The following is a 57,671-nucleotide window of genomic DNA, read 5'->3' on the forward strand; positions in this document are numbered from 1 at the left end:
TCGACGGCATCGGGAATCTCGGAGAGCCGTACGTTCTGCCGGTTCACCTCACCGGTACTCACCATCTGGGTGCCGTCGGCCCAGTAGTAGACGTTCGCCTCCCGCTGGGCGGTGGCGTTCTCGTCGGGGATGTCGACAGCGGCGTACACGATCGCGAAGAGGCAGACGAGGGCGGAGAGAACGAGGATGAGGGAGCCGCCCCACTGCCGCCAGGAGGGAAGCCAGCGACGGAGACCGTGTCTGCCGTGGCGGGGGTAGTCGATGAGGCGACGGCGTGGCTTTCGGGCGCGGGTTCGGGCGCGGTCGCGAGTGCGGGTGCGGGTGCGGGTTCGGACGTGGGTGCGGACGCGGGGCTGTTTGGGCTCGCGCTGCGGCTTCACCTGAGTGTGTGTCCCCATGCTGGGGGAGAGGACGGGGGCGGGGCGGGGGTTGGGCGGGAAGGTATTAGGGGGTCGTAACAGCAGCGCTCGAAGGGCTACTGCCGGGCTGCCGAAGGGGGTTGGCGGCCTTCCGGTCTTCCGGCCTTCCGGTCTTCCTGGCTGTCTGCTGGCAGGACCCGGCCGCAGCGGCTCCCCTGGGCCACGGCCGGCCCGCCTCAACCACGGGGGCCGCCCATGCGGGAGTGAACGACCTCCATGGGAGTTCACCTCTTGCCTGCCCGGGGCGGGGCCCTCGACACAGGTTGAATGCCCATCAGTCTGATTGTCAGTGCCCGGTTCTAGGGTGGCCCGTATGGCAACGTTTCGTTCTGGCGGCACGCTTCGGCACTTGGTCAAGTCGGCACAAGAACTCACCGAGCACGCGAGTGTCCGGGAGCGTGTCGACGCGGTGCTGCGCATCATGGGCGATCTCGGCGGAAAGTACGGCAAGGGCAGGCCCTTGGTGAATGCTCTGGAGGACGTGGCCCAAGAGGCGATACTCCACGGGGACTTCGAGTTCGCCCAGCGGTTCCAGCGCTTCGCTGCGTACGCACGAGGCGACCTGTTCCTCGAAATCCTGGAGAACTACTACGACGAGTCCGCACGGAAGAGCAGCGAGGAAGGCATGCGCAGGATGGTCGCCATGGGTGCGGACCGGGCGGTCGCCGCCCTGGACGTCCTGTGCCGCGACAAGCCCGATGCGACGGCCGCCGATGCCCGAGCCCTCTTTCGTGGGATAGCCCAGTCAGCCGACCATATGGGCCTCGGCCCCGGCGAGGGCGGGATCCAGCTTCCCACCCGGGAGGCTAGGCGACTCCAGCAGTACGGCCACATGGAGATAGTCCTGCGGAACCTGCCCCGACCTGCCTCCGTCGAGGCCGCACAGATGATGAGCGACGTACTTTCCCACGTCGATGCGGGACTACTGGCCCAGCTGCTCGAACTGCGGTCCAGGCAAGCCGGTTTAGCTGCCTTGCGTGCAGCCGTGGAGGACCCCGACAGCTCCGAGAGCGCCCTGCACGGCTGCCTGAAGAACCAGGAGTGGATCTTCGGCGGGGCCTATGTGGCCGAGTTAGCCCGCAGGCAGTACACCCCGGACACCATCCTCGACATACCTCTGCTGCGTGGTGACGGCTCCCTGCATGTGGTGGAACTCAAACGCGCCAACATCAAGGGCCTGGTCATCCGACAGAGCGGCCACCTCATGCTGGGCGCCCCCGCGCATCACGCGGTGTCCCAGACGCAGAACTACCTGCGGGCCATGGACGAGAATCGCCCGCACATTCTCGCCGAGCACGGTGTCGACGCCCGCCGAGCCTCGGCAACGGTCGTGATCGGGCACCCGCGCTATGTGACCGGAGATGTCACACCTCAGGAGATCTCGGAGACGTTGCGGACCTACAACACGCACGCGGCGCGCATAGAAGTGATCACTTACGAGACCCTGCTGGAGTCGGCTTCACGGATGCTGGCCCTCTCGTCGGCACGCGAGGACTCCGACGCTGACGAGGAGCCCGCAGCATGAACGACACTCCGCCGCCCGCCATCGAACCGCTTCTGGCCCGCCTGTGCGGCGGCGAGATAACCGACAAGGACTACGTCGGCTATTTCATGAACGAGCACGGAGAGGAGATCGTCTTTGCCCAGCGCCGCGGCGAGAAGACCGCCCGGCTCTGGCACAGCGATGGGGATTGGGAAATGTACCGAGTGGGCGACCACTCGATTCGGCTCGATGGACCGATGGACGGCATGATCACCGTCGAGGGCCTGATTATCCACCGTGCGGAAGCGACCTGGCTGTCCTCTTGCCTGGCTGCCTCCCGCCGTCTGCGCCAGGGACACGCCTGACGCGGCCCCCTGAAATCCGGGAACGTACGGGAAGTCGGCATTGCGAGCTCAAGCGACGGCCCCACCTGCGAGGCTGTGTTGCGTGACATATGCAGTGAGTGTGGATACCCGACCGCCCGGCAGCACCTCGGAGATGGACGAGCTGCAACGGGTCGGCGTCGCCGCCCTTCTTGAGAACGGCTTCGAGTCCGTGGAGGAGATCACGGGCCCCGACGGGATGGAGGTGAAGCTCCTCGACACCTTCGTGGGTGTGTATCCCGGTGGTGCGCTGCTCAAGGTGGTCGTGGACGCTCCGGCGCTGGAGTTCGCCGAGGAGGCAGTGCGAGAACTGGTGGAGGATCTGCTCGAGAGCACGGATCTGCTGGCGGACTGGACCGTCGTGCGGTGCCAGGTGGAGCTGCATCCGGACCTGGCGATGGAGAGCCTGGACGCGGCCGACGGCCCTGATGCTCCGCCGGACGACCTTGAGTCCCGCCGTGCGCGTCTGATGGGCCTTGCCGGGGGAGCCACGCCCGCCGACGTGGCCGGGACGACGATGGAGACCGATGCCATCCGTTCCAAGATCCGCACCATGGCCCCGCGCCTGACCGCCTTCGGCGCGGGGATGTTCGGTGTGCGCGAGGACGAGGACGAGGACGCGGGAGCAGGTAAGGACGAGGCCGGGCGCGCGGGCGAGGGCGAGAGCGAGGGCGACTCCGGCGGCATCTCGACGGAGGACGCCGAGCTTGCCGCCGGGGCCCTGATCTGGGGCACGGACGTCCTCGTGGACGAACTGTTCCAGGATGTGCACGCGCTGGACAGGGACGGAACCAACGTCGCCGAGTGCGACCGCCCCATGTGGCTCCTCGACGAGCTGCCCCCGCGCTACGCCCTGCAGTACGACGCGCGTTTCGCCCGGCGATTCCTGGTGACGGCGATTGCCCTGACCACGCGGCTGACCGTGGGGAGCTTCAAGGAGCTGAGCTGCGTGGCCGAGGAGCTGGTCCTCAAGCTGCTGCTGCGCGAGGCCGAGGTCACGCTCGAAACCTTCGGCCTCCTCGACGAGGGCGTCTCCGCGGCGCTGGAGCGCTTCGCCGATCTCGTCTACGAGGACATGGACCACGAGTTGCTGTACGACGACTCGATGGACGGCGTCGACGAGAGCGAGGTGGGCGCGGCCCTGGGCATCGCGCCCATGGGGATCACGAGCTGGTTCACGCCTTTCGACACGGACCGATACGTGCACCCGTACGCGGCGGACGACCCTGAACTCGACCCCGACTCCAACCCCGAACCCTGAGAGCGGGGCCGTCGGGGTGCCGCCCGTCGGGTTCCGGCCAGTAAACTGCGCGCGCTCGGAAGCGTCGCAGGAGACCAGGGGGAACAGTGGCACACGGGGGATATCAGGGCTGGGGACCGGGAAACGGCCAGCCACAGCCACAGGGAGGCGGCGCCCCGGACCCGTACGGCCCGCCACCAAGCCCGTACCCACACCCACACCCACACCCGAACCCCCACCCATATCCGTATCCGCAGCCGCCGCAGCCGGTCCGGCGGCGGCGTTCCGGCTGCGCGTTCCTCTTCGTCTCGCCGCTGATCCCGGTGGTCCGTTCCGCCCGCCGCCGCGCTGAGGCGATCTTCAACCAGCCGGGCGCGGGCCGCGTCGAGGACCGGCTCGTGACGCGGGTCCAGCTGTGGCGCGCGATCGTCGGCCTGGCTGCGAGCCTCCTCCTGATCTACACCTACGGCGCGGACGAGGGCTGGAGCGGCGTCGCCAACGACGGCGTAGTGAAGCTGATCCTCGCCCCGCTGCTGCTCATCTTCACCGGGCCACTGGTCGTCATAGGCTTCATCCGCTACGCGCCCGCCGCGCACAGGCGCGTGCTCCGCTCCCGCCTGCGTGAGCCGCTCAAGGCGGTGGGCTGGTACGTCGGCATTCTGGTGGGCGTCGGCCTCGTACTGGCAGGCAGCGCTGTTCTCCTGAAACAGAACTACGGCACGCTCCTGAACGGCCTGGTGGCGCTCGCCCTGCTCATCGGCCTCGTCTGGCTACTGCCGTTCCTCCTCTTCGCCTCCGCCTACGCCGCCCGCTACGCCTTCAACACGTCCAACGTCCATGCCGCTCTCCCGGCCGCGCTCACCGTCGTACTCGTCTGGGAACTGACGCTCTGCAGCGTCGCACTCGACGGCGGACTGCCCCCGGGGCCACCAGCCGCACAGTGGTGCGCGGTCCTCGGCGGCCCGATCTCGGTGACGGCGGTGGCCCTGTGGGAACTCCACCGCATGCGCACGCGCCACGGCGTCCGCATCCGCACGTGAGACCGGGGCTGAGGCGCTGCGACTAGGCCTCCTGCGTACGCGACAGGCTGATCCGGCGTCGAGTGGTGTCGAACCACGCCCCATGCCCCCCTGCCCCCATGCCCCCCCTGCCCCCCCTGCCCCCCCCTGCCCCCCCCTGCCCCCCCCTGCCCCCATGTCCCCACACCCCGACGCCCCGACGCTTATGTCAGGACCTCTCAACCTTGGCCTCCGACGGTGAGCACCAGCTTGCCGGTGGTGGAGCCGGACTCGATGCGGCGGTGCGCTTCGGCGGCTCGCTCCAGCGGGAGGGCTTCGACCTGTACCCGCATCCGGCCCTCGGCCGCTGCCGCGACGGCACGGCGCAGCGCCCGGCCCGCTTGGGCGGGGAAGGCCTCGGAGAACGCGGCGAGGTTGAAGCCGGAGACGCTCTTGTTGCTGAACCACAGCTCGTTGGACGAGATGCCGACGTCCTCGGCGCCCGAGGCATTGCCCATCACGACCAGTCGGCCCATCGGGGCCAGCAGGTCCAGGCTTGAGCGGCGGGCAGGGCCGCCCACCATGTCGACCACGATGTCGAATTCACCCGCCTCGGCGTGGCTGTCCCGCAGGATCGCCTCGTCGTAGCCGAAGCCTCTGGCGGTTTCGATCTTGGCGACACTGCCCACTGTGCCGACCACCCGGCCCGCACCCAACTGACGTGCGGCCTGGCCGAGTTGGCTGCCCACGCCGCCGGCTGCGGCGTGCACCAGTACGCGCTCGCCCGGTTCGATGCGGGCCACGCGGTCGAGCACCAAGAAGGCGGTGGTGCTGTTGGACGGAAGCGCCGCGGCTGTCTCCAGACTCAGGTCGTAGCCGTCCAGAGGGGCGACGAGGTCCGCCGACGTGGTGACCACCTCGGCGTAGCCACCGCTGTCGACGATGGTCAGGGCGGCGACCGGCTGACCCACCAACAGCCCCTCGACCCCGGGGCCGAGCGCCCGAATCCGGCCGGAGACCTCGATGCCCGGCACGAAGGGAAGCGGCACGTCCACCACGCCCTGGCGGTAAAGGACCTCGGCGAAGTTGGCACCCGCGTACGCCACATCGATGGAGACCTGGCCCGGACCGGGCTCGGGGATCTTCACCTCGTCGAGGCGCAGGACGTCGGCGGTGCCGAACGAGGGGATGGTGACTGCCTTCATGTACGTGCTGTGGTGTGTCATGCGGATGAGTCTGCCCAACCCGTTCGGAGCCGGGCAGTGTCAGCTCGTCCTGGGTCTGCCACCACCAGTCTGCGCCCACGTGCGTGCCGACCCGCCTGTCCAGGCGGGTCGGCGGGGTCATACCCAGGTCTCCCAGGTCTCACCGAGCTGCGTGTGCGTGACCGTGCCCAGCTCGTGATCGTCGCCTGCGAGACCGGGCTCGTGGGGGAGGCGTTGGGCTCAGACGTAGTCGAGTTCGGTGCGCAGACGCCGGTATTCCGCCAACGGAGTCGAGGGCTGGCTTTCTCCCCAGTTCGGAGTGCGTCCGCCTGCCGCGTGGATCGCCGTACGGACCACGCTGTTCGTATATACATTCCCATGTATGGACGAAGAAGTCGCCGCGGCCCCTCAGCCCGCTGTCCGGGCAGCTGCCTTCGCAGCCTTGCGGGCACGAGAGTGGCACGGCCGTGATCATGACGAAGGGCCAGTTTAAGAGGATCAAGCCTCTGAACTGGCCCTTAGTGCTGTGCCCCCGGCAGGATTCGAACCTGCGACACCCGCTTTAGGAGAGCGGTGCTCTATCCCCTGAGCTACGAAGGCGGGGCTGACTGATGCCGCCACGGATGGCGGTTTCAGACAGGGTAGCGGATGGGGATGGGGCGGTGCCGCCTGGCCGGGGGTGGCGTCAGCCGATGTGGGGCGGGGGTGTGGGCTCCGTGTGTTCCTGCTTGCCCGCGGTGATCGCCAGTGCCGTTACCGCCAAGCCCGCCAGGAACATGCACGCCGCCGCTATGAACGCCATCGTGTAGCCGTGCGTCACCGCCTCGCCCGCCCGGGACATCAGAGGGAAGTCCTTCGTGGACAGGGCGCGGTACAGGGCTGAGGCCGCCTCCGGGAGCTTTGCGTTCGCCGTTGAGGTGGAGATCGTCGACAGGACCGCGAGGCCCAGCGCGCCGCCGATCTGCTGTGCCGTGTTCAGGAGCGCCGAGGCGATTCCCGTGTCCTCGTGGGCCACTCCGCTCACCGCGCCCAGAGTCATCGGGACGAAGCTCATCCCCAGGCCCAGGCCCGTGACGAACATCGCCGGCATGAGGTGCGTGGCGTAGGAGGAGGTCGGGGTGAGTGTTGCGAACCAGAGCATTCCTGCCGTTGCCACCAGGAGGCCAGGGCCCGCCAGGAGGCGAGGGGGCACCTTTGCGATCAGCTTGGAGCTGATACCTGCCGCCGCCGCCATGCCGAAGCTGAAGGGGAGGTAAGCGAAGCCCGTCCGCACCGGGCTGTAGCCCTGGATCAGCTGCATGTAGAGCGTCAGGAAGTAGAACGTGGCGAACATGCCCGCCCCGATGAACAGCATCGTCGCGTAACTACCCCACCTGTTGCGGTCCTTCAACAGTCGCAGCGGCATCATCGGGTGCGTCGTACGGGACTGTAGGAGCAGGAAGGCCAGCAGAAACACCGCCGCTGTGGCGAATGACGTCAGCGTCAGGCCGTTCGTCCAGCCGTGTTCCCCGCCCCGCGTGATCCCGTACACCAACGCGATCAAGCCGCCGGTCCCGGTGATCGCACCCGGGATGTCCAGGCGGCCCCGGTGGCGCTCCGCCTCCACCAGCGTGCGGGTTCCGGCGAGGACGGCCAGGCCGATCGGGATGTTCACGAAGAACACCCACCGCCAGTCCAGTACATCGGTGAGTACGCCGCCGAGCAGCAGGCCCACCGTCGCGCCGACCCCGCCCATCGCCGCGTACACGCCCATTGCCGTGTTGCGCGGCTTGCCGGCTGGGAATGTGGTGGTGATCAAGGCCAGTGCGCTGGGGGCTGCCAGTGCCGCGCCCACGCCCTGGAGGATCCTGGCCGCTATCAGCAGCGCCTCGTTGGGAGCCAGGCCGCCCAGGAGGGAGGCGAGGGTGAAGACCGCGATGCCCACCTGGAACATCCGGCGGCGGCCGAACAGGTCTCCCGCCCTGCCGCCCAGCAGGAGCAGTCCGCCGAAGGCCAGGGCGTAGGAATTGACGATCCAGGCCAGGTTCGCGTCGGTGACGCCCAAGTCCGTCTGGATGCTGGGCAGGGCGATGTTCGTGATCGTCGCGTCGAGGACCACCATCAGCTGGGCGGCGGCGATCACGAACAGGGCCAGGCCGAGGTGGCGGCCCTTGGAGGAGGTTCCTGGAGAGGTCCCGGGGGACGCTTCGGAGGTGTTCGGTGCTGGTGGGAGGGGCGACGTCGTGGCGCTGTCGGCAGACATGAGCGTAGGGCTCCAGGAATGTGTGGAGGCGTGGGCTGCTGTGGCCATGGCTGTGGCCTTGGCCCTGAGCGTGAAGTGATGTGACCGCTTGCAATACGAGCCGGAGCGCCGATACGGCGAGAACTCCCTGCTCGTGACGAAGGCCAAACCCTAGCAGCCGAATTCCGTCCACCAGCGTGCGCCGAATGCATTTACCTGTGTGGTGATTGTCGCGTCTCCCCGACTGGCCAAAGAGGCGGTCTCTGTGAGCACGCGCCCGGTCGCAACTTCCCTGTTCCCGCTTGCTTTTTCTGTGCGAGTGTGGACACAGCGGGGGTCGTGCGCTCCCCTCTGTGTCGCCGCCGTGTCCATACTCTTTGAGGGAATGCAAATTCATTCCCCGTGAACCCCGTGGACCCCGTGGACTCTGCGAACCCCGTGGACCCCGTGGACTCTGCGAACCCCGTGGACTCTGTGAACTCTCGAATTCCTTGTACTGCTCCTCAGGAACCCGGGGTCCAATTTCCCAGCCAGTCGCCGATCTCCTGGTTCGCTGCCTGCGCGTCCGTCAATTGCGGACGGTCGGTGCTCGCCGTGCCCGAGCCCGCGCCCGTGTTCTTGTACTCCGCGAAACGGTCGTCCTTCCAGGGGAAGCCGCCCATGTCCACCCACGGGGTCGCCTTGATGGCGGCGCTCAGGGTCGAGTCGCGCACCGTCGTCTGCGGGTCCAGCGTCGCGTCGCCGCCCGCGTGCCAGTTGCGGCCCAGGTAGAAGCTGCGTGCCGATACGTCGCCGTTCACCGTGGTGTTCGTGATCAAGAAGCCCTTGCGGTCGGCAGCGGTGCTCGGCGCGGTGACGTAGCCCTGTGAGGTGCCGTCCCAGCGCTTCTTGAGGGTGATCACCGAGCGGTCCACCACGGCTGTCGCCCGGCCGAAGACGAAGTCCGTGTTGCCCACGATGTAGGAGTTCTTGATGTACGCCCGGCCCAGTTTGTCCTTCGCCGCCGTGTCCAGGAGGAGCGTGTCCTGGTCGCCCTCGACGATCACGCTGTCCAGGAATGCCTTGTCGGCTGCCGTGCGCAGGGCCACCGCCTGGTGACCTGCGAGGTTCTGGTTCGCCTTCTCGTCGAAGTCGTTGGAGAGGGTCAGGTTGCGGGCCTGGAAGTCGTCGGCCTCCGCGGCGACGGTCGCGCTGCCCGATGTGCCGTAGGTGCCGGAGCCGTCCGGCTTGGGGGTGCCCGCCGCGTTGTCGTACACGATGACCGTGTCCTTGCGGCTGCTCCCAGAGCCCTGGAGCGTGACGTGCGGCTTGTTTGACGGGATCTTCACCGTCTCGCGGTACGTTCCCGGCGCGATGGAGACCACCACCCGCGAGGAGTTGTTCGCCGGTACGGCATTGACCGCCGCCTGCACCGTCTTGTACTGGCCGCTGCCGTCCTTCGCCACCGTGAGGGTGGCAGCAGCAGTGGCGGCGGCAGTGGCGGTGGCGGTGGCAGTGGCAGTGGCAGTGGCAGTGGCGGTGCTCGCGCGTGGGCCCGCACCCGACTTCACCTTCGACGGGACGTCCGCGCCCTTGTCCAGCGTGTAGTCGTAGAAGCTCTTCGGGTCGAACGCCGTGCCGCCGCTCTCGTTGCGTCCGCTCGTCCCGACGAAGACGTTCCCGCGCTGCACGATCGAGGCCGAACTGTCCTTGGTGACCGGGTTCTTGAGGCCCTCGAAGTAGCTGTTCTCCAGGACCATCTTCGTATTGCCGCGCGAGTAGTTTCCGTACGAGGACGTGATGTCCGTTCCTGCCACGTCCTGGAGGTAGTTGTTGTAGAGGTGCGCGTGGGCCACGTTGTCCGTGGACGGGTTGCGCTGCTCCGTCTCGCGGAACCAGTTGTGGTGGATCGTGATGTCGGCCGTGGTGTTCTCGGTCCAGCCGATCCCGAAGGTCTTGTTGTTGTCGCTCAGTTTGTTCCAGGACACCGTCAGGTAGGTGGTGTCCTTTCGGCTGTCTATCAGGCCGTCCGCCATGTGCCGCAGGTCGTTGTGGTCGATCCACACGTGGTGCGCGCCGTCCATCTGTACGGCGTCGAAGTCGTGCTCCTTGTCGTTCCACGTGCCCGCGTACGAGTCCCGGATCGTGAGGTTCCGGATGATCACGTTGTGCACGCCCTGGCCCAGGAAGAAGCCGCCCCCGACGATCTGGCCCGAGGTGCCGGAGCCCACGATCGTCTTGTCCGACGCGACCTTGATCTCCTTGCCCTTGGGGTCCATCGTGATCGTCGCGGCCACGACGATCACGTACGGGTCGGAAGCCGTCGCGTATTTCTCCAGGTCCGCGAGCGTTCTGACGGTGACTGTCTTTCCGTCGCGTCCGCCGTACGTCCCGTTCTGGCCCAGGGCGTCGACCGATGCGAAGCCGTCGGCGACAGAGGCGGCAGCGGCGACATCGGCGGCGGAAGCCCCTGCGGAACTCGCCGCCGCAGCCAGTGGCCGCGCGTCCTCGCCGAAGATTCCGAAGGCCGTGCCGTACGTCAGCCCCGCCGCGGCCGCCATGGCCACCGGGATGCCGATCGTCAGGTTCAGCCGACGCCTGCGGTGCCGCGCCCCCATGGGCTCGTGCTGCCAGTGCTGCCCGTCCTTGATCGCTCTCATTGCCTCATCCGCCCTGGCGATAGTGGGTGTGCGTCTACGTCCGCGTTGTCTACTTCCGCGTTGTCTACGTCCGCGTTGCGCAGGGCAGTCGTCACCAGGGCGAGGAATGGTTGCCGGGTCAGCCCGACCCGGCGGCCCTGTCCCGTTCCGCGAGGTTCCGTTCCGCGAGGTCCCGTTCCGCGAGGTCCGCGTCGATCGTCGTCCGCAGGTCCGCGAGCAACTCCTCGAACCGTTCGATGAGTTCGGGCGGATACTGCGCCATCGCCGCGTCCATCCGGATCGCGAGCGGCGTGAAGAACTCGTCGGCCCGTTCCCGGATGGGCGAGCGGCTGTGCAGCGTGACGACGCGGCGATCGGTGTGCTCGCGGGTGCGGACGATGTGGCCCGCGCCTTCGAGGCGGTTCAGGAGCGCGGTCGTGGCGCCCGACGAGAGCTGGATACGTTCGCTGAGGCGGGCCGGGGAGAGCGGGGTGCCGCGGTCCTCGGCGGTGACGATCTCCAGGAGGGCGTCCGCGTCCGTGGAGTGCAGGCCGAGCCAGACCGCGAAGCGGCGGCTGAGGTCGCTGTAGCGCTCGCCGTAGCCCCTGAGCCCGTCCATCAGGCGCTCGCGCTGCGCCGTCATCTCGCCGGGTGCCGGTTCCTCCGCCGTCACCTCGCCCGTTGCCGGTTCCTCCGTCGCCACCTCGCCCGGTGCCGGTTCCTCCGTCGCCACCTCGCCCGGTGCCGGTTCCTCCGTCGCCTCGCCGGGTGCCGGTTCCTCCGTCGCCACCTCGCCCGCCCTCTCTGCCTGCTGCCCAGCCTGGCTGTACTCGTGCTTTGACAACTTACCGGCCTCAAATTACCTTCACCGTGGAATTACTTCACCATGGAGGTATCTAGATGCGTGACGCACCCCCCGCCCGCCGCTGGCTCGGCCTCATCGCCATCGCCCTCGGCGTCGCCCTGATCGTGGTCGACACCACGATCGTCAACGTGATCGTCCCCTCGGTCATCGAGGACCTGGACGCCAGCTCCGGCCAGGCGCAGTGGATCCAGGAGTCGTACGCGATCGTCTTCGCGGCGCTGCTCCTGCTGACCGGGCGCCTCGCCGACATCTTCGGCGCCCGCCGGATCTTCGTCGCGGGCGTCGTGATCTTCGGCGCGACCAGCGTGCTCGCCGGGCTCGCGCCGAGCAGCGGGCTGCTGATCCTGGCCCGCTTCCTCCAGGGCGCGGGCGCGGCGATGATCCTGCCGACCTCGCTCTCCCTCCTCAACGCGACCTTCACCGGCAAGGCGCGCGGCCAGGCCTTCGCCATCTGGGGCTCGACCATCGGCGCCGCCGCCGCGCTCGGCCCGCTGCTCGGCGGCTGGCTCGCCGAACACGTCTCGTGGCGCTGGGCGTTCGGCATCAACGTGCCGCTGTCCGTTCTCGTCGCCGCCGGCGTGCTGCTCTACATGGCTCCCTCGCCGCGCACCAAGGGGCGGGTGGACGTGCCCGGTTCGGTGCTGTCCATGCTGGGGCTCGGGCTGCTCGCCTTCGGTCTCGTCGAAGGGCGTACCTACGGGTGGATCGTCAGCGTCGAGCCGCTGGAGCTTCCCGGATTCAGCTGGGGGAGTGGGCCCTCGCCCGTTCTCGTCGCCCTCGTGCTCTCCGCCGTCACGCTGTTCGCGTTCGTCCGGCGGCAGATCGCGCTCAGCCGAAGCGGTGACTCCACGCGCGTCCTGATGGACGTACGGCTGTTCTCGATCGCCTCCTTCCGCAACGGCAACATCGCGACCCTGATCATCGGCCTCGGCGAGTTCGGCATCGTCGCGGTGCTTCCGCTGTGGCTCCAGTTCACCCTCGGCTACAGCGCCCTGGAGGCGGGGCTCGCGCTCGTGCCCATCGCCATCGGCAGCTTCGTCGCCACGGGGGCAAGCTTTCCGCTGGCCGCCAGGGTTCCGGCGCTCGGGCAGGTGCGCATCGGGCTTGTGCTTGAGGCCGTCGGTCTCGCGGGGGTCGGGGTCATCGCCGCCCCGGACAGTTCCTGGTGGGCCGTGGCGCTGATGCTCTTCGTGTACGGGATCGGCGTCGGGTTCGCCACCGCCCAGGTGACCAACGTCGTACTCGCCGAGGTGCCGCACGAGAGCGCGGGGCAGGGCTCCGGCATCCAGAGCGCCTTCCGCCAGCTCGGTTCCGCGCTCGGGATCGCCGCTCTGACCACCGTCTACTTCACGACTCTCAGCACGAATCTGCGCGACCGGCTGAGCGATGCCGGTATCCCGTCCGGGCAGGCCGATCAGCTCACCAGTGCCGTCACCGACAGCGCGGGTGCTGCCATCAGGCCCCTCGCGGACCGGCCCGAGACCGCGTCCGTCGCCGACGCGGCGCGCTCGGCGATGACCGACGGGGTCGCCCTCGGCGGCTATGTCGCCGCGGGCTTCGTCGTACTCGGGCTCATCGCCACCTTCCTCGTACCGTCCGCCGCCCGGACAGGAACAGGAGCAGGAGCAGGAACAGGAGCAGGAGCAGGAACCGGAGAGGGAGCCGTGGAGGGTCAGGGGGACGCGGTACCGGCGTCCCAGGTGTAGGCGTGCAGGCGCAGGGCGAGCTGGATCTCCAGGGAACGCTCCGGGGACTGCCAGTCGGCGCCGAGCAAGTGGCCGATCCTGTCCAGGCGTTGGACCACGGTGTTCACATGGACGTGGAGGGATTCCTTCGCCCTGGACTGGCTCATCCCGCAGGCGAAGTAGGCCCGCAGGGTGTGGATGAGTTCGGTGCCGCGCTTGGTGTCGTAGTCCAGGACCGGGCCCAGCGTGCGGCGTACGTAGGAGTCGAGATTCGTGTCGTCGCCGAGCAGTACGCCGAGGAAGCCGAGGTCGGGCAGGTCCGCGCCCTGGCCCGTGTGGCCGAGCGCGCGCAGGGCGGAGAGGCAGCGGAGTGCCTCGGCGTGGGCCTGGGAGAGGGCTTCGGGCCCGGTGGCGGGGCCCGCGGCGCCGACCGTGACCGGGGCTCCCGCGGCCTGGGTGAGTTCGGCGGCGAGCGCGCGGGCCCGGGCGCCGGTGTCGGCGGCCGGGATCACCAGGACCACGTGGTCGTGGTGCAGGCCGGACAGACCGTGGTGGGCGCGGGCGGCTCGGGCCGCGGAGGAGAGCAGGAGCTGGCGGGACGCCGTCTCGCTGTGCGTGACGAACACCGCGTGAGGGAGCGCCAGATCGACGGCAAGGCGGCGGGCCCGCGCGGTCAGGCGGCCCGGGGTGCCGGAGAGGGAGAGCAGATCGCCGAGGAGTTCGCCCCGTACGCGGTCCTCCGCCTCGGCTGCCGAACGGCGAAGGAGCAGGAGCAGGGCCGTGACGACTCCGGCGCGCTCGAAGAGGCGGCGGTCGGCCTCGCCGAGGTCGGCCCGGTCGGTGAGGGCGATGCTGCCGAGGAGCTCCGGGCCCGCGAGGACCGCGCACACCCAGGTGCCGTCGAGGGGTACGGCACGCCCGCTGGCGCGCGAGGCGGCTACGGCCTTGGCCGGGGGCGTACGGGGGGCGGCGTCGACGCGGGCGAGGGGTGGTTCGGCGTCGACGCGGGCCCGCCCCGTGCCGTCTGCGTCGACGCGGGCCTGCCCTCTGCTGTCCGCGTCGACACGGGCCCGCCCTCTGCTGTCCGCGTCGACGTGCGCCTGCCCCGTGCTGTCCGCGTTGACGTAGGCCTGCCCTCTGCCGTCCGCGTCCACGCGTGCCTGCGCCGTGCCGTCCGCGTCGACATGGGGCAGGCCCATGCCGTCCGCGTCCACGCGTGCCTGCCCCGTGCCGTCCGCGTCCACGCGTGCCTGCCCCGTGCCGTCCGCGTCCACGCGGGCCAGTTCCGTGCCGTCCGCGTCGTGGATGAGGGTGCCGCCGTGCAGGAGCGCGCCGATCGCGGTGGCGACCTCGGTGAAGTCCCCGCCGCGCAGGACGAGATCGGTCAGGCGGTCGTGCGCGTCCTCGGCCCGGAGCATGGCCTCGCTGTGCGCGCGGATGGTCTGCGACGCCTCGTTCAGGTCGACGAGCGCGGCCCTCGTCTCCTCCATACGGCGCGCGCTGTCGATGGCGATCGCCGCGTGGTCGGCGAGCGAGGAGAGCAGCGCGCCCTCGTCCGGGGTGAAGGCACGGGCGGTGCGGTCGGCGGCGTAGAGCACGCCGATGACGTGGGTGCCCTGCCGCAGCGGTACGCCGAGGATGGCGTGCAGGCCTTCTTCGAGTACGGCGCTGTCGATGGGGGTGGTGTGCTGGAAACGGGGATCGACCTCGTAGTCCCCGGTGGCGTACGGACGGGCGGTCTGGGCCACGAGGCCGCCGAGCCCCTCGCCCATGCCCAGACGCAGATTCTGGAACGCGGCGGAGACCGAGCCGTCCGTCACGCGCATGTAAGTGTCGCCCGCTGCCGGGTCGTTGAGGGAGAGGTACGCGACGTCCGTACGAAGCAGCAGCTTGGCCCGGTGCACGATGGCGCGCAGTACCGCGTCCAGGTCGCGCAGCGCCGCGAGGTCGCCCGCCGTGTCGAACAGGGCGGTGAGCTCGGCCTCCCTGCGCTGGTGCTGGTTCAGGGTGCGGCGCACGCGCAGGGCGGTCTGCGTGGCCTCGTCGATCGCCGTGAGCTCGGCGCCGCTCGCCCCGGCCGCGCGGGCCGCCGCGGCAGGACGGGCGAACTGATCGGCGGGCGCGTCGTCGGCGAGCAGGCCGAGCAGCTCGCGCAGGGCGGTAGCGGTGCACGCCTGCTCCCGGTGGACGGCGTCTGAGGAGCTGGACATACGACGTGTCGCCTCCGGGAGCGGGGTGCGCGTGCTGAGGGCGCGCTTCAGGTGCTGAGGACGCGCATCAGGAGCTGAGGGCGCGCCTCAGGTGGAGATTGTCGCCGAGGCGGTGGTGTTGGAGGAATCCTCGGGAGCGGAATGCCGCTCCTGCGCGAGCGAGCGGCCCCGGGTCTCCTTCGCCACGAGCACGGTGAGCGTCGTGATCACCACCGTCACGCAGACGTACAGAGCCACCGGCGTCGCGGACCCGAAGTCCTTGAGCAGCTCGACCGCGATGATCGGCGCGAGCGCGCCGCCGATGATGGACGCGAGCTGCGAGCCCATCGAGGCCCCGGAGTAGCGGACCTTCGTGTCGAACATCTCGGAGATGAAGGCGGCCTGCGGCCCGTACATCGCGCCGTGGAAGAGCAGCCCGACCGTGACCGCGAGGGTGATCACGGTGAAGGACTCGCTGTCGACGAGCGCGAAGAACGCGAACGCCCACACCGCCATGCCGACCGACCCGATCAGGGTGACCGGCCTGCGGCCGATGCGGTCCGAGAGGGCGCCCCACAGCGGGATCGTCACGAAGTGCACGGCGGAGCCGATCAGCACGGCGTTCAGGGCGGTGCTCTTGGGCAGTTCCAGGTGCACGGTGACGTAGACGAGGACGAAGGCCGTGAGGATGTAGTACGAGACGTTCTCGCCGAGCCGGGTGCCGATGGCGGTCAGGACGCCGCGCCAGTTGTGCCGGAAGACCTCGACGACCGGCGCGTCCTGCTTGGTGGCCTGCCCCGAGTCCTCGGCGGCCGCCGCCTTCGCCTGCGCCTCCAGGAAGAGCGGCGACTCCGAGACCGAGACCCGTATCCACAGGCCGATGATCACGAGCACCCCGGAGAGCAGGAACGGGATGCGCCAGCCCCAGGCGAGGAACGCCTCGTCGGACTGGACGGCGGCCAGGAGCGCGAGGACGCCGGTGGCGAGGAGGTTGCCGCCGGGGGCGCCCGCCTGCGGCCAGGAGGCCCAGAAGCCGCGGTTCTTGTCGTCACCGTGCTCGGAGACGATCAGGACGGCGCCGCCCCACTCCCCGCCGAGCGCGAAGCCCTGGATCAGGCGCAACACCGTGAGGAGGATCGGGGCGCCGACGCCGAGCGTTGCGTGGGTGGGCAGCAGGCCCATCGCGAAAGTGGCGCCGCCCATCATCATCAGGCTCAGCACGAGCAGCTTCTTGCGGCCGATCTTGTCTCCGTAGTGGCCGAAGACGACGCCGCCGATGGGCCGGGCGGCGAACCCGACGGCGTAGGTGAGGAAGGAGAGGAGGGTGCCGACGAGGGGGTCGCTGTCGGGGAAGAAGAGGGTGTTGAAGACGAGCGCGGCGGCGGACCCGTAGAGGAAGAAGTCGTACCACTCGATGGTGGTGCCGATGAGGCTGGCGCTGATGATGCGGGCGATACCTGGCTTGCCCGGGGTCTTGCCCGGGGCGCGCGGCGTTGCGGCTGCCATGGCGTGATCCGTTTCTCGATGGGGACGTGTTCGAGGTGGGGGCGTGCAGTGCGAGGGGAGTCGGGGAGCTGGGGGAGTCGGGGGAGCTGGGAGGGGCTGGGCGCGGGGCTGGGGGTCAGCCGGCGGTCCAGCCGCCGTCCAGGGGCAGCGACGCGCCGGTCACGAAGCCGCTGTGCGGGCCGCAGAGCCAGAGCGCGGCGGCGGCGATCTCCTCGGGCTCGATCAGGCGCTTGGCTGCGGAACGACGCAGGAGTACGTCGGTGAGTACCTGCTCGGGGGCGATTCCGTGGGCGGCGGCCTGGGCGCTGATCTGGTCCTCGACGAGGGGCGTACGGGTGTAGCCGGGGCAGAGGCAGTTGCTGGTGACGCCGTGCGTCGCGCCTTCCAGGGCGGTGACCTTGCTCAGGCCCTCCAGGGCGTGCTTGGCGGCGACGTAGGCGGACTTGAAGGGGCTGGCGCGCAGGCCGTGCACGCTGGAGATGTTCACGACGCGGCCCCAGCCCTGGGCGTACATGTGGGGCAGCGTGCGGCGCAGCAGGAGGAACGGCGCGGTGACCATCACCTTCTGGATCAGCTCGAACCGCTCCGGGGGGAACTCCTCGATGGCGGCGACGTGTTGGAGCCCCGCGCTGTTGACGAGGACGTCGACGCGGGTGGGCAGGGTGTGCACCGCCGCCGGATCGGCCAGATCGACGGCGTGGGCCTCGCCGTCGATCTCGCCCGCGACGTCCTTGGCCGCGTCGGCGTGCTGATCCACGACGTGGACGAAGGCACCGGCGTCGGCCAGAGCCACGGCGCAGGCCCGGCCGATGCCGCTCGCGCCGCCCGTGACCAGGGCGGTGCGTCCGGAGAGGTCGGTTCCGGCGGTTCCTACGGGTCCTCCGGGTCCTACGGGCCCTGCAAGTCCGGCGGGTCCTACGTGTCCTACGGGTCCTACATGTCCTCCGGGTCCTGCATGTCCTACGGAACCTGCGGGGGCGTCACCGCGTGGAGTGGGGCTCGTCATGGCCGGAAACGTAAGGGCGCGCGGGGCGGGGATCCCATGTGCAGGACCCACATAACGGGGGAGCGGAGTATGTGGGCGGGTGCGGCGATCCGGGGGTGATCCGGAGTGAGCCGGGTGCGGCGATCCGGGGTGATCCGGAGTGAGCCGGGTGCGGTGGTCTGGGGTGATCCGGAGTGAGCCAGGTGCGGCGATCCGGGGGTGATCCGGAGTGAGCCGGATGCGGCGATCCGGGATGATCCGGAGTGAGCCAGGTGCGGCCCTGGTGACTCAGGTCACGCTCGACGGCTCAAGGCGTGTGCTACCTTGCCAACAGCACGTGTGTACGCCGCCTTCTGTGGCGCCGGTGCAGATCCTCTCTTCTCCGCCTCTTCGAGGCTCCCGCAGTCCCAAAGCTTCCGTATTTCTCGAAGCTCTTGCTGCAGTTCGTTTCTCCGCCCGTCGTACGGGACGTGAACACACCGTTCCGCCGGGCCCCTCATTCGCATGTGCGCGAAAGGACCCCATCATGAGTACCGCAACCCTCCCCCAGAACAAGACCACCCCCACGACCACCCGCACCACAACCACCTCCGCCACAACTACCCGCACCACAGCCACCTCCACCACAACTACCCCCACCGCGACCCCCGTCGTAGCCGTCTCCGGCATCCTCGACGTGAGTCACAACGCCAACGGCCATCTCCGTGCCGGTGATTGCCTCCCCGCCCCGAACGACGTGACCGTCCCCTCCGCGCTCATCCGCCGACTCGGCCTGCGCGCGGGCGACCTGGTCGAGGGAGCCTGCGGCAAGGCCCGCACTCTCACCGACGTCGACCGGGTCAACGGACACTCCGCCGAAGCCCTGAGCAGGCGCGCGCGGTTCGGTGACCTCACCCCGCTGCACCCGCGCGAGCGGCTCAGGCTCGAAACGCCGGGCGTCGGCGGTGGCAGTGTGGCGACCAGGCTCATCGATCTCGTCGCCCCTGTCGGCAAGGGCCAGCGCGGCCTCATCGTCGCGCCGCCGCGCACCGGCAAGACCGTACTGCTCCAGCAGATCGCCGCCGCCGTCAGCGCGAACCACCCCGAGGCGCACCTCATGGTGGTGCTGCTCGACGAACGGCCCGAAGAAGTCACGGACATGAAGCGTTCCGTACGCGGCGAAGTGCTCGCCTCGACCTTCGACCGGCCCGCCAAGCAGCACATCGCCCTGGCCGAACTCGCCGTCGAGCGCGCCAAGCGGCTCACCGAGGAGGGCAGGGACGTCGTCATGCTCTTCGACTCCCTCACCCGGCTCTGCCGCGCGTACAACAACGCGGCGTCCAGCGGTGGCCGCACCCTCTCGGGCGGTGTCGACGCCGCCGCCATCCAGGGCCCCAAGCGCCTCTTCGGTGCCGCGCGGCTCGCGGAGGAGGGCGGGTCCCTGACCATGCTCGCCACCGTGCTCGTGGAGACCGGATCGCGCGCCGACGACTACTACTTCGAAGAGCTCAAGGGCACCGGCAACATGGAGCTCCGCCTCGACCGCGGCATGGCCGAGCGCCGCGTCTTCCCCGCCGTCGACGTCACCCCTTCCGGTACGCGCCGCGATGAACTCCTGGTGCCCGCCGATGAGTTGACCGCCGTACGCGGACTGCGGCGCGCCCTGCACGGCAGGGACCCGCAGAGCAACCTGGAGGCGATCCTCGACCGCCTCCGCAAGACCTCGGACAACGCCGCCTTCCTGCGGCAGGTGCAGCAGACCGTGCCCGGCGCCGGTTCCTCCAAGGTCAACGGCGGCTGAGGATGCCTTCATGGGCGCGTGACGTGCGCTTAAGGGCGCGTGACGTGCACCCGGTACCGGCCCTCCGCGTCGATGTCCGACACCGTGATGCGTACGCCCGTCTTCTTGTCCGTGAAGGTCTGTCCGGGCTCGTAGGTCGCGTCGGAGAGTTCCGCGTGGACGTTCGGCTGGCGCGTGCAGCCGCCGCTGTCCTTCGTGGAGTCGGAGACGCTGATCGGGCCCCGGCCCGTGTCGACCTCCGCGTCCACCCGGTAGATCAGGACGCCGGGCTTGCAGATCGCGTCGTCGTTACCGCCACGGGTGCGCACCTCGACGGCGTACCCCTTGGTCGTGCTCAGCGGCACGAAGGCGAGCTTGGTGCCGCCGTTCGTCGCCAGCGGGCTCAGCGTGTGCTCGGTGGTGCCCGCGTTCGACGCGCAGCTGATCTGATCGTCGTCGAGCCAGCCGAGCTTCCACTTGTGCCAGGCGAGCAGGTCGTTGTTGGCGCCCCAGTCCTCGCTCATGATGTCCCAGTGGCCGACCGCGCCGCCGCCGTCCTGCGTGTAGAGGTCGGGCAGGCCGAAGACGTGGCCGTTCTCGTGCGGGAGCACGCGGTAGCCCGTCTCGCCGTAGTTTCCCGAGCCGTCGTCCTGGCGGCTGTAGACGAAGGACGCGTTGGAGACCGGGACGCCGTCCGCGACGGGCGCCTCGGTGTTGCCCGCGAAGGTCACCGACAGGACCGTGTCGAGCGCGGAAGGGCCCGCGTTCGGCGTGATGAGGATGTTCACCAGGTCGTACTCCCGGAAGTCCACGTCCGGGTCCGCCGCCGCCACTATGTCCCGGACCAGCTCGCGGTAGCCCGGGTCGAAGGGGGCGCCGCGCTCTATCCCGTACTCCTTGAAGCTCTTGGGCATCCGCAGCCAGTCGGAGACCGGCGACTCGGGGCGGTAGTCGAGACGTCCGTAGGAGCTGGTGCGGAACCAGTCCGACGTCTGCGGGAAGAACTCCGCGAGGCGGTCGAGCGCGCTGCCCTCACCGGGGGCGTCGGAGAAGTCGACCATGAGGTTCAGGGCCCGGACGGTGCCCGTGGAGCGGGAGTAGCCGGAAGACGTGGGGACGCCCTCCGACATCTGGACGCCCATCGTGCCGCTGATCATGCACGGGCTGAGTGTCGTCGCGCGGGCCAGGGACACGGGGCCCGCCGCTGTGGGGGACTCCTCCATCAGACGGCCGGTGCTCGCCGATGTGGTGACCGTGAGGGCAAGGACGGCGCAGGTGGCCAGTGCCGCGCCACGTCGGGCTCCGCGTATCTGCCTCCAGGTCGGCTGCTGCATCCATGGGCCTTCCCCTCGCGGCAGCCGCCGGTCCTGGCTGCGTCCTTTCGATCACCCTGTGCCGGTGGGTGCGCGGGCGCTCGCTGGGTGCGACCGATCGTGGGTTTTTCGCGCGCGGAGGGTGTGACGCGGGTCACGGGAAGAAAGTCGGGCGGCGGGAAATATCCGGGGAGTCTTTCCCCGTTTAGACCTGAGTCCGAGCGAAACGGGGAGTGATTCCCCGCATCGCGCAGCAGAGGCTCCGGCGCCGCAGACCGTGCACCGTCCGGAGGCTCGATCACAGACTTCGGTCACTGACTTCGGTCAGAGACTGACTCGGTCACCGACTGACTCGGTCACCGACTGACTCGGTCACCGACTGACTCGGTCAGAAACTGACTTCGGTCAGAGACCGACTTCGATCACAGCTTCGATCACAGACTTGAGGAGAGCCGCCGTGGGTACCGCAACCGCTGAGCAGCGCCGCACGCCCCGCCCGCGGGCCGACGCCCTGCGTAACCGGGAGCGGATCGTCGCCGCCGCACGCGAGATGTTCGTCGAGTTCGGCTCCGATGTGCCGCTCGACGAGGTCGCGCGCCGGGCGGGCGTCGGGAACGCCACGGTCTACCGGCACTTCTCCGACCGTTCCGAACTGGTCCACCAGGTCGTCCTGCTGGTCACCGACCGCGTCTCGGCACACGCCGAGGAGGCGATCGCGGCGGCCGACGCCGACGCGAGCGTCGCGTTCGACGCCCTGCGCCGGTTCGTACATGCTTCCGCCGACGAGCGCATCGGTGCCCTGTGCCCGGTCCTCCAGGCGGCCTTCGACCCTGATCACCCGGATCTGGTCGACGCCCGTGAGCGGCTCGAAGCCGTGATCGGCGGGCTCATGCACAGGGCGCGCGCGGCCGGGCAGCTGCGCACCGACATCGCCGTCGGGGACCTGATGGTCGCCCTCTCACAGCTCACCAGGCCGCTGCCCGGCACTGCGTGCCCGAACATGGACCGTTTCGTCCACCGGCATCTACAGCTGTTCCTCGACGGCCTGATGGCGCCGGCCCGCTCCGAGCTGCCCGGTGAGGCGGCGACCTTGGAGGGCCTTCGCGAGTGCTGAGTCCGGCCTGACCGGCCTGACCTGGCCTCGCTCCTCTTCTCGCTCGACTGACCACGCTCCTCCTCTCTCGGCTCCTCTTCTCTCTCGACTTCTTTTCTCTCTCTCGACTTCGCAGTACGTGGCCGCCCGGCGCGGCATGCGTCGCTTTTCCGTCACTTGTTCACCACTCGTACCGCTAGGTGGCTACTCCCATGTCAGAAACAGATCCCAGGCGCTGGAAAGCGCTGATCTTCATCGCGCTCGCGCAGCTGATGGTCGTGCTCGACGCGACCATCGTGAACATCGCGCTGCCCTCCGCCCAGCAAGACCTGGGCATCTCGGACGGCAACCGTCAGTGGGTCATCACGGCCTACGCCCTGGCCTTCGGTGGTCTGCTGCTCTTCGGTGGTCGCATATCCGACCTCTGGGGCCGCAAGCGCACCTTCGTGACCGGCCTGATCGGTTTCGCCGCTGCCTCCGCGCTCGGCGGCGCCGCGACCGGCGAGGCCATGATGCTGGGCGCCCGCGCCCTGCAGGGTGTGTTCGGCGCGCTGCTCGCGCCCGCCGCCCTCTCGCTGCTCGCCGTGATGTTCACCGATGCCAAGGAGCGCGCCAAGGCGTTCGGCATCTACGGTGCGATCGCCGGTGGCGGTGGCGCCGTCGGCCTCATCCTCGGCGGCTTCCTCACCGAGTACCTGAACTGGCGCTGGACGTTCTTCGTGAACATCCCCTTCGCCGCCGTCGCCGCACTGGGCGCGTACTTCGTCATCCGTGAGCCGGCCGGTGGCCGCAACCGCTCGCCGCTCGACATCCCGGGCGTGGTCCTGTCCACCCTCGGTCTTGTCGCCCTGGTCTACGGCTTCACGCGGGCCGAGTCCGAGGGCTGGTCGGACTCCATGACCATCGGCATGTTCGTCGCCTCGGCCGTCCTGCTCGCCGCGTTCGTCCTCACGGAGTCCAAGGTCAAGTCGCCGCTGCTTCCGCTGCGCGTCCTGACCGAGCGCAACCGTGGCGGCGTCTACATGTCGCTCGGCCTCGCGATCATCGCGATGTTCGGTCTGTTCCTGTTCCTCACGTACTACCTGCAGATCGTCCAGGGCTTCTCGCCGGTCAAGACCGGCTTCGCGTTCCTGCCGATGATCGTCGGCATGATCACGGGCTCCACGCAGATCGGCGCCCGTCTGATGACCCGCGTCCCGCCGCGGCTGCTCATGGGCCCCGGCTTCCTGCTCGCCGCCGGCGGCATGCTGTTCCTGACGCAGCTTGAGGTCAACACCTCGTACGCCGGGGTGATCCTGCCCGGGCAGTTGCTGCTCGGCCTCGGCATGGGTACGGCGTTCATGCCCGCCATGTCGCTCGCCACGCACGGTGTCGAGGCGCGTGACTCCGGTGTCGCCTCCGCGATGGTCAACACCTCGCAGCAGGTCGGCGGCGCCATCGGCACGGCTCTCCTGAACACCATCGCCGCCTCCGCCACCACCGCGTACATCACTTCGCACGCGGCGGGCGCGACGACTCCGGCGGCGCAGAAGCTGCTCCAGGCAGAGGCCATGGTCGAGGGCTACACCAGCGCGATCTGGTGGGCCGTCGGCATCCTGGTGGCCGCTTCCGCGATCGCCTTCACGCTCATCAACACCGGTGCCCAGGGCGGCGCTCCCGCCGCCTCGGGTGACACCGACGGTGTGGTGGAGGACGAGGTGCGGATCCCGGTGGTCGCGCACTGACCCCCGCTTTCTGACAGGGAGGCTCAGCGGAGCCAGGGCAGGTCCGCCCCCGCCCCCTTGGGCTGAAGTCCCTCGGCGACGATCATCATGATCTCGCCGAGGGACTTCTGCTGTTCCGGGGTGAGCCGGTCGAAGAGCGCCTGGCGTACGGCGGTGACATGGCCCGGCGCGGTCCGGCGCAGGACGTCGTAACCGTCCTCGGTGAGGATCGCGAACTGGCCGCGCTTGTCGGAGGGGCAGTCCTCGCGGCGCACCCAGCCGTTCTTCTCGAGGCGCGCGACGGCGTGCGAGAGGCGGGACCGGGTGATCTTGGAGTTCCTGGCGAGTTCCGTCATACGCAGCCGTCGACGCGGGGCGACGGAGAGCTGGACGATAAGTCCGTAGTAGATGTGCGGCATGCCCGCGTCGCGTTGCAACTGGCGATCGAGGTGATCCTCCAGGAGCGTGGTGGCCTGCAAGTACGCGAGCCAGGTGCGCTGTTCCTCGTCGTTGAGCCAGCGCGGTTCCCCCTCGGGGACGTCGGGGACGTCGGGGGAAGAAGTGGGTGCCGTGTCCATGTACTCCACTGTACGCAACCCTTTCTTGAAAGTTAAACAATGTGGGAGTAGGGTCGTCGTCGAATGAAAGCTTGAGAGTTAAAGTAAATCGTTCCTCGCGCATCCCGCGCACGTGACGCGCACGTCACGCGCATGTCAGCACGCCCTGCGCATGTCGGCGCACGTCCTACGCACGTTCTTTGCACGCTCTCGGTTCTCGGAGGAGCCGCCATGACCGCAACCCAGGAGCGCATGCCCGCCCTGTACCTCAGCCACGGCGCACCGCCGCTCGCCGACGACGCGCTCTGGCCGGACCAGCTCCGCGCCTGGTCCGCGGAGCTGCCGCGCCCCAAGGCCATCCTCATGGTCTCCGCCCACTGGGAGGAGGCCCCGCTCGCGCTCGGCACGACGGAGACAGCGCCACTGGTCTACGACTTCTGGGGCTTCCCCGAGCACTACTACCAGGTGACCTACGCCGCTCCCGGCGCCCCTCAACTGGCTGATTCCGTACGCAAACTGCTGCGCGGGGCCGGTACGCCGGTGCAGGACATCCCGGACCGCGGGCTCGACCACGGAGCGTACGTCCCGCTCGTCGAGATGTATCCAGGCGCGGACGTCCCCGTTCTCCAGATCTCCCTGCCGACCCTCGACCCGCGGCGCCTGATGGACATCGGCCGCAAGCTGGCGCCGCTGCGGGACGAGGGCGTGCTGATCGTCGGCAGCGGCTTCTTCACGCACAATCTGGCGGCGCTGAGGCAGGGCGGTACGCCGTCGTGGTCGGTGGAGTTCGACGCGTGGGGGCACGAGGCGCTCGACGCGGGCGATGTGGACGGGCTCCTCGACTTCCGGCACAAGTCTCCGGCGGGCGAGCTCGCGCATCCGCGTACGGAGCACTTCGCGCCCCTGTTCGTGACGCTGGGGGCCGCCGAGGCCGCGGGGGATCTGGGCGGGCAGCGGCAGCGGAGTGTGATCGACGGGTTCTGGATGGGTCTCGCCAAGAGGTCGGTGCAGTTCGGCTGATCCTGTGCGCCGGGTGCGTACGTGCGTGCTGGGTGCGGGTGGTGGCGGGCGGCGCGCCAGTTGTCGCCGGTGATTGACTCGACCGCGCTCGGGTACTCCTCCAGCCTCGGCGCGTACAGCTCAAGCCAGCGGTGGATCCCGCCGGTCAGGCCGCGCGCGAGCGGGGCGTAACGGCCTTGCGGACCAGGTCAGGACCTAGGACGGCGCCTGCGGGGCCTAGGTCCCGCTTGGTGTCTGAGGGCCGAGGGGACGCTCGTACCAGGCGACGTCCCAGTAGCGGCCGAACTTCCGGCCGACCTCGCGGTACGTGCCGACGTGCCGGAAGCCGAAGCGTTCGTGGAGGCGGCCCGACGCGTCGTTCGGCTGGGCGATCCCGGCGTAGGCGCGGTGCAGGTCCTCACCCTCCAGGGCCTCGAAGAGCGTCTTGTAGAGCAAGGTGCCGATGCCACGGCCCGCGGCATCCGGTGCGCAGTAGACGCTGACTTCCACAGAGGTGGCGTACGCGGGCTTCGTTCGGAAAGGACTACTGGTGGCGTATCCGAGGATCGATCCGGGACTCAGGTCGGGGCTCGGCCCGGAACTCGGGCCGGAATCCCGCTCCTGGGCAACCAATAGGCGGTGGGGGCCGTCTTCAGGATGGGAGAGCAGCCAAGGGCGGCGCTCTTCTGGCAAGAAGGCGGCTGTGTCGAACGTGATCGCCGTCTCACGTACATAGTGGTTGTAGATATCGGTCAGAGCCCCGAGATCGGCCTCCGTGCCCGGCCTGACCTGCACCTCTGTACGTTCCGACGGCATCTGACCTCCCTCTGTGGCGGCACAGGGTACTGCAACGTCAGGAAAATAGGTGCGCGGCTTGGGAATTCTGTCCGGATTCCAGTCGTTGTTTCCATCGGAAGCAGGGCACCCGCGAGGGTGTGGTTTCCACCACAGAGGCCCGTGAAAAGGGCCGACCAGGACCTCCACACGCAAGGGAGCACGCATGGCAACCCGTGCCGTCGCCCGTCGTAAGTCCGCCTCCACCGGCGAGACCGACGCGGCACGCAGTGTTCGCGCCGTAGGCGGGGAGATCGCCGACCGCGACCTGGTCGGCATGTACCTCGACGAAATCGCGCGTACGCCGCTCCTCGACGCCGCCAAGGAAGTCGAGCTGTCCCAGATCATCGAGGCCGGTGTGTACGCCCGGAAGATAATCGACGGCGACATCGAGGACTCCGTCCCCGGCGCTTCCGCGTCCCGCGAGGAGCTGGAGGCGCTGGTCGCCGACGGTGAGCGGGCGAAGGACGTCTTCATCCGGTCGAACCTCCGGCTCGTCGTCGCTGTGGCCCGCCGCTACCCGAGGAGCGGTCTGCCCCTCCTCGACCTGATCCAGGAGGGGAACGCGGGCCTGGTGCGCGCGGTCGAGAAGTTCGACTACGCCAAGGGTTTCAAGTTCTCCACGTACGCCACGTGGTGGATCCGCCAGGCCATCACGCGCTCCATAGCCGACCAGTCGCGCACCATCCGTCTCCCCGTCCACCTGGTGGAGGAGCTGGGCCGGATCCGCCGGGTCATGCGCGAGTTCAACCGCAAGAACGGGCGCGACCCGGAGCCGGAAGAGGTCGCCGCGGAGCTCGACACCACGCCGGCGCGTGTGACGGACGTCCTGGACTGGGCGCGTGACCCGGTCTCGCTGAACATGGGCGTGGACGACAGCGGGGACACGCAATTCGGTGACCTGCTCGAGGACACCTCCGCGGTCTCGCCCGAGCAGTCCGTCCTGACCCTGCTGCGCAGCGAGGAACTGGACGACCTGATCGGCCGCCTCGACCAGCGCACGGCCTCCATCATCAAGATGCGGTACGGCATCGAGGACGGCCGCGAGCGGACCCTCACGGAGGTCGGCAAGCAGCATGGGCTGACGCGGGAGCGGATCCGTCAGATAGAGAAGCACGCGTTGCTCGAGCTGAAGAAGATGGCTCGGGACACGGGGTTCGACGCGGCGGCATAGGCCTGAGCGGCCGCCGAAACCGCCCTCTGGCTGAGCCCCGGTGCCATCCCCCCCGGCACCGGGGCTCATTTCTTTGGCCTTGTGGCCGCGTACGGGTGAGGCTTACGGCGCTTCGCGCGGAGGTCTCCCACCCGCCCACTCGTTGACCCGGGGTAATCGGGCGGGTGGGCGGAAAGAATCCGCGCGAAGCGCGGGCCAGGATCCCCGCCCACGGCCTCCGGCCTATGGACTTTCCGCGGACGACGCCCGCGTCAAGCGGGAGCCCAGGTCATGGAGGGCCGCCACAAGCTCGGGCGGCTCGTGGGCCACGAAATCGCAGCCGGTCATGGCCAGGCGGACGGCCATCCAGTCGACGGAGTCCGTCACCGTCGCGCGGAGGCGACACGTGGAGTCCGTCAGGGCCTCCGGCCTGCCGAGCGCCGCCGGGAACTTGGCCGCGATGGCCTCCGCCGGGGCAGCGAACGTCACGTCGATCGCGTACGAGGGCTGCCCCCGCCACATGGACCGGCGGATGTACTCCGCGGCATCCCCCGTGGGCAGCTCGCGCGGCACGAAGCGGGCGCCGGTGGCGAAGGGGGACGACACCCGGTCCACCCGGAACGTGCGCCAGTCGTCGCGGTCGATGTCGTACGCGACCAGATACCAGCGCCGCCCCGTCGACACCAGCCGGTGCGGCTCCGTCAGACGCCGGGACTCCGTACCGTCGCCGGAGCGGTACGCGAAGCGCAGACGTTCCTGACCCGCCGCCGCGGACGCCATGACCGTGAGTGTCTCGGGCGCGATACTGGCGCCGTCACCGCTGGTCAGCGGCGTCGTGGCGATCTGGAGCGCCTGGACGCGATGACGTAGCCGCGAGGGGAGCACCTGCTCCAGCTTCGCCAGGGCCCGGACCGACGCCTCCTCCACCCCCTCCACCGCGTGCCCCGCCCCCGCCCGCAGACCCACGGCGATCGCCACCGCCTCCTCGTCGTCCAGGACGAGCGGCGGCATCGCCTTCCCCGCGACCAGGCGATACCCACCCGTCGCCCCCTGACTCGCCTGCACCGGATAGCCGAGGTCCCGCAGCCGGTCGATGTCGCGCCGCACGGTACGGCGGCTGACGCCGAGCCGGTCGGACAACTCCCCGCCCGGCCACTCGCGCGGGGTCTGGAGGAGGGAGAGGAGCTGCAACAGCCGCGCAGGGGTGTCCGTACCGCCGCCGGACCTCTCCGAAGACCTCTCCGAAGACCTTTCGGAAGACCTTTCGGAAGACCTTTCCGAAGCCGTGTCCGAAGCCGTGCCCGAGGTCGTGTCCGAAGCCGTGCCCGAGGTCGTGTCCGAAGCCGTGCCCGAGGTCGTGCCCGAAGTCGAAGTCATGTCGTTCAGGATGCCGCGCATCTAGGACACAAGCTGGCCTATATGACTTCTAGTCTCCTCCCATGACTTACAGCAGCCCTGCCACAGCACCGACCGGAACGGCGGCGGACGCCGTCACCGACCGGCGCCGCTGGTTCGCCCTCGCCATCGTGATGACCGCGGCGTTCATGGACCTCGTCGACGTCACCATCGTCAACATCGCGATCCCGTCCATCCAGCAGGACGCCGGCGCCTCGTACAGCCAGATCCAGTGGATCACCGCGGGGTACGCACTCGCGTTCGCGGCCGGACTGATCACCGGCGGGCGGCTCGGCGACATCCACGGGCGCAAGCGGATGTTCCTCATAGGCATCGGCGGTTTCACGCTCGCCTCCGCGCTCTGCGGGTTCGCCGCCAACCCGGAGATGCTTGTCGCGTCGCGGATCCTGCAGGGCGGCATGGCCGCGATGATGGTGCCGCAGGTCCTGTCGATCGTGCACGCCACCTTCCCCGCGCACGAGCGGGGCAAGGTCTTCGGGCTCTTCGGGATGATCGTGGGGCTCGGCGCGGTCTCGGGACCGCTGCTCGGCGCGCTGCTCACCCAGGGGAACATCTTCGGCCTCGAATGGCGGCCGATCTTCCTGATCAACCTGCCCGTCGGTATCGCGGGGCTGATCCTGGGGCGCAAGTTCATCAGTGAGTCCAAGGCGCCGAAGGCCCTCAAACTCGACCTCGTCGGCGTCGTCCTCGTCACGCTCGGTCTGCTGATGGTGCTCTACCCGCTCACCCGTGGGCAGGAGTTGGACTGGCCGCTGTGGGGCTACGTCATGATGGCGGGCGGACTCGTCGTCTTCGGCGCGCTCATCGCGTACGAGAAGGCGAAGGCGGCCAAGGACGGTTCGCCGCTGGTGGAGCTGTCCCTGTTCAAGGTGAAGAGCTTCGCGGCGGGCATCGCGGTGCAGACCGTGTTCGGTGTCTCGTTGGGCATCTTCTTCCTGGTCTGGACCCTGTACATGCAGGAGGGCCTCGGCTGGAGCGCGCTGCGTGCGGGCACGACCGGGGTGCCGTTCTCGATCGCGGTCTCGGCGGCGGCCGGTATGTCCGTGCAGAAGCTCGTGCCGCGCTTCGGGCGCAAGGTGCTGCAGGGCGGCGCGCTCATCATGGCCACCGGGGTGCTGCTCTACATCTGGGAGGCCGACCGGTACGGCAAGGACATCGCGTCCTGGCAGATGGCGCTGCCGCTGGTCGTGATGGGCGCCGGCATGGGATTCATCGTCGCGCCCCTGACGGACGCCATCCTCTCCGACGTGCCGCGTGAGCACTCGGGCTCCGCGTCCGGGCTCCTGAACACCGTGCAGCAGATGGGCACGGCGCTCGGACTCGGCCTGGTCTCCGTGGTGTTCTTCGGCGCGATCGACGAGAAGGTCGCGCGGAGTGAGGTGCCCATGGAGATCGTGGGCGCGTTCCAGAACTCGCTGTGGTGGGTCGTCGGCGTGCTCGTGGTCATCTTCCTGCTGATGTTCGCCCTGCCGGGCAAGCCGCGCCAGCACGTCGAGGACGGCGGCGAGGGCGTCGACGAGGACGGCGGCGAGGACGGCGGCGAGGACGCGCACGCCGGGTCGCCGTCCGGTGAACTCCCCGAGCGGGAACCCGCGTTGACCTCCTGAGCCTGAGCCTGAGCCTGGGTCTGGGTCTGGGTCTGGGTCTGGCCTGGGCCTGAGTCGGGCTCTGGAGAGATGCGGGCGGGCCCGGCCCGGGTGGAGCCTAGAGCTCCGCCCGGGCCGCTTTCGCGTCGAGGGACTTGAGTACGGCACCGGGTTTGCCGCCCTTGGTGACGGCGGCCCCGATCTCCTTGCGGATGGTCGCCCGGACCGTCGGCCACGAGCGCAGGCCGACCGGCTGGAACTGAGCCTGCGGCATCTGGTCGATGAACTTCCACAGCGGACGCTGGGCCGCGTCCGCGCGCAGCGCCGACGACGCGGAGCTGGTCACCGGGAGCGCGGCCTGGCCGCCGCCGTACGCCTTCGCCGACTTGCGGCCGTAGAGGTAGCTGAGGAACTTGCCGCACGCGTCGCTGTGGCCGTTCTGTTTGAACGCCATGAGCCAGTCGCTCAGGCCCACCGGCGCCGCCGCCCCGCCTCGGCGGGTGGGGAACGCGGCGTGCGCGTAAGGGAACTTGACCTTGTCGGCGGCGCCCATGAGCACCGGGTGAGCGATCAGCATCCCGATGCCGCCGCGCATGAACTGCTCGTACGCGGCCGTCCTGTTGAGCCCCGCCGGGTCGGTGCCCGCGAGCCCCTTCGCCACGAGTTCGTCCCGTAGCCAGGTCAACGTCCGGACGTTGCTCGCGGTGTGGAAGTCGTAGCCGGTGGCCAGGGCCGCGTAGCCGCCTTCGTCCGCGAGCATCCAGGACAGGGTCTCGTCCTCGGCGGCCTCGGGACCCAGTTGCAGCCCGTACGGCGTCTTCACCCCGATCCCCTTCAACGCCTGTGCCGCCGACCGCAGCTCGTCCCAGGAGGTGGGGGCGCCGCTGATGCCGGCCTGCTTGAAGAGGGCCGTGTTGTAGAAGAGGCGCGGGGTGCTTGCGAGGAAGGGGATGCCGTACTGGACGTGTTTGACCGAGCCCGCCTCGGCGTACGAGCGGGTGAAGTCGGCCTCGGTGCGGATGTCGAAGAGGTCGGACGCGCCGTAGAGCTGGTCGTCCTCGGCGTAGGGGGCGAAGACGTTCGACTGGGCGATGTCGGGGGCGTTGCCGTCCTTCACCCGGCGGGCGAGGGTCCGGTCGAGCTTGTCGAAGGGGACGCGCTCCAGGGCGATCTTGACGGTGGGGTGCGCCTTCTCGAAGGCGGTGACCAGGCCGTCCCACTGGTCGCCGATGGAGGAGCCGACGCTTCTGTCGTAGCTTGCGACGAGGAGTTTGAGGGTGGTGGTGTCGCTGCCGGATGAGCAGGCGCCGAGACCGAGCCCGAGGCCGAGGGTGGAGGCGCCGGTGAGACCGGCCGAGTTGGTCAGGAACTGTCGACGACGCACCGGGTTTGCCACCTTCTTGGACGTACTTGATCTCACTGCGCTGGTGCTGCATTTGTGCTGCGTTGGTGCTGCACTGTTGTTGCATTGATGTGGTGGCAGATTCTGTCACACAGGCATATTGTGCCTGGGCGCCTGTGCGGCCCGCCCGAGTGGTGCGCCTGTCGGGCTGCCTGCCGGTCCGCCTGTAGGCCCGTCTGTCGGTCCGCTGGCATAACCTGCCTCGCATGCCCGCAAGTTCACCCAACTCGCCCGATTCACTCGGCTCTCCCGGCTCTCCCGGCTCTCCCGGCTCGCTCGGTTTGCCCGGCTCGCTCAATGAGCGCCGCAAGGCGGAGACGCGCCTGGACATCGCCCGTACCGCGGCCGCGCTCTTCGTCGAGGACGGGCTGCGGGCCACCCGCGCCGAGGACATCGCCCGCGCGGCGGGCGTCGCGCCCCGCACCTTCTACCGCTACTTCGCCACTAAGGAGGAGGCGGTCGCCCCGCTCTTCGCCGCCGGAGCGCAGCAGTGGGCCGAGGCGGTACGGGGCGCGCCCGCGGATCTCTCCGTGCGGGACGCGCTGCGGCATGCGGCGGCGCGGGCGCTGGTCCCTGACAGCGATGCCGCGCCGGGGGTCGCCATCGGGGACGCGGAAGCGCTGGAGTGGGTGCGGGCGCTGCTGCGGATGACGGGGGAGGGCGCTGCTCTCCGCGCGGTGTGGTCGGATGCCTGTCACGCCTCCGAGGAGACGCTGATCTCCGTGCTGGCCGAGCGGGAGGGGCGCGGGGCGCAGGGGCAGGTGCAGGTTCAGGCGCAGAGGCAGACGCAGGCGCAGGCGCCTTCGCTTGAGCTGCGGCTCGTGGCGGGAGTCGCCAGTGCGGCGGTGCGGGTGGCGGTGGAGACGTGGGCGTTGAGCGACGCCCCGGCCGGGGGTGCGGGTGGGCCCGCGGCCCTGGCGGAACGCTGCATCGAGGCCCTGGAGGGCTTTCGCTGGCCATAGGGCGGTGCGGTGCTGGTTCGGCTGTGGGGGCCGGGCGGGCGGGCGATGCCGACTGCGGGTGCGTGACGGGTGCGTGACGGGTGCGTGGCGGGTGCGTGGCGAGTCCCTGGCGTATGGGTGGGGGTGGGTGGAGCCAGGGCAGAAGTCCGTTTGTGTCTGTTGCAGGCCCGGACGTGTTTACTTTGTCGAAATCCGGCCGTAGTCTCGGAGATAACCCACAAGCTCGGGCATCAGGCGGAGGCAAACGGACATGTACGTACCGGAGCGCCAGCAGGAGATTCTGCGGCTCGCGCGCGACGGCGGACGAGTCGATGTGCTGTCGCTGGCCGAGGAGTTCAAGGTCACCGCCGAGACCATCCGGCGTGACCTCAAGGCCCTGGACCGCGCGGGCCTCGTACGCCGAGTGCACGGCGGCGCCATACCGGCCGGACGCCTCGACTTCGAGCCCGACCTCGCGGAGCGAGAGGGAACGGCGGCCGACGAGAAGGACCGCATCGCGCACGCCGCCCTCGCCGAGCTGCCGGCCGAAGGCAGCGTCATCCTCGACGCGGGCTCGACGGTCGCCCGCCTCGCGGCTTCCCTCCCGCTGGAAGCGACCTTCACCGTCGTCACCCACGGCCTCCCCACCGCCGCCCGCCTCGCCGACCACCCCGGCATCCAGCTCCACCTCATCGGGGGCCGCGTCCGAAGCCGTACGCGCGCAGCCGTCGACGCGTGGGCGCTGCGGGCGTACGGAGAGATCCGCGCGGACGTCCTCTTCGTCGCCGCGAACGGCTTCTCCGCCGAAGCGGGCCTGACCACCCCCGACCTCGCCGAAGCGGCCGTCAAACGCGCGGCGATCGGCGCGGCCCGCCGCGTGGTGCTCCTCGCGGACTCCACCAAGCACGGGCAGGAGCACTTCGCGCGCTTCGGCGGTCTCGACGACGTCGACCTGCTGATCACCGACACCGGGCTCAGCCCCGAGGACGCCGCGGCGATCGAGGCCGGCGGCACGGAGGTGATCCGGGCGTGAGCGGCACGGACGAGAACGCGGACAGCAACAGCAACAGCAACAGCAACAGCAGCCACAGCAACAACCACAGCCACAGCAACAACCACAGCCACACGCAGGTCGGCAACGAAACGGTACGTACGCGCATGATCCTCACCGTCACCCCCAACCCCTCCCTCGACCGCACCTACGAGGTCCCCTCGCTGGACCGCGGCGAGGTCATACGGGCCACCGGCGATCGGATGGACCCGGGCGGCAAGGGCGTCAACGTATCGAGGGCGGTCGCCGCCGCGGGTGCGGAGACGCTCGCCGTCCTGCCGCTCGGCGGTGCGCCCGGCGCGCTAGTCGACCAGCTCCTCGACGAGCAGGGCATCAAGGTCGCGCCGGTGTGGGTCGCGGGCCAGACCCGCTCGAACATCGCGGTGGCCGAACCGGACGGCACCCTCACCAAGATCAACGCGACGGGGCCCGAACTGACGTCGGTCGAGGCCGAGCTGCTGCTCTCCGCCGTGCGGGAGCGATCCGCCGGAGCCGACTGGATCGCCTGCTGCGGCAGCCTTCCGCGCGGGCTCGCCCCTTCCTGGTACGCGGATCTCGTGGCCCGCGCGCACGCCGCGGGCGCCCGTATCGCCCTGGACACCTCGGGCCCGGCGCTGCTCGCGGCGCTCGCCGAGCGGCCCGACGTCGTCAAGCCGAACGCGGAGGAGCTCGCCGAAGCGGTGGGCCGCCCCCTGGCGACGGTCGGCGACGCGGTCAAGGCGGCCGAGGAACTGCGGGAGTTGGGCGCGCGGGCCGTGCTCGCAAGCCTCGGCGCGGACGGCCAGCTCCTGGTGGACGACTCGGGCAGGTACTTCGCCAGCGCCCCGGTCGCCACCGTACGCAGCAACGTGGGCGCCGGTGACTCCTCCCTGGCCGGTTTTCTCATCGCGGGCGGCACAGGACCCACGGCGCTCGCCTCGGCGGTGGCGCACGGCGCGGCAGCGGTGCAACTCCCCGGCAGCGCGATGCCGACCCCGTCCGACCTCGCGCCCGACGCGGTCACGGTCACGTCGGAGGTCCCCCTGGACCGCGTACTGACGGAGCCGGTGACATGACTCCCCACCCCCACAACCCCCACAACCCCTGCACCTCCCGCAACTCCCGCATGGATTTCAGCTCCACCCCCGTCCCCACCCCCGCCCCCGCCCTCCGGGCGATACGCGTGCGAAGGAGCCCGCGATGAGCGAGATGATCACCGCGGAACTGGTCGACCTCGAAATCGACCGGTCCGCCGGAACCAAGGAAGCGGCGGCCCGTGCCCTCGCCGAGCGCATGGTGTCCCTGGGCCGGGTGACCGACCTGGACGGATTCCTCGCCGACGTGGCGGCCCGCGAGGCGCAGATGCCGACCGGGCTCGACGGCGGCATCGGCATCCCGCACTGCCGTAGCGCCCATGTCACCGAGCCGACCCTCGCCTTCGGCCGCTCGGCCGACGGCATCGACTTCGGGGCGCCGGACGGACCCGCCGACCTGATCTTCCTGATCGCCGCTCCGGCCGGTGCCGACGACGCGCACCTGACGATCCTGTCGTCCCTCGCACGGCAGTTGATGGACGAGGAGTTCACGAGCGCGCTGCGGTCCGCGACCGACGCGGAGTCGGCGGCGGCTCTGATCGCCGGGGGCAATGGGCGGGCGGACGGGGAAGCCGCCGCGCGCAGCGCGGCGGAAGAACCCACCGGGCCGCAGCCGGAAGACGACCCGCCCGCGGCGGAGCCGTTCCGCATCGTGGCGGTCACTTCCTGCCCGACGGGCATCGCCCACACGTACATGGCGGCAGAGTCCCTGGAGAACGCGGCCCACGAGGCAGGCGTGGACATCACGGTGGAGACCCAGGGCTCCGCGGGCTTCACCCGCCTCGACCCGGCGGTCATCGCCTCCGCGGACGCGGTCATCTTCGCGCACGACGTCCCCGTACGGGAGAAGGACCGTTTCGCCGGTAAGCCCACCGTCGACGTCGGCGTGAAGGCGGGCATCAGCAGGCCCGCCGAGCTCATCGCGGAGGTCAGGGCGAAGGCGGCCCGTGGCGAGACCACCGCGGACGTCGGCCCGAGCCCCGTCGACAACGCCGGTGACAGCACGGACGGCTACGGCACCAAGCTGCGCAAGTGGCTCATGTCCGGCGTCAGTTACATGGTCCCCTTCGTCGCGGCGGGCGGCCTCCTCATCGCGCTCGGCTTCGCCATCGGCGGCTGGAAGATCGACAAGGCGCCGTCCGTCGCCGAGCACTTCGTGTGGACGGACACCACCAGCTGGGCCGCGCTCCTCTTCCAGATCGGCGGCCTCGCCTTCGCCTTCCTGGTGCCGGTCCTCGCGGGCTACATCGCGTACGGAATGGCCGACCGGCCAGGGCTCGTCCCCGGATTCGTCGGCGGTTCTGTGGCCGTCACCATCAACGCGGGCTTCCTCGGCGGTCTCGCGGCGGGCCTGATCGCGGGCGCGGTCGTCATGGGCATCCAGCGCGTGAAGATCCCCACCGTCCTTCGCGGCATCATGCCCGTGGTCGTGATCCCGCTGATCTCGTCGGCGGTCGTCGGCTTCCTGATGTTCCTCGTCGTCGGAAAGCCCATCGCCTCGCTGCAGAGCGCGCTCACGGACTGGCTGGAGGGCCTCTCCGGCGCCAACGCCATCATCCTGGGCGTCATCCTCGGCCTGATGATGTGCTTCGACCTCGGCGGTCCGCTGAACAAGGTCGCGTACGCCTTTGCCGTCGGCGGCCTCGCCAACCCGACCGAGGGCAGCCTCAAGGTCATGGCCGCCGTGATGGCGGCCGGCATGGTCCCGCCGCTCGCGATGGCTCTCGCCACCACGGTCCGCGGCCGGCTCTTCACCAAGACCGAGCGCGAGAACGGCAAGGCGGCCTGGTTCCTCGGCGCCTCTTTCATCACGGAGGGCGCGATCCCGTTCGCCGCGGCCGACCCGCTGCGGGTGATCCCCGCGTCGATGGCGGGCGGCGCCGTCACCGGCGCCCTGTCGATGGCCTTCGGCTGCACGCTGCGGGCCCCGCACGGCGGCATCTTCGTGGTGCCGCTCATCGGGCAGCCGCTGCTCTACCTCGTGGCGATCCTCGCCGGTGTCGGCGTCTCGACCGTGTCGGTCATCCTGCTCAAGGGCACCCGGAAGCAGGCCCCTTCGGAGAGCGGCGCCACGGCTGAGGAAGCTGTGGCGGAGGAGCGCGTTCCGGCGGCTGTCTGAGCGGCGGTCTGAGCGGTTGTCTGAGCTGCTGACTGAGCTCTTATCTGGGCTTCTGTCTGAGCTCTGACTGTTCGGCCCCTATGAGGGGGGTTGTGCGACATGCGTCACTTCGGGACGTAAGTCCTACAACCCCCCTGTCGTAAGCCCCGGATCGTGTTGTCTACTGTGCGGCATGCTCCAGAATGTCTCGATCCTCCAGCAGGCAGGCGTGGCCGTACTGGCCGTGGCGACCGCAGTCTGGGCCGTGGGCCTGGTGCGGGTGCTGCGTCGCGACCGAGCCGACGTGGACGTCTGGCGTCAGTCCCAGGCGCTGCGTGCGCTGCCCGCACAGACGGGCCCTCCGCGCGCGGAGACGGCCGAGCTGACGGCGGCCGAGCGGGCCGCCTTCGCCGTTCTCGTGCGGCAGTTCGACGACGGCAGGCCGTAGGCGACGGCCTGTCCTGAGCGACGGCAGGTCGTAGCGACGGCCGGTTCTGGGCGACGACAGGTCGTAGGTGACGGCCGGTCCTGGGCTACTTCGTACGCTGCTGCGGAATGCTCCGCGCGCGCTGGTCCATCGCCGCGCGGGCCGCTTCCTCGGAGACGTACACCTCGCACCGGTGCCGCTTGTCGGGCGTGACCGTGTGCTCGACCTCCCAGAGGCTGAGCTCGCTGCCGTCGAAGAGCAGGAACGCGTGCTCGTAGAGCGAGAAGCAGAGGCGTGCCTCGCCCGCGAGGAAGGGGCGGCCGAAGGCCTGGGTGATCTGGTGCGCGAACGCCGAGCGCAGTAACCGCTCGATGTCCTCACCGGGCCGCCCCTCGACCACCGAGTTCTCCGCGCGGCGCAGCAGCCTGCGCGCGTGGTCGGCGGAGTCGTCAGGGACGTACATGTGCCGGGGTTCGTAGGCGACCGGGAGCTGGAGCACGACCGGCTGCTCGCAGCCGCCGGCGGGAGTGTCGGGCGGGAGCGGCAGGCGCGCGGTGGCGATGCCCGCCTCGTCCTCGTCCGCGTACAGCTCGTACTGGGCGTGGCTGCCGGGGCCCGTGTTGTGCACCAGCTCCCAGAGGGTGAGCGCGCCGGCGTCGGCGAGCAGCCACGTGTGTCGGTACGTCTCGCGGTGCAGGCCCGCGCTGTGATGCGCGGAGTGCAGTGAACTGTCGTACGCGAGGGCCGATTCCAGGCGTCCTACGGTGTCGTCCGGCAGGTCGAAGGAGTTCAGGGCGCGGCGAAGAAGCCGCTCGAGATGCTCCTGCGGAGAGTGCGGAGACTTCTGCTCGGCCGACTGTGGCTCGCACGCCGTCTCGTACTCATACGGAACGCTCAAGGTTTCTCCCGGCGTTGCTACATGTCACCTTGTGAGTGCATACCGTAGCCCCTGAGCCGGACATCATGCCCGGGAACCGGAAAACGCACGAGCCGCACGGCAAGTTCCCGTGCGGCTCGCGGTGTTGGGCCTGGTCAGAGGGCTGGACCCGGCGGCTGAAAAAATCAGCCGGCGCTGCCCGCCGTCCACTCGCTCCAGGACATGTTCCATCCGTTGAGGCCGTTGTCCGGGGCGACGGTCTCGTCCGGGGAGCCCTTGACCGTCACGACGTCACCGATGAGGGAGTTGTCGTAGAACCAGGCGCCCGGCGTGCTGGAGTCGCCCGCGCCCTGTGCGTCCTGCAGACCGACGCAGCCGTGGCTGGTGTTGGAGCTGCCGAAGATCGAGGGCGAGCCCCAGTAGTTGCCGTGGATGAAGGTGCCGGACGACGACAGGCGCATCGCGTGCGGGACGTCCTTGATGTCGTACTCACCACCGAAGCCGACCGTGTCGCCGTTCATCCGGGTCTGGGTGAACTTCTCGGCGATCACCATCTTCCCGTTGTACGTCGGGTTCGAGGGGCTGCCCGCGGAGATCGGGATGGTCTTGATGACCTTGCCGTCCCGCTCGACCGTCATCTTCTTGGCGTTCACGTCGACCGTGGAGACCTGTGCGCGGCCGACGGTGAAGCTGACGGTCTTGTTCTGCACGCCGGTGGCGCCGTCCGCGCCCTTCACGCCCTCCAGGGCGATCTTCATCGTGACCTTGGAACCGGCCTTCCAGTACTCCTCGGGCCTGAAGTCGAGACGCTGGTTGCCGAACCAGTGGCCCACGATCTTCTGGCCGCTGTCGGAGGTGACCGTGATGTGCGACTGGACGGACTGCTTCTCGGTGATCGCCTTGTCGAAGTTGAAGGAGACCGGCATGCCGACGCCGACCTTCGCGCCGCCGTCGGGGGTGTAACTCCCGATGAAGCTGTTGTCCTTCGAGACGGTGGTGAAGATCGAGTTCTCGGTCGCTTCCTTGCCCTCGGTGTCCTTCGCGTCGGCCGAGATCTTGTACTTCATCCCGCGCTCGAGCTGGGCCTTGGGCTTCCAGCTCGTGCCGTCACCGGAGAGCGTGCCGTCGACCGCCGCGCCGGTGGAGACCAGGGTCATCTTCACCTCGGTCAGCTTGCCGCCCTCGACCTTGACCCCGGTGGCGTTGATGGAGGCCCCGGTCGAGCCGTCCTTCGCCGAGATGGTGATGTCGGCGCCCTGGGACTTGGACTTGCCGCCCTTGCCGTCACCATCGGCGTCCGCGTCGCCGCCGCAGGCCGTAAGGGAGAGTGCGCCCACGGCGGCAAGCGCGGTGGCCGCCAGAAGGGTGCGCCGCCGGGGCTTGGCTATGTGCGACGTTGTCACGGGTGCTCCATCTTTATGCGAAGTGCGCGTTCTGATCCAGTAGGTGATAAGAGCGACGGGCGGGCGGAAAGGTTCCGTCCGCTTGGTGTGAGGGTGGGCACAGCGGCATGGCCCGCAAGCTGCCCAACTCGCCGCGTTCTGCGGCTATTTATATCTGTACTTCCTGGGAATTCCCTTAGGTAGCGCTTTGGGCTACCTGAGAGCTCTACTGAGACTGCTTGCCGTTGAGGTCGTGGGAGTCGTGGGAGTCGTGGGAGTCGTGGGAGTCGTGAGACCTGTGAGAGCTGTGAGAGCTGTGGGAGTCGTGGCGGTCCTGGATGCCGTAGAGGTCGCGGTACGAGGGGAAGTTGCCGCCCGGTGTCTCCACGGACTCCGCGGCCAGGAGCGCCCGGACGATCGCCGCCGTCACCATGTCCGCGCCCGCCGCGAGGATCTCGTTCAGGGCGAGCGGGTTCTGCGGGGCTCCCGGCAGGGGGCGCTCGCCGGTCGCGAGGGCGAAGACGGTGTCCCCGTCATTGAGGAGATGAACGGGGCGCACGGCCCGCGCCATACCGTCGTGCGACGTTCCGGCGAGCTTCTGCGCCTGCGCTTTGGTGAGTTCGGCGTCCGTGGCGACGACAGCGAGGGTGGTGTTCAGCGTAGGAGGCCCACTCTCGGGGCCGGGGCCGGGGCCTGATCCGGAGCCGGGGCTCGACGCGGCGGACACGGTGGACACGGCGGACGCGGTGGACGCGGCTGCTTCGGCGAGGCGGCGCGTGGCCTCGCCGTGGGTCTCCGGAGCGGGGTAGTCCACCCGCCGTCCCTCGAAGTACCGCCCGTACAACGCGCCCGTATCCGGATCGACCCCCGAGCCCGCCGCGTTCGCCACGACCAGCGCGGCGACCGTGACCCCCGATTCCAGCCTGACGCTCGCGCTGCCGATGCCGCCCTTGACCTTGCCGACCACCGCGCCGGTGCCCGCGCCCACGTTCCCCTCCTGAACCGGGGTGAACGGCTCGGTGCCCGCGGCGGCCTCCACGGCGGCGCGGCCCGTCGTGGCGTCGGGGCGCGCCGTGAAGTCCCCGCCGCGGCCGAGATCGAAGACGCAGGCGGCCGGGACCACGGGGACGACGTGGGAGGGATCGGGGCCGACCCGGACGCCGCGGCCCTGCTCCTCGAGCCACGCCGTCACGCCGCTCGCGGAGTCCAGGCCGTACGCGCTGCCGCCGGTCAGCACGATGGCCTCGACGCGCTGCACCAGGTTGCGCGGGTCCAGGGCGTCCGTCTCGCGGGTGCCGGGGCCGCCGCCGCGCACATCCACGGCCGCGACGGCGCCGCCCGCCGGGGCGAGCACGACGGTGGTGCCGGTGAGGTGGCCTTCGTGCGCCGGGGCGGTACGGGTGGCGTGGCCCACGCGGAGGCCGGGGACATCGGTGAGGGATGTGGGGGATGTGGGGGATGTGGGGGAGGGGCGGGAGCGGGAGGAATCCATGCCGACTTGCGTATCACGCGGGGGAGTTCAGATAGCCCCGCCGCTTCGGGCTGCTGCGTCCAGCGGGTCGGCGGTGACACTCGGCCGCGGGGCGGCGGACGGCCGGGGCCCGCTCGCGCACCGCGTCGGCCCGCGAGGTCCGAAGGCCCCCTGGACTTGGTGTCTTTGGGCCGGTCCGCGGATGCCCTACGCCTCTGCTTCTGAAGGGGCGCACGCGGGAGCGTGGAATCGTCAGGCCCCGGAGCAAGGTCGGGACCCGTAGCGAACTGGGAACCAACATGACATCGCCTGCCGCCCAAGAAACGCCGACCGCACCAGCGGGCACGGCGTACGACCTGGCGCAGTACCGTCCCGGCAAGACCGTCACCGACTGGGAGCCGGAGAACGAACTCTTCTGGAAGTCCATCGGGAAGAAGGTCGCCGCCCGCAACCTGTGGATCGCCGTCCCCGCGCTCCTGGTCGCGTTCGTCGTCTGGCAGGTGTGGTCGGTCACGGCGACCAACCTCACGGACGTCGGCTTCGGCTTCTCCACCTCGCAGCTGTTCTGGCTGACGGCCGTCCCCGGCATCACCGGCGGCACGGCGCGCGTCCTCTACACCTTCCTCGGCCCGATGATCGGCCAGCGCCGCTTCACCGCGCTCTCCACGATCGTCCTGGTCGTCCCGCTGATCTGGCTCGGCATCGCTGTCCAGGACCCGAACACCTCGTACGGCGTGATGGTCGCCATCGCGGCCCTCTGCGGCGTCGGCGGCGCCAACTTCGCCTCGTCCCTCGCCAACATCGGCTTCTTCTTCCCCAAGCGCGACAAGGGCAACGCCACCGGCATCAACGGCGGCCTCGGCAACCTCGGTGTCTCCGTCGTCCAGCTGGTCACCCCGATCGTCATCACCAGCTCGGTCCTCGCGGTCGGCTCGGCCCAGCACAAGGCCGACGGCACGCCCGTGTGGCTGCAGAACGCCGCGTTCCTGTGGGTGCCGGTCCTGGTGATCCTGGCCGTCGTCGCGTGGTTCGGCCAGAACGACCTGAAGGTCGCGTCGACCCCGTTCAGCCAGCAGAAGATCATCTTCAAGCGCAAGCACAACTGGCTGATGACCTGGCTCTACGTCGGTACGTTCGGTTCCTTCATCGGGTTCGCGGCAGCGCTGCCCATGCTCATCAAGACGACGTTCACGCCGATCGACGCGGCCTACTCGGCGGCGACGTACGCCTGGATGGGTCCGGCCGTGGGCGCGCTCGCCCGCTGGGCCGGCGGCTGGATCGCCGACAAGATCGGCGGCGCGAAGGTCACCATCATCTCGTTCGCCGGCATGGCGCTCTCGATCATCGGCGTCATCAGCTTCCTGCCCTCCGGCGGCGACAACGGCAACTTCTGGGGCTTCTTCGCCTGCTTCCTGTGCGCGTTCTTCTTCTCGGGCATCGGCAACGGCTCTACGTTCCGTCAGATCCCGGTGATCTTCCGCGACCAGCACCTGAAGGGCCTGACGGAGGGCACCCCCACGTACACGAAGGCGCTGAAGCAGTCCGAGATGGAGGCGGGCGCCGTCACCGGCTTCACCTCCGCCATCGCCGCGTACGGCTTCTTCTTCATCCCGGCGATGTTCGCCAACTTCGCCGTCACCAGCGCGATGTGGGGCTTCGTGGCCTTCTACGCCAGCTGTATCGCGGTCTGCTGGTGGTTCTATGCCCGCAAGGGCGCGGAGTCGCCGAGCTGAGGCCCCGTCTCTGAGCGGCGTGGGTGGAGTGGGCCGGGTGTGGGAGCACCCGGCCCACTCGTATGCCCATGCCCGGTGTGTCCTTGCCCGGCACCACGAGAGATCCGAGAAATTCTTGTGAATGCATTCACAAGCGAACTTGGGTCCAAAGTCCCGAGAGAAACACCAGGTCAGGGCGAGTACGTCCGGTCGTAGGGGTGAAAAGAAGGGACCTTGGGGCCTGAAGTGGGGACCATCGCGAGGCCCCTGACCGATCAAACCGGAGTGCAATGGACGCATAGCGAAAAGGCGACTCGGAAGGTGCCGGCGATGACTGCCACTCCCGCGGAAACGACAGCGCACGGTCAGGCATGGGACGGCTTCAAGGGCGGCCTGTGGCGGGACGCCATCGACGTCCGCGACTTCGTGCAGCAGAACTACACCCCCTACGAGGGCGACGACTCCTTCCTGACCGGCGCGACCGAACGCACCGCCCAGATCTGGCAGAAGCTCCTCTCGATGTTCCCCGCGGAGAACGAACGCGGCATCTACGACGTGGACGTGAAGACCCCGTCCCGCATCGACGCCTTCGGGCCCGGCTACATCGACGCCGACCACGACCTGATCGTCGGCCTCCAGACCGACGCCCCGCTCAAGCGCGCCATCATGCCCAACGGCGGCTGGCGGATGGTCGAAGGCGCACTCAACGCCTACGGCTACGACGCCGACCCCGAGGTCAAGGAGGTCTACACGCACCTCCGCAAGACCCACAACGAAGGTGTCTTCGACGCCTACACGCCCGAGATCCGCGCCTGCCGCTCCTCCGGCATCATCACCGGTCTCCCGGACGCCTACGGCCGGGGCCGCATCATCGGCGACTACCGCCGCGTCGCGCTCTACGGAGTCGACCGCCTCATCGCGGCGAAAGAGGCCGACAAGGCCCTGCTCGGCGAGGAATGGGCCACCGAGGACGTCATCCGCGCCCGCGAGGAGACCTCCGAGCAGATCAAGGCCCTGGGCGAACTGAAGGCCATGGCGATGTCGTACGGCTACGACATCTCCGCCCCTGCCACCACCGGCCGCGAGGCCGTCCAGTGGCTGTACTTCGCCTACCTGGCCGCAGTGAAGGAGCAGAACGGCGCGGCCATGTCGATCGGCCGCATCGACAATTTCCTCGACATCTACCTCCAGCGCGACATCGAGTCCGGCCGCATCACCGAGACCGAGGCCCAGGAGTTCATCGACGACTTCGTCATCAAGCTCCGCATCGTCCGCTTCCTGCGCACCCCCGAGTACAACGAGGGCTTCTCCGGCGATCCGACCTGGGTCACCTGGTCGATGGCCGGCATCGGCGAGGACGGCCGCCCGCTGGTCTCCCGCACCACGTTCCGCGCCCTGCAGACCCTCTACAACCTGGGCCCGGCCCCCGAGCCGAACCTCACGGTCTTCTGGTCGCGGGAACTGCCCAGGGGCTTCAAGGACTTCGCCGCCAAGGTCGCCATCGACACCTCGGCCATCCAGTTCGAGTCCGACGACCTGATGCGCCCCAAGTACGGCGACGACACCGCGATCGCCTGCTGTGTGTCGGCGATGGCCGTCGGCAAGCAGATGCAGTTCTTCGGAGCCCGCGTCAACGTCGCCAAGGCCCTGCTCTACGCGATCAACGGCGGCCGCGACGAGGTGACGGGTCGCCGCGTCGTCGAGGGCTTCGAGCCCGTCGAGGGCGAGTACCTGGACTACGACACCGTCGTCGAACGCTACGACGCGATGCTCGGCTGGCTCGCCAAGACGTACGTCCACGCGCTGAACGTCATTCACTACATGCACGACAAGTACGCCTACGAGCGCGTCGAGATGGCGCTGCACGACCAGGAGATCCTGCGCACGATGGCGTGCGGCATCGCGGGCCTCTCGGTCGCCGCCGACTCGCTCTCCGCCGTCAAGCACGCCAAGGTCAAGGTCATCCGCGACGAGACCGGCCTCGCCGTCGACTACGAGATCGAGGGCGACTACCCCGCCTACGGCAACAACGACGAGCGGGCCGACGCCATCGCCAAGCGGATCGTCTCGGACTTCATGGGCAAGATCCGGCAGCACCCGACCTACCGGAACGCGCTGCACACCCAGTCCGTCCTGACGATCACCTCGAATGTCGTCTACGGCAAGAAGACCGGCAACACCCCCGACGGCCGCCGCACGGGCGAGCCGTTCGCCCCCGGCGCCAACCCGATGAACGGCCGTGACGAGCACGGCTACATCGCCTCCGCGCTCTCGGTCGCCAAGCTCGACTACGACGACGCCGAGGACGGCATCTCGCTCACCAACACCATCACGCCGGACGCCCTGGGCCGCACGCCCGGAGAGCGGATCCACAACCTCGCCGGAGTGCTCGACGGCTTCATGGCGAGCGACGGCTTCCACATGAACGTCAACGTGCTCGACAAGGCGACCCTTCAGGACGCCATGGAGCACCCGGAGAACTACCCGCAGCTGACCATCCGGGTCTCCGGCTACGCGGTCAACTTCATCCGCCTGACCCGCGACCAGCAGCTCGACGTCATCAACCGCACCTTCCACGGCTCCCTCTGAGCCACCTGGAGCTCTGCCATGACTGCTCTGCTCGACACGGCGACCCCGGAGGCCGCGGAGACCTCGGCGACCCCGCAGACCTCGACGACCCCGGCGGCCGCGGTCACCCGGCGCCCCGTCACCGGCTCCCTCCACTCCTGGGACCTGTCCACCGGCGTCGACGGCCCCGGCAGCCGCTTCGTCACGTTCCTCTCGGGCTGCCCGCTGACCTGCCTGTACTGCCACAACCCCGACACCTGGCGGATGCGCGACGGCAAGCGGACCACCGCCGACGACGTGATCGCGGAGGCCGCCAAATACACCACGTTCATCTCGGCGGCGGGCGGCGGAGCCACCGTCAGCGGCGGCGAACCCCTCCTCCAGCCGGTCTTCACCGGCGAACTCCTGCACCGCCTCAAGCACGAACTGGGCCTGCACACCGCCCTCGACACCTCCGGCTTCCTCGGCGTGCGCGCCACCGACGCCCTGCTCCGCGACGTCGACCTCGTGCTCCTCGACATCAAGTCCTGGGACCCCGAGACGTACAAGAAGGTCACCGGCCGCCCGCTGCGGCCCACGCTCGACTTCGCCCACCGCCTCGCCGACATCGGCAAGGACGTCTGGGTGCGGTTCGTCCTCGTCCCCGGCCTGACCGACGACCCCCGGAACATCGAGGGCGTCGCCCGCTTCGCCGCCTCGCTCGGCAACGTCTCGCGCGTCGACGTGCTGCCCTTCCACAAGCTGGGCGAGGCGAAATGGGACGCTCTCGGCAAGGACTTCACCCTGCGCGACACCCCCTCGCCCACGCCTGGCCAGGTGGTCATCGCCAAGGAGATCTTCGCAGCTCAGGGCCTCCAAGCGGTCTGAAAGCGACCGCGGAGGCAGGGCCCGGCGCCACCCGAACGGCCCAGCGGCCGAGCGGCCCCGATGTGCCCTACCTACGGTTGCTTCATGAGCGCTCCCACCAGCCACAGGCGGACGGGCGACACCTACCGTCCCGGATCCACCATCGAGGACTGGCGCCCCGAGGACGACGAGTTCTGGCGGCCCATCGGCCACAAGGTCGCGGTCCGCAACCTGTGGGTGTCCATCCCCGCGCTGATGCTCGGCTTCGTGGTCTGGCAGGTGTGGTCGGTCACCGCCGTCCGCCTCAACGACGTCGGATTCGGCCTCTCCACCTCGCAGCTGTTCTGGCTGACGGCCATCCCCGGCCTCACCGGCGGCACCTTCCGGATCCTCTACACCTTCATCGGGCCGATCTTCGGCGAGCGGAAGTTCACCGCGCTCTCCACGATCATCCTGATCGCGCCGATGCTCTGGCTCGGCTTCGCCCTCCAGGACACCGGAACGCCCTACTGGGAGCTCGCCCTGATCGCCGCCGTCTGTGGCATCGGCGGCGCCAACTTCTCCTCGTCCATGGCCAACATCGGCTTCTTCTTCCCCAAGAGGGAGAAGGGCAGCGCCAACGGACTCAACGGCGGTCTCGGCAACCTCGGCGTCTCCGTCGTCCAGCTCGTCGCCCCGCTGGTCGTCACGGCCGCCGTACTCGGCGCCCCGGCCGGCGGCTCCCAGCGCGACACGGTCAAGAACCAGGACGTCTGGCTGCAGAACGGGGCTTTCCTCTGGGTGCCGCTCCTGGTGATCGTGGCGCTGCTCTCCTGGTTCCTGATGAACGACCTCAAGGTCGCCGCCGCCCCGTTCAGCCAGCAGAAGATCATCTTCAAGCGCAAGCACAACTGGCTGATGACCTGGCTCTACGTCGGCACGTTCGGTTCGTTCATCGGCTTCGCCGCGGGACTGCCGCTGCTCATCAAGAACAACTTCGCCGCATCCGGCTACCAGGCGACCACGTACGCATGGGTCGGCCCTTTCATCGGCGCCCTCACCCGCTGGGCGGGCGGCTGGCTCTCCGACAAGATCGGCGGGGCCCGGGTCACCATGGTGTCCTTCGTGGGCATGGCCGTCTCGCTGGTCGTCGTGATCAACGCTCTGCCGTCCGGCGGCGACAAGGGCAGCTTCTGGGCCTTCTACATCGGCTTCCTCTGCGCCTTCGCCTTCTCCGGGGTCGGCAACGGCTCGACGTTCCGGCAGATCCCGGTGATCTTCCGGGACCAGCATCTCAAGCAGGCGGAGGGCAAGGGCCTCCAGGCGCAGCAGGCCGCGCTCAAGCAGTCCGAGATGGAGGCGGGCGCGGTCACCGGATTCTCCGCGGCGATCGCCGCCTACGGCTTCTTCTTCATCCCGGCAATGTTCGCGAGCATGGCCGTCACCAGCGCACTCTGGCTGTTCATCGGCTTCTACGCGACATGCCTCGTCGTCTGCTGGTGGTTCTACGCCCGCAAGGGCGCGGAGGCACCGAGCTGAGCGGGGGAGGGGCCGCGCCCCACAGACGTACCCTGGAGAGATGAGCACCGCCCCCGCCCCCGAACCGCACGATCCGAAGGAACCGGAGACCCCGAAGGGTTCCACGGTGCCGAAGAAGCCGAAGAGCGCCCTGGTCTTCGACGACCCTCTGTCGCAGCAGTCTTCGGACGACACGGACCGCGGGTGGGGCGAGCGGCCTGCGGGCGGCGACAGCGCCGCCGACCTGGCCCGCTTCCTCGACGAGAAGCCGCCCCACCACCTCTGAGCCCGAGCTACTGCCCGATCGGCCCCGGGCCTGAAACCGGACCCGCACCCGAGTCCGGGCCCGATCCCGTGCGCCGCTGTGCGACCAGGGCGTCGCGGATCTCCTTGAGGACCTCCAGCTCCGAGAGCTCGATGACCTCCTGCGTGCCCTCCTTCTCGGCCTTCCGCGCGGCCTGCCTCGCCAGGTACTTGGCCATGGGCAGCACCATCAGGAAGTAGACGACGGCCGCGGTGATGAGGAAGCTGAGGGTCGAGCTGAGGACCGTGCCCCACATGATCGGGATGCCGCTCTTGACCGTGCCGTCGGCGTTCGTCACACACGGACTTTGCAGGCACGAGCTGTAGTGGTCGAGATCCTTCGTACCGAAGGCACCGACCAGCGGGTTGATGACACCCTTCACCACGGAGTTCACGATGTTCGTGAACGCGGCTCCGATGACCACCGCGACCGCCAGGTCGACGACATTGCCGCGCATCAGGAAGGCTTTGAAGCCCTCCCAGAGACCCGGTCCGTTCTTCTCGCTCACCACGAGGCCTTTCGTTGCAAGTGCAGGTCGTGAAACAGACAGCTTCGCAACCTACGTCAGGGCCTGGCAGCACTGTCCAATTGGGTCCCACGAATGAGTGACTTGACAGAATGTCAGTGCAGTTGCACATGCCGTGAATCAGCACAGTGTCACCGCCAGTCGCATGCTGCCGCCGGCTCCGGCGAGCCGTGCCGCCGTCGACCGGGGCACGGAGAGCACGACCAACGCCCCGACCTCGGCGGCGCTCGCGGACGTGCCCTCCAGGGGCTCGGGCACCTCGGCCACCATGGCGCCGGCAGCCATCACCCGTGACGTCGAGCCATCGGCGCCGACGACATCGACCCGGTCGCCCCGGTGCAGCAGACGCACCGTCTCCGCGTCGGCGATCCGCACCGGCGCCGCCACCAGGTTCCGGGAGCCGGTGCGCTCATGCTCCCGGGTGGGCGCGGCAGCGGCGGCCGGATGCTCACGCGCCCCTGCCCGTCCGGAATCCCGCACCCGCTCTGCGTCCCGCGGTCCTGCTGCCACGAGCGCGGCCGCGGTGACCGCGAGTCCCACGGCCATCGCCCGCCGTCTGTGCCGCAGCAGCCTTCGCAGCCGGTGCCGCACTTCTCCGCCACCGCGGACGCGCACGGGGGCGAAGTGCGGCACGGGACACAGCGGGGGAGGGGGAGGGGAAGAGATGTCTGAGGAAACATGCGCCACGACGGCCACCGCCTGCGGAGAGTCGAGAGAGCTGAGGATCTTGCCTTCCGCTCTCACGATGCAGGCCCGCGCCGAATCCCGCTGAGCCCCGTGTACTACTCGCTGGTTGTGGACAACTCCCTCACCCGAAGGGGGAGTTCCGGCCTCGTACGCGCACCGGCCTCACATGCGCACCGGCCTCGTACGCGCACCGGCCTCACATGCGCACCGGCCCCCTCACGGCAACCGAATCCCCGGCTCCATCCCACCCAACGCCCCCGCACACCCGCAGTCCCGCCCGCCCTCCGCAGGCAGCCCCGCCACCGCGTCGAACAGCACCGTCCGCAGCCGGTCCACATTGGCCGCGAACACCTGGAGCACCTCTTCGTGCGAGACGCCCTCGCCGCTCTCCGCGCCCGCGTCCAGGTCCGTGACCAGCGTCAACGACGTGTAGCAGAGCTCCAGTTCACGGGCGAGAACGGCCTCGGGGTGTCCGGTCATGCCCACCACCGACCAGCCCTGCGCCGCGTGCCAGAGCGATTCGGCCCGCGTCGAGAACCGCGGTCCCTCGATCACGACCAGCGTCCCGCCGTCCACCGGCTCCCACTCCCGCCCGCGCGCCGCCTTCAGCGCGGCGCCGCGGCCCACGGGGCAGTACGGGTCCGCCAGTGACACGTGCACGACGTTCGGCACGCTCCCGTCCGGCAGCGGAACCCCGTCGAAGTACGTCTGCGTACGTGTCTTGGTGCGGTCCACGAGCTGATCGGGCACCAGCAGCGTCCCGGGCCCGAACTGGGGCCGCAGTCCGCCCACCGCACACGGGCCGAGCACCTGCCGTACGCCCACGGAGCGCAACGCCCAGAGATTGGCGCGGTAGTTGATGCGATGCGGCGGCAGATGGTGTCCGCGGCCGTGCCGGGGCAGGAACGCGACCCGCCGCCCGGCGATCTCGCCGACGAAGAGGGAGTCGCTCGGCGCTCCGTAGGGAGTGTCGACCTGGAGCTCGGTCACGTTGTCGAGGAAGGAGTAGAAGCCCGATCCGCCGATGACACCGATCTCGGCCCGCATCGCGTCACCCGTACTCGCGTTCGCCGTATTCACCATGCCCAGCACAGTAGCCGGGCCCGAAAAACGCCGAAGCCCACGCCAATGCCGAAGCCCACGCCAATGCCGAAGCCCACGCCAATGCCCCGAAACCCCGCCAACGCCGAAGTCCCCGCCGTCGGAGGACGGCGGGGACCTGGAAGAAAGAGATGTGCGGGGCGGTCTGCCCTAGGCGGCCGACGAGCTCGAAGAGCTGGACGAACCCGAGGAGGAACCCGACGAGCCGGAGGACTTCGAGTCCGAGCCCGAGGAGCCCGACGAGGAGGACGACGAAGCGCTCGCAGAGGACTTGGAATCGGAGGACTTGGAGTCCGACGACTTGGAGTCCGAGGACTTCGACGCGGACGCCGAGGCCGGCGTGCTGCTTGACGACGAGCTGCGGCTGTCGTTGCGGTAGAAACCGGAGCCCTTGAAGACGATGCCGACCGCCGAGAACACCTTCTTGAGGCGTCCTTCGCAGCTGGGGCACACGGTCAAGGCGTCATCGGTGAACTTCTGCACCGCCTCGAGGCCCTCGCCGCATTCGGTGCACTGGTACTGGTACGTCGGCACTTGCTTCCTCCTGGCACTCTCACTCGTTGAGTGCTAACGACGGTCCATAGTGACCTATTCCGCGAGATCAGTCCACTGCGACCGGCTCGCGGTGACCCACGCCACGTGCCACGGTGCGCCCGGCGGACCGCGGCACGAGCCGCGAGCGCAGGGTCACGAGCACCAGGAGGGCCAGCGCCGTACCGCCCAGCGGCACCAGGAATCCGGCGCCGTCCCAGAAGCGGTCCTCCAGCTGTCCGGCGACCGTGACGGCGGCAGCCTGGCCGAGCGCGACGGCGCCGGTGAGCCAGGTGAACGCCTCGGTCCTGCCGGTCGGGTCCACGAGACGGTCCACCAGCGTGTACCCGGTGATCAGCGCGGGCGCGATGCAGACGCCGACCAGGAGACCGAGCCCGGCGAGCAGCACCACGGAGTGCGCGGCCCACAAGCCGGAAGCCATCAGGGTCAGCGCCGAGTATCCGACGAGGAGACGCCGCTGCGGGGCGATCTTCCAGACGATGGCGCCGCAGATGAGACCGGAGAGCATGTTGCCCGCCGCGAACGTGCCGTACAGGACGCCGTTCAGGCCGGGTTCGCCGATGGACTTGGTGAAGGCGGCCAGCGAGACCTGCATGCCGCCGAAGACGGCGCCGATGCCGAGGAAGGTCGCGATCAGCACCCGTACACCGGGGATCCGCAGTGCGGAAACGTGCTCCACGCGCGCGTGCTCGTCGCGGGAGGCGGGCTTGGGCTGGGTGCTCTTCTGCGCGGCGAACAGCAGGCCGCCCACCAGGGTGAGTCCGGCCTCCGTGAAGAGCCCGGCCGCCGGGTCGATGGTCGTGCACAACGCCGTCGCGAAGAGCGGGCCGAGGACGAACGTCAGCTCGTCCGTGACCGACTCGAAGGCGGCCGCCGTGCCCGCCAGCGGGGAGTCCTGGAGCTTGACGCCCCAGCGGGCCCGCACCATGGGGCTGATCTGCGGCTGTGAGGCGCCGGTGGGCACCGCCGCCACGAAGAGCGCCCACAAGGGCGCGTCCGAGAGTGCGAGCACCGTCAGGGAGAGCACCGACGCCGTGTGCACGAGCACGCCCGGCACAAGGACGGCCCGCTGGCCGAACCGGTCGGCGAGCTTGCCGCCGAAGGGGGCGAACACGGCCATGGAGACGCCGGTGACGGCCGACACGGCGCCCGCGACGCCGTACGAGCCGGTGGTGTGCTGCACCAGCAGGACGATGGAGATGGTCAGCATCGCGAAGGGCTGTCGCGCCGCGAAGCCGGGCAGGAGAAACGTCCAGGCGCCGCGGGTGCGCAGCAGCTGTCCGTATCCCGGGCGGGAGGTGACCGTGGATGCCACGGCCCGTGCCTTTCTGCTGCCTGGTAGCGCGGCTCCCTTTTCAGGGCGACGGCGCCGAGAGCTGTCCTCTTGCGCGGAACTGCGGTAGATGCCGGTTGCCCACTGCGAGGACACGCGGCCGCCATACGGTCGGCGCCAGCTCTGCTTCAGACAGAGTTGGTTCGATCAGTCGGTACAGAAGAGATCAGTCGGTACACAAGAAGTGTGCGTTCAGCGTACAGGGAATGTGGTCACTGAGACCTGTGAATACGGAGATTGAGGCGCCCGTCACCTGCGATTGCCCCGCCCTTCCGTCTCTTGACCAGTGGTTCCCAGCCATCCGGCCAGCTTTCCGCCCTGTCCGACAGCCCGCAGCCGTCGCTCCGCGGCGTCCCGCACCGGGTCGGTCGCGACCACCAGGAGCTCGTCCCCGCGCTGCAACACCGTCGTGGGCTGCGGGACGAATGATTCGCCGTTGCGAACGACGAGCGTGACCGCGGCCCCCGCGGGCATCCGCAGCTCGCCCACCTCGACGCCGTGCATCCGTGACCCCTTGGGGATCGCCACCGAGAGCAGATGCCCGCGGAGCCGCTCCAGGGGCGCCGACTCGACGCCCAGGTCGGCGGCGCCCGAAGAGTCGCCAAGGCGCAGCTTCTTGGCCAGCCACGGCAGCGTAGGACCCTGGATGAGGGTGTAGACGACGACCAGGACGAAGACGATGTTGAAGATCCGCTGGCTGTCGTCGACGCCGTTCACCATCGGGATCGTGGCGAGGATGATGGGCACGGCTCCGCGAAGCCCTGCCCAGGACATCAGGGCCTTCTCCTGCCAGGGCATGCGGAACGGCAGCAGGCTGGCGATGACCCCCAGGGGTCTGGCCACCATGGTCAGGATCAAGCCGATGATGATCGCGGGCCAGGTGTCGTCGAGCAGGTCGTGCGGGGTGACCAGGAGGCCGAGCAGGACGAACATGCCGATCTGCGCGATCCAGCCGAGCCCTTCGGCGAAGCCCCGGGTGGCGGGCCAGTGCGGCAGCCTCGCGTTGCCGAGGGCCATCGAGGCGAGGTAGACGGCGAGGAATCCGCTGCCGTGCGCCATGGCCCCGGCCGCGTAGGCGGCGACCGCGATGGCCATCACGGCGATGGGGTAGAGGCCGGACGCGGGCAGCGCCACGTGCCGCAGGCCGTACGCGCCGAGCCAGCCCACCGCGATGCCGATCGCGGCACCGATCGCCAGCTCAAGGGCGATCTCGGCGATGAGGACGTACCAGTGCTCCACGGGTCCCGCCGTGGAGAAGGCCACGACCAGGATCACCACAGGGGCGTCGTTGAACCCCGATTCCGCTTCCAGGATGCCCGTCACGCGCGAGGGCAGCGGCACCTTCCGCAGCACGGAGAAGACCGCGGCCGCGTCCGTGGAGGAGACCACCGCGCCGATGATGAGCGCCTGCCGCCACTCCAGGCCGACCAGGTAATGGGCACCGGCGGCCGTCACGCCGACGCTCACCGCGATGCCGACGAGCGACAGGACGGCGGCCGCGGGCAGCGCGGGTTTGATCTCTTTCCACTTCGTGCCGAGGCCGCCCTCGGCCAGGATCACGACGAGCGCCGCATACCCGATGACCTGCGTCATCTCGGCGTTGTTGAACGTGACGTTGCCGAGGCCGTCCTGGCCCATGGCAACGCCGATGCCGAGGTAGAGAAGCAGGCTGGGGAGCCCGCTGCGCGACGAGATGCGGACCGCCGCTACCGCGACGAGCAGGACGAGCGAGCAGACGAGCAGAAGCTGGTTGAGGTGGTGGACAGTCAGGGGCCGTTCCTTTCTCCGCGTGAGCCAAGTACTTCGTTACCTTACCTAATTGTTAACGCTTCCTTGACGCCTTCGAACGTCCATACGATAAGTCGCGATGTAGGTTCCTGACTCCGCGTCCGGGGCCGCAGTGCCCTGCGCCTATGGTTGCTCCAGCGCTCCCACCACCGCCCAGCCAGCCCTGCCGCTCGCGTAAGGACAGCAAGGACAGCGATGCCGTCGAATACCACCGCCTCTTCCGGTCATAAGTCCGGCAAGAAGAAGGGGCGCCGAGCCCGCCTCATCGTGATCGTCCTGGTCCTGGCCATCGTGGCGGGCATCGGTTACGGCGCCTATTGGAGCGTCGACACGGTGCGCGCCTCCTTCCCGCAGACGAAGGGGACGATCAAACTCGACGGCCTCTCCGGTCCCGTCGACGTGAAGCGCGACGGCAACGGCATCCCGCAGATCTACGCCGAGTCCGACGCCGACCTGTTCATGGCCCAGGGCTTCGTGCAGGCGCAGGACCGCTTCTGGGAGATGGACGTCCGCCGTCACACGACCTCCGGTCGGCTCTCCGAGATGTTCGGAAAGAGTCAGGTCAAGACCGATGAATTCCTGCGGACGCTCGGTTGGCACCGTGTGGCGCAGAAGGAGTACGACTCCAAGCTCTCGCCGGAGACGAAGAAGTACCTCCAGGCGTACTCCAAGGGAGTCAACGCCTACTTGAAGGACAAGAGCGGCAAGGACATCTCCCTGGAGTACGCCGCCCTCGGCTTCACCAACGACTACGCGCCCCAGAAGTGGACTCCCGTCGACTCCGTGGCGTGGCTCAAGGCCATGGCCTGGGACCTGCGCGGCAACATGCAGGACGAGATCGACCGCTCCTTGATGACCAGCCGCCTCGGCCCGTCCCAGATCAAGGACCTGTACCCGGAGTACCCGTACGACCGGAACAAGCCCATCGTCCAGGAGGGCGCCTACAACAGCGTCACCAAGGAGTACGAGGGCAAGGGCAGCGCGGGCGGCCAGTCCCAGTCACAGACCGGCGGCGCGGCGGGCACGGGCCTCGCGGGCAACACCCAGGCCCCCGACGGACTGCAGTCCCAGCTGTCGGGCCTCTCCGACATCCTGGACAGCGTCCCGGACGCGGGCCTCGGGCCGAACGGCAACGGCATCGGCTCCAATTCCTGGGTGGTCGCAGGCGACCACACGATCACCGGGAAGCCCCTGCTCGCCAATGACCCGCACCTGTCACCGCAGCTGCCCTCCACCTGGTACCAGATGGGCCTGCACTGCCGGTCGGTCTCCAAGGACTGCCAGTACGACGTCTCCGGCTACACCTTCGCCGGGATGCCCGGCGTGGTCATCGGCCACAACCAGGACATCGCCTGGGGCATGACGAACCTCGGCGCCGACGTCACCGACCTCTACCTCGAGAAGTTCGCGGGCGACGGCTACGAGTACGACGACAAGGTGCTGCCCTTCAAGTCCCGCGTGGAGACGATCAAGGTCGCGGGTGGCAAATCCAAGAAGATCACCGTCCGGGAGACCGACAACGGACCTCTGCTGTCCGACCGCGACGACGAACTGCGGAAGGTCGGCAAGAAGGCCACGGTCGACAGCGCCGCCCCCGACCGGGGCGACGGCTACGGAGTCTCGCTGCGCTGGACCGCCCTGAAGCCGGGCAGGTCGATGGATGCCGTCTTCGAGCTCAACAAGGCGAAGGACTTCACGCAGTTCCGCAAGGCGGCCGCTTCTTTTGAAGTGCCCTCGCAGAACCTGATCTACGCGGACACCAAGGGCCACATCGGCTACCAGGCACCGGGCAAGATCCCGGTACGCGGCAAGGGCGACGGCGCACTGCCCGCGCCCGGCTGGGACTCCGACTACCGCTGGACCGGCTACATCCCGCAGTCCGCGCTGCCCTACGAGTACGACCCGAAGCGCGGCTACATCGTGACCGCCAACCAGGCCGTCATCGACGAGGACAAGTACCCGTACAAGCTCACGTCGGACTGGGGCTACGGGGCGCGCAGCCAGCGCATCACCGACCTGATCCAGTCGAAGATCAAGAACGGTGGGAAGGTCTCCACCGAGGACATGCGCACGATGCAGATGGACAACAGCAGCGAGATCGCCAAGGTGCTCGTGCCCAAGCTGTTGAAGATCGACGTCAAGGACAGCTACGTCCGCGAGGCGCAGAAGCTCCTGGAGGGCTGGGACTACACCCAGGACCCCGATTCGGCTGCCGCCGCGTACTTCAACTCGGTCTGGCGCAACATCCTCAAGCTCTCCATCGGCAACAAGCTGCCCAAGGAGCTGCGGGTCAAGGGCCAGTGCCTGAACGTCGAGCCGGCCGGGAACACCGGTCCCGCCGACGAGGCCGAGCCGGTGCGCGAGTGCGGCCAGCGTGACGCGGAATCCGCGCAGCCCGACGGCGGCGACCGCTACTACGAAGTGATCCGGTCGATCCTCGACGACGAGGACAACGACTGGTGGAAGTCGCCGAAGACCCGCACGGACGCCGCGACCAAGACCCGCGACCAGCTGTTCGGCCGGGCCCTCGAGGACGCGCGCTGGGACCTGACGGCCAAGCTCGGCAAGGACGTCGACACCTGGAGCTGGGGCCGCCTGCACCGGCTGACCCTGAAGAACCAGACCCTGGGCGTCGAAGGACCCGGCTGGCTCCAGTTCATGCTCAACCGCGGCCCGTTCAAGCTGGGCGGCGGCGAGGCGGCGGTCAACGCCACCGGCTGGAACGCGGCGGGCGGCTACGGAGTGCAGTGGGTGCCGTCGATGCGCATGGTGGTGAACCTCGACGACCTCGACAAGTCCAAGTGGATCAACCTCACCGGCGCTTCGGGGCACGCCTACAGCGCGCACTACACCGACCAGACCAACAAGTGGGTCAAGGGCGAGCTGCTGCCGTGGTCCTTCTCCGAGAAGGCCGTGAAGGGCAGTACGAACGACACCCTGGTGCTGCGCCCCTGAGCAGCCGTACGGAACAGTGAAAGGGCCCTCCACGCGCGCGTGGAGGGCCCTTTCGGCGCCACGGAACGGAGCAGCGGGCTCAGCGGAAGCGCCGTACTCCCGACGGGGTGACGACGGCGTGCACCGGCTTGTCGTGCGCCTCCTGGGGGACGCGGGCGACGACCTCCGTGTCGTACAGGAGCACCACCAGGGCGGGATCGGCCCCGGCGCGCCCGAGCCGGTCGAGCACCCTGTCGTACGAACCGCCGCCGCGCCCGAGCCGCATCCCGCGCTCGTCCACGGCAAGACCGGGCAGCAGCACCGCGTCAGCCGCCACCACCGCATCGGGCCCGAGCCGCGCCCCCGAGGGCTCCAAGAGCTCGATCTTTCCCGGGTGTTGTACGGGGGCGAGCGAGGCACCGCCCTCATAGGCGGCCCAGTCCAGGTCGTTGTCCGCGAGGAGCACCGGCAGCAGAACCCGCGTCCCGCGCGCGTGGAGGGCGTCAAGGAGCGCGCGCGTCCCCGGTTCGCTCCCCACAGAGACGTACGCCGCGACCGTGCGCGCCCCGGCGAGCTCCGGCAGCTCCAGCGCGCGCTCGGCGAGAACCGCGGCGGCCTTCTGCGCGTCATCCCTAGTCAACCCGCGTCTCACCGCGAGGAATTCTCCGCGCAACGTGCGCTTGGTTGGCTGGTCCGAGTCGGGTTCTTCCATGATGCGCTCACAGATCCTTCCAGGTGCGCTCATATGAGAACAAAATGTTCTCACCCACAGATTTCGCACATACTCACCGGTTATGGTTACGGACATGACTGAGTCTCACCCCCCAAGGATCAGCAAGGCTGTCATCCCCGCGGCAGGTCTGGGCACCCGGTTCCTGCCGGCCACCAAGG

Annotated in this window: 46 protein-coding genes, 1 tRNA gene and 1 pseudogene (1 of these 48 running past the window's edge); 24 read left to right on the forward strand and 24 right to left on the reverse strand. The window is 69.2% G+C overall.

All coding sequences use genetic code 11. The features are described from left to right. Positions 1–398, reverse strand: a pseudogene (locus ACZ5CR_RS40235) (transglycosylase domain-containing protein); the annotation flags it as partial. A gap of 334 nt (positions 399–732) precedes the next feature. Between ACZ5CR_RS40235 and ACZ5CR_RS40240 the strand changes: the two are divergent. From ACZ5CR_RS40240 to ACZ5CR_RS40255, 4 genes are all read left to right on the forward strand, one after another. Next, positions 733–1,944: a Shedu anti-phage system protein SduA domain-containing protein gene (locus ACZ5CR_RS40240; RefSeq protein WP_468867259.1), complete on the forward strand. Its 1,212-nt coding sequence runs from the start codon at positions 733–735 to the stop codon at positions 1,942–1,944. Further along, positions 1,941–2,267, forward strand: coding sequence for a hypothetical protein (locus ACZ5CR_RS40245; protein WP_468867262.1), 327 nt, complete (start codon positions 1,941–1,943; stop codon positions 2,265–2,267). The genes ACZ5CR_RS40240 and ACZ5CR_RS40245 overlap by 4 nt, the downstream gene beginning before the upstream one ends. Before the next feature lie 100 nt (positions 2,268–2,367). Further along, positions 2,368–3,546 carry a hypothetical protein gene (locus ACZ5CR_RS40250; protein WP_468867264.1) on the forward strand — a complete coding sequence of 393 codons (1,179 nt, stop codon included), beginning with the start codon at positions 2,368–2,370 and terminating at the stop codon, positions 3,544–3,546. 302 nt (positions 3,547–3,848) lie between these two features. Further along, positions 3,849–4,565, forward strand: coding sequence for a hypothetical protein (locus tag ACZ5CR_RS40255; protein ID WP_468867267.1), 717 nt, complete (start codon positions 3,849–3,851; stop codon positions 4,563–4,565). 197 nt (positions 4,566–4,762) lie between these two features. Here the strand turns inward: ACZ5CR_RS40255 and ACZ5CR_RS40260 are convergent, their stop codons facing one another. The 5 genes from ACZ5CR_RS40260 to ACZ5CR_RS40280 form a co-directional block, all read right to left on the reverse strand. Further along, positions 4,763–5,749 (reverse strand): quinone oxidoreductase family protein, encoded by a 987-nt coding sequence (locus ACZ5CR_RS40260; RefSeq protein WP_468867269.1) that lies wholly within the window; start codon positions 5,747–5,749, stop codon positions 4,763–4,765. Between the two features lie 506 nt (positions 5,750–6,255). Further along, positions 6,256–6,328: transfer RNA gene (locus ACZ5CR_RS40265), tRNA-Arg, on the reverse strand. 85 nt (positions 6,329–6,413) lie between these two features. Next, positions 6,414–7,970 carry an MFS transporter gene (locus ACZ5CR_RS40270; RefSeq protein ID WP_468867272.1) on the reverse strand — a complete coding sequence of 519 codons (1,557 nt, stop codon included), beginning with the start codon at positions 7,968–7,970 and terminating at the stop codon, positions 6,414–6,416. A 482-nt stretch (positions 7,971–8,452) separates the two neighbouring features. Next, on the reverse strand, positions 8,453–10,588 hold the full coding sequence (locus ACZ5CR_RS40275; RefSeq protein WP_468867274.1) for a pectinesterase family protein: 2,136 nt from the start codon (positions 10,586–10,588) through the stop codon (positions 8,453–8,455). Between the two features lie 118 nt (positions 10,589–10,706). Further along, positions 10,707–11,210: a MarR family winged helix-turn-helix transcriptional regulator gene (locus ACZ5CR_RS40280; protein ID WP_468867368.1), complete on the reverse strand. Its 504-nt coding sequence runs from the start codon at positions 11,208–11,210 to the stop codon at positions 10,707–10,709. A gap of 257 nt (positions 11,211–11,467) precedes the next feature. On the opposite strand from ACZ5CR_RS40280, the gene ACZ5CR_RS40285 reads away from it, so the two are divergent. Continuing rightward, entirely contained in the window at positions 11,468–13,138 is a 1,671-nt protein-coding gene (locus tag ACZ5CR_RS40285; protein WP_468867276.1) for a DHA2 family efflux MFS transporter permease subunit, read from the forward strand. Here the strand turns inward: ACZ5CR_RS40285 and ACZ5CR_RS40290 are convergent. The 3 genes from ACZ5CR_RS40290 to ACZ5CR_RS40300 all read right to left on the reverse strand — a co-directional run bounded on the left by ACZ5CR_RS40290 (position 13,105) and on the right by ACZ5CR_RS40300 (position 17,818). Next, a complete protein-coding gene (locus tag ACZ5CR_RS40290; RefSeq protein WP_468867278.1) occupies positions 13,105–15,327 on the reverse strand; it encodes a helix-turn-helix domain-containing protein in 2,223 nt (740 codons plus the stop codon). The genes ACZ5CR_RS40285 and ACZ5CR_RS40290 overlap by 34 nt on opposite strands. Before the next feature lie 87 nt (positions 15,328–15,414). Then, positions 15,415–16,812 (reverse strand): MFS transporter, encoded by a 1,398-nt coding sequence (locus ACZ5CR_RS40295; RefSeq protein ID WP_468867281.1) that lies wholly within the window; start codon positions 16,810–16,812, stop codon positions 15,415–15,417. A 115-nt stretch (positions 16,813–16,927) separates the two neighbouring features. Further along, on the reverse strand, positions 16,928–17,818 hold the full coding sequence (locus tag ACZ5CR_RS40300) for a 3-hydroxybutyrate dehydrogenase (protein ID WP_468867283.1): 891 nt from the start codon (positions 17,816–17,818) through the stop codon (positions 16,928–16,930). 505 nt (positions 17,819–18,323) lie between these two features. Between ACZ5CR_RS40300 and rho the strand changes: the two genes are divergently transcribed. Beyond that, a complete protein-coding gene (rho, locus tag ACZ5CR_RS40305; RefSeq protein WP_468867285.1) occupies positions 18,324–19,577 on the forward strand; it encodes a transcription termination factor Rho in 1,254 nt (417 codons plus the stop codon). A gap of 29 nt (positions 19,578–19,606) precedes the next feature. On the opposite strand, the gene ACZ5CR_RS40310 is transcribed toward rho, so the two are convergent. Next, positions 19,607–20,890, reverse strand: a complete 1,284-nt coding sequence (locus ACZ5CR_RS40310) for a M6 family metalloprotease domain-containing protein (protein ID WP_468867287.1) — start codon at positions 20,888–20,890, stop codon at positions 19,607–19,609. A 436-nt stretch (positions 20,891–21,326) separates the two neighbouring features. Between ACZ5CR_RS40310 and ACZ5CR_RS40315 the strand changes: the two genes are divergently transcribed. Both ACZ5CR_RS40315 and ACZ5CR_RS40320 read left to right on the forward strand, forming a co-directional pair. Continuing rightward, a complete protein-coding gene (locus tag ACZ5CR_RS40315; protein WP_468867289.1) occupies positions 21,327–21,983 on the forward strand; it encodes a TetR/AcrR family transcriptional regulator in 657 nt (218 codons plus the stop codon). Between the two features lie 191 nt (positions 21,984–22,174). Then, a complete protein-coding gene (locus tag ACZ5CR_RS40320; protein WP_468867291.1) occupies positions 22,175–23,686 on the forward strand; it encodes an MFS transporter in 1,512 nt (503 codons plus the stop codon). A gap of 23 nt (positions 23,687–23,709) precedes the next feature. On the opposite strand, the gene ACZ5CR_RS40325 is transcribed toward ACZ5CR_RS40320, so the two are convergent. After that, positions 23,710–24,252 (reverse strand): MarR family winged helix-turn-helix transcriptional regulator, encoded by a 543-nt coding sequence (locus ACZ5CR_RS40325; RefSeq protein WP_468867293.1) that lies wholly within the window; start codon positions 24,250–24,252, stop codon positions 23,710–23,712. Positions 24,253–24,453: 201 nt separating this feature from the next. Here ACZ5CR_RS40325 and ACZ5CR_RS40330 point away from each other — a divergent pair, with 201 nt between their 5' ends. Continuing rightward, a complete protein-coding gene (locus ACZ5CR_RS40330) occupies positions 24,454–25,242 on the forward strand; it encodes a dioxygenase family protein (protein WP_468867295.1) in 789 nt (262 codons plus the stop codon). 216 nt (positions 25,243–25,458) lie between these two features. On the opposite strand, the gene ACZ5CR_RS40335 is transcribed toward ACZ5CR_RS40330, so the two are convergent. Further along, a complete protein-coding gene (locus tag ACZ5CR_RS40335; RefSeq protein ID WP_468867297.1) occupies positions 25,459–26,037 on the reverse strand; it encodes a GNAT family N-acetyltransferase in 579 nt (192 codons plus the stop codon). A gap of 184 nt (positions 26,038–26,221) precedes the next feature. On the opposite strand from ACZ5CR_RS40335, the gene ACZ5CR_RS40340 reads away from it, so the two are divergent. Further along, a complete protein-coding gene (locus ACZ5CR_RS40340; RefSeq protein ID WP_468867300.1) occupies positions 26,222–27,229 on the forward strand; it encodes a sigma-70 family RNA polymerase sigma factor in 1,008 nt (335 codons plus the stop codon). Between the two features lie 222 nt (positions 27,230–27,451). Here ACZ5CR_RS40340 and ACZ5CR_RS40345 read toward each other — a convergent pair whose 3' ends face one another. After that, positions 27,452–28,402: a helix-turn-helix transcriptional regulator gene (locus ACZ5CR_RS40345; protein ID WP_468867370.1), complete on the reverse strand. Its 951-nt coding sequence runs from the start codon at positions 28,400–28,402 to the stop codon at positions 27,452–27,454. A gap of 10 nt (positions 28,403–28,412) precedes the next feature. Between ACZ5CR_RS40345 and ACZ5CR_RS40350 the strand changes: the two genes are divergently transcribed. Next, positions 28,413–28,610, forward strand: coding sequence for a hypothetical protein (locus ACZ5CR_RS40350; protein WP_468867382.1), 198 nt, complete (start codon positions 28,413–28,415; stop codon positions 28,608–28,610). A 37-nt stretch (positions 28,611–28,647) separates the two neighbouring features. Next, complete coding sequence (locus ACZ5CR_RS40355) at positions 28,648–30,231, forward strand: MFS transporter (RefSeq protein WP_468867302.1); 1,584 nt, start codon at positions 28,648–28,650, stop codon at positions 30,229–30,231. 97 nt (positions 30,232–30,328) lie between these two features. Here ACZ5CR_RS40355 and ACZ5CR_RS40360 read toward each other — a convergent pair whose 3' ends face one another. Next, positions 30,329–31,594, reverse strand: coding sequence for an extracellular solute-binding protein (locus ACZ5CR_RS40360; protein WP_468867305.1), 1,266 nt, complete (start codon positions 31,592–31,594; stop codon positions 30,329–30,331). Between the two features lie 224 nt (positions 31,595–31,818). On the opposite strand from ACZ5CR_RS40360, the gene ACZ5CR_RS40365 reads away from it, so the two are divergent. The 5 genes from ACZ5CR_RS40365 to ACZ5CR_RS40385 all read left to right on the forward strand — a co-directional run bounded on the left by ACZ5CR_RS40365 (position 31,819) and on the right by ACZ5CR_RS40385 (position 37,223). Beyond that, a complete protein-coding gene (locus tag ACZ5CR_RS40365; protein WP_468867307.1) occupies positions 31,819–32,574 on the forward strand; it encodes a TetR/AcrR family transcriptional regulator in 756 nt (251 codons plus the stop codon). Between the two features lie 250 nt (positions 32,575–32,824). Then, positions 32,825–33,586 (forward strand): DeoR/GlpR family DNA-binding transcription regulator, encoded by a 762-nt coding sequence (locus ACZ5CR_RS40370; protein WP_468867309.1) that lies wholly within the window; start codon positions 32,825–32,827, stop codon positions 33,584–33,586. A 125-nt stretch (positions 33,587–33,711) separates the two neighbouring features. Further along, positions 33,712–34,659, forward strand: coding sequence for a 1-phosphofructokinase (pfkB, locus tag ACZ5CR_RS40375; protein ID WP_468867372.1), 948 nt, complete (start codon positions 33,712–33,714; stop codon positions 34,657–34,659). A gap of 124 nt (positions 34,660–34,783) precedes the next feature. Next, entirely contained in the window at positions 34,784–36,796 is a 2,013-nt protein-coding gene (locus ACZ5CR_RS40380) for a PTS fructose transporter subunit IIABC (RefSeq protein ID WP_468867311.1), read from the forward strand. 172 nt (positions 36,797–36,968) lie between these two features. Continuing rightward, the gene (locus tag ACZ5CR_RS40385; protein ID WP_468867313.1) at positions 36,969–37,223 is read left to right on the forward strand and encodes a hypothetical protein; all 255 of its coding nucleotides are present in this window, start codon (positions 36,969–36,971) and stop codon (positions 37,221–37,223) included. Between the two features lie 85 nt (positions 37,224–37,308). Here the strand turns inward: ACZ5CR_RS40385 and ACZ5CR_RS40390 are convergent, their stop codons facing one another. From ACZ5CR_RS40390 to ACZ5CR_RS40400, 3 genes are all read right to left on the reverse strand, one after another. Beyond that, positions 37,309–38,100, reverse strand: coding sequence for a DUF6227 family protein (locus ACZ5CR_RS40390; RefSeq protein ID WP_468867315.1), 792 nt, complete (start codon positions 38,098–38,100; stop codon positions 37,309–37,311). A gap of 164 nt (positions 38,101–38,264) precedes the next feature. Next, positions 38,265–39,482, reverse strand: a complete 1,218-nt coding sequence (locus ACZ5CR_RS40395) for a L,D-transpeptidase (RefSeq protein WP_468867317.1) — start codon at positions 39,480–39,482, stop codon at positions 38,265–38,267. A gap of 205 nt (positions 39,483–39,687) precedes the next feature. Beyond that, the gene (locus ACZ5CR_RS40400) at positions 39,688–40,953 is read right to left on the reverse strand and encodes a P1 family peptidase (protein WP_468867319.1); all 1,266 of its coding nucleotides are present in this window, start codon (positions 40,951–40,953) and stop codon (positions 39,688–39,690) included. 278 nt (positions 40,954–41,231) lie between these two features. Between ACZ5CR_RS40400 and ACZ5CR_RS40405 the strand changes: the two genes are divergently transcribed. The 5 genes from ACZ5CR_RS40405 (at position 41,232) to ACZ5CR_RS40425 (ending at position 47,841) form a co-directional block, all read left to right on the forward strand. Continuing rightward, complete coding sequence (locus tag ACZ5CR_RS40405) at positions 41,232–42,665, forward strand: NarK family nitrate/nitrite MFS transporter (protein ID WP_468867321.1); 1,434 nt, start codon at positions 41,232–41,234, stop codon at positions 42,663–42,665. A gap of 309 nt (positions 42,666–42,974) precedes the next feature. Continuing rightward, positions 42,975–45,233: a formate C-acetyltransferase gene (gene pflB / locus ACZ5CR_RS40410; RefSeq protein WP_468867323.1), complete on the forward strand. Its 2,259-nt coding sequence runs from the start codon at positions 42,975–42,977 to the stop codon at positions 45,231–45,233. 18 nt (positions 45,234–45,251) lie between these two features. After that, positions 45,252–46,079 (forward strand): pyruvate formate-lyase-activating protein, encoded by an 828-nt coding sequence (pflA, locus tag ACZ5CR_RS40415; protein ID WP_468867324.1) that lies wholly within the window; start codon positions 45,252–45,254, stop codon positions 46,077–46,079. An 84-nt stretch (positions 46,080–46,163) separates the two neighbouring features. Then, positions 46,164–47,576 carry a NarK family nitrate/nitrite MFS transporter gene (locus tag ACZ5CR_RS40420; protein ID WP_468867326.1) on the forward strand — a complete coding sequence of 471 codons (1,413 nt, stop codon included), beginning with the start codon at positions 46,164–46,166 and terminating at the stop codon, positions 47,574–47,576. A gap of 40 nt (positions 47,577–47,616) precedes the next feature. Then, complete coding sequence (locus ACZ5CR_RS40425; protein ID WP_468867328.1) at positions 47,617–47,841, forward strand: hypothetical protein; 225 nt, start codon at positions 47,617–47,619, stop codon at positions 47,839–47,841. Between the two features lie 7 nt (positions 47,842–47,848). On the opposite strand, the gene mscL is transcribed toward ACZ5CR_RS40425, so the two are convergent. The 6 genes from mscL to ACZ5CR_RS40455 form a co-directional block, all read right to left on the reverse strand. Then, positions 47,849–48,367 carry a large conductance mechanosensitive channel protein MscL gene (gene mscL / locus ACZ5CR_RS40430; RefSeq protein ID WP_468867330.1) on the reverse strand — a complete coding sequence of 173 codons (519 nt, stop codon included), beginning with the start codon at positions 48,365–48,367 and terminating at the stop codon, positions 47,849–47,851. Positions 48,368–48,505: 138 nt separating this feature from the next. Then, positions 48,506–49,018, reverse strand: coding sequence for a hypothetical protein (locus tag ACZ5CR_RS40435; protein ID WP_468867332.1), 513 nt, complete (start codon positions 49,016–49,018; stop codon positions 48,506–48,508). Between the two features lie 270 nt (positions 49,019–49,288). After that, positions 49,289–50,155, reverse strand: coding sequence for an S-methyl-5'-thioadenosine phosphorylase (locus ACZ5CR_RS40440; protein WP_468867334.1), 867 nt, complete (start codon positions 50,153–50,155; stop codon positions 49,289–49,291). 168 nt (positions 50,156–50,323) lie between these two features. Further along, positions 50,324–50,707 carry an FmdB family zinc ribbon protein gene (locus tag ACZ5CR_RS40445; RefSeq protein WP_468867336.1) on the reverse strand — a complete coding sequence of 128 codons (384 nt, stop codon included), beginning with the start codon at positions 50,705–50,707 and terminating at the stop codon, positions 50,324–50,326. A gap of 67 nt (positions 50,708–50,774) precedes the next feature. After that, positions 50,775–52,040, reverse strand: a complete 1,266-nt coding sequence (locus ACZ5CR_RS40450) for an MFS transporter (protein WP_468867338.1) — start codon at positions 52,038–52,040, stop codon at positions 50,775–50,777. Between the two features lie 267 nt (positions 52,041–52,307). After that, on the reverse strand, positions 52,308–53,828 hold the full coding sequence (locus ACZ5CR_RS40455) for a potassium/proton antiporter (protein ID WP_468867374.1): 1,521 nt from the start codon (positions 53,826–53,828) through the stop codon (positions 52,308–52,310). A 213-nt stretch (positions 53,829–54,041) separates the two neighbouring features. Here ACZ5CR_RS40455 and ACZ5CR_RS40460 point away from each other — a divergent pair, with 213 nt between their 5' ends. Next, positions 54,042–56,801, forward strand: coding sequence for a penicillin acylase family protein (locus tag ACZ5CR_RS40460; RefSeq protein ID WP_468867340.1), 2,760 nt, complete (start codon positions 54,042–54,044; stop codon positions 56,799–56,801). A gap of 79 nt (positions 56,802–56,880) precedes the next feature. Here the strand turns inward: ACZ5CR_RS40460 and ACZ5CR_RS40465 are convergent, their stop codons facing one another. Next, complete coding sequence (locus ACZ5CR_RS40465) at positions 56,881–57,492, reverse strand: 5-formyltetrahydrofolate cyclo-ligase (protein ID WP_468867342.1); 612 nt, start codon at positions 57,490–57,492, stop codon at positions 56,881–56,883. Between the two features lie 94 nt (positions 57,493–57,586). Here ACZ5CR_RS40465 and galU point away from each other — a divergent pair, with 94 nt between their 5' ends. Beyond that, a protein-coding gene (gene galU / locus ACZ5CR_RS40470; protein ID WP_389904822.1) for a UTP--glucose-1-phosphate uridylyltransferase GalU crosses the window boundary here: on the forward strand, positions 57,587–57,671 show its 5' end (the start). Its footprint extends 821 nt past the window's final position; the window shows 85 of its 906 coding nt (coding positions 1–85); it begins with the start codon at positions 57,587–57,589; the stop codon falls past the right edge of the window.

The organism is Streptomyces sp. NPDC031274 (genome assembly GCF_055570235.1).

Excerpts from the sequence above, each read along its gene's own strand:
- ACZ5CR_RS40240 (WP_468867259.1), top strand. The coding sequence starts at position 733 with ATGGCAACGTTTCGTTCTGGCGGCACGCTTCGGCACTTGGTCAAGTCG.
- ACZ5CR_RS40245 (WP_468867262.1), top strand. The coding sequence starts at position 1,941 with ATGAACGACACTCCGCCGCCCGCCATCGAACCGCTTCTGGCCCGCCTG.
- ACZ5CR_RS40260 (WP_468867269.1), bottom strand. The coding sequence starts at position 5,749 with ATGACACACCACAGCACGTACATGAAGGCAGTCACCATCCCCTCGTTC.
- ACZ5CR_RS40270 (WP_468867272.1), bottom strand. The coding sequence starts at position 7,970 with ATGTCTGCCGACAGCGCCACGACGTCGCCCCTCCCACCAGCACCGAAC.
- ACZ5CR_RS40275 (WP_468867274.1), bottom strand. The coding sequence starts at position 10,588 with ATGAGAGCGATCAAGGACGGGCAGCACTGGCAGCACGAGCCCATGGGG.
- ACZ5CR_RS40280 (WP_468867368.1), bottom strand. The coding sequence starts at position 11,210 with ATGACGGCGCAGCGCGAGCGCCTGATGGACGGGCTCAGGGGCTACGGC.
- ACZ5CR_RS40285 (WP_468867276.1), top strand. The coding sequence starts at position 11,468 with ATGCGTGACGCACCCCCCGCCCGCCGCTGGCTCGGCCTCATCGCCATC.
- ACZ5CR_RS40290 (WP_468867278.1), bottom strand. The coding sequence starts at position 15,327 with ATGTCCAGCTCCTCAGACGCCGTCCACCGGGAGCAGGCGTGCACCGCT.
- ACZ5CR_RS40295 (WP_468867281.1), bottom strand. The coding sequence starts at position 16,812 with ATGGCAGCCGCAACGCCGCGCGCCCCGGGCAAGACCCCGGGCAAGCCA.
- ACZ5CR_RS40300 (WP_468867283.1), bottom strand. The coding sequence starts at position 17,818 with ATGACGAGCCCCACTCCACGCGGTGACGCCCCCGCAGGTTCCGTAGGA.
- rho (WP_468867285.1), top strand. The coding sequence starts at position 18,324 with ATGAGTACCGCAACCCTCCCCCAGAACAAGACCACCCCCACGACCACC.
- ACZ5CR_RS40310 (WP_468867287.1), bottom strand. The coding sequence starts at position 20,890 with ATGCAGCAGCCGACCTGGAGGCAGATACGCGGAGCCCGACGTGGCGCG.
- ACZ5CR_RS40320 (WP_468867291.1), top strand. The coding sequence starts at position 22,175 with ATGTCAGAAACAGATCCCAGGCGCTGGAAAGCGCTGATCTTCATCGCG.
- ACZ5CR_RS40330 (WP_468867295.1), top strand. The coding sequence starts at position 24,454 with ATGACCGCAACCCAGGAGCGCATGCCCGCCCTGTACCTCAGCCACGGC.
- ACZ5CR_RS40335 (WP_468867297.1), bottom strand. The coding sequence starts at position 26,037 with ATGCCGTCGGAACGTACAGAGGTGCAGGTCAGGCCGGGCACGGAGGCC.
- ACZ5CR_RS40340 (WP_468867300.1), top strand. The coding sequence starts at position 26,222 with ATGGCAACCCGTGCCGTCGCCCGTCGTAAGTCCGCCTCCACCGGCGAG.
- ACZ5CR_RS40355 (WP_468867302.1), top strand. The coding sequence starts at position 28,648 with ATGACTTACAGCAGCCCTGCCACAGCACCGACCGGAACGGCGGCGGAC.
- ACZ5CR_RS40365 (WP_468867307.1), top strand. The coding sequence starts at position 31,819 with ATGCCCGCAAGTTCACCCAACTCGCCCGATTCACTCGGCTCTCCCGGC.
- ACZ5CR_RS40370 (WP_468867309.1), top strand. The coding sequence starts at position 32,825 with ATGTACGTACCGGAGCGCCAGCAGGAGATTCTGCGGCTCGCGCGCGAC.
- pfkB (WP_468867372.1), top strand. The coding sequence starts at position 33,712 with ATGATCCTCACCGTCACCCCCAACCCCTCCCTCGACCGCACCTACGAG.
- ACZ5CR_RS40380 (WP_468867311.1), top strand. The coding sequence starts at position 34,784 with ATGAGCGAGATGATCACCGCGGAACTGGTCGACCTCGAAATCGACCGG.
- ACZ5CR_RS40385 (WP_468867313.1), top strand. The coding sequence starts at position 36,969 with ATGCTCCAGAATGTCTCGATCCTCCAGCAGGCAGGCGTGGCCGTACTG.
- ACZ5CR_RS40400 (WP_468867319.1), bottom strand. The coding sequence starts at position 40,953 with ATGGATTCCTCCCGCTCCCGCCCCTCCCCCACATCCCCCACATCCCCC.
- ACZ5CR_RS40405 (WP_468867321.1), top strand. The coding sequence starts at position 41,232 with ATGACATCGCCTGCCGCCCAAGAAACGCCGACCGCACCAGCGGGCACG.
- pflB (WP_468867323.1), top strand. The coding sequence starts at position 42,975 with ATGACTGCCACTCCCGCGGAAACGACAGCGCACGGTCAGGCATGGGAC.
- pflA (WP_468867324.1), top strand. The coding sequence starts at position 45,252 with ATGACTGCTCTGCTCGACACGGCGACCCCGGAGGCCGCGGAGACCTCG.
- ACZ5CR_RS40420 (WP_468867326.1), top strand. The coding sequence starts at position 46,164 with ATGAGCGCTCCCACCAGCCACAGGCGGACGGGCGACACCTACCGTCCC.
- ACZ5CR_RS40425 (WP_468867328.1), top strand. The coding sequence starts at position 47,617 with ATGAGCACCGCCCCCGCCCCCGAACCGCACGATCCGAAGGAACCGGAG.
- ACZ5CR_RS40440 (WP_468867334.1), bottom strand. The coding sequence starts at position 50,155 with ATGGTGAATACGGCGAACGCGAGTACGGGTGACGCGATGCGGGCCGAG.
- ACZ5CR_RS40460 (WP_468867340.1), top strand. The coding sequence starts at position 54,042 with ATGCCGTCGAATACCACCGCCTCTTCCGGTCATAAGTCCGGCAAGAAG.
- ACZ5CR_RS40465 (WP_468867342.1), bottom strand. The coding sequence starts at position 57,492 with ATGGAAGAACCCGACTCGGACCAGCCAACCAAGCGCACGTTGCGCGGA.